Raw genomic sequence first — 56,118 nt, forward strand, 5'->3', positions numbered from 1 at the left:
GCCATGGCTCTTGGGAAAGAACGGTTCCAGACGTGCCATCTGCGCCTCCGTCAGCCAGAAAAGGTTGCTCATCGATCAGTCTCCTCACGGAGCCTGAATCACGCCCCAACCGCAAGATCAATGGGTCCTGACCCTAGCCAGCGATCCGGCTTCGCTCAAATGTCAATCGGGCCGCGCGGCGCCCCTTCCCGTCGGGTAAACCGGTCTCTCTGGCGGGGGCGCGCGGTTTCGATGCTGCCGCAGTGGGCGCACGGCCCCCTGATCGGCGCATGCCATGAACGGGATGCGGGCCGTGCTTTCGCTCTGCCCCTTCCATTCCCGTGAAAGGGCGGCATCGCATCATGGGGTGCCGGGATCGAACGGCATCCTTTTCCTCGGGCGCGGTGGTCCATGTCTTCCCATCTGCTGGATTTGCCCGGGAAAAGCGGGCGGGACGGCGGGCCGGAGCATCCTGCCCTCTACCACATGCTCGATGTTGCGGCCGTTGCCGAACGTCTGCTGCGCACCAACCCCTTGCCCGACGGGTGGAAGGCCGCGTTCGTGCTGCTGATCGCCCTGCATGATCTGGGCAAGATCGGGGCCGGGTTCCGGGCGATGATCCGCGCAGGGATGCCGCAGGCTGCGCGGCACTGGGAACTGACCGAGGCGTGGCTTCTGGGCGACGACCGGCTGTCCGGCCGTTTGCAGGCAGACCCTTGGGCGATGCGGGCGCTGATCCCGGCCACTGCGGGACACCATGGGCGCACCTCGAAACAGGAGGAGCGTTTCTTTCCCCGGCTGCGCGCCGGTGCGGGGGTAGAGGCGGCGGATATCCCCGGCCGTTTCCGCGCTGGCGGACCTCTGGCCCGATGCATCGCTGGCGGGGCTGACTACGGCGGCGGACTGGATCGGCTCGAATGCCGGCCGGTTTCCGGCAAGATCGCCGGGCCTGTCCCCCGGTGACTATCTCGCGCTGGCGCGGGCGGCGGCGCGCCATGTGCCCGATGCAGGGCTGGCGGGACCGGCGGCCCGCAGCAGGCGGCGGTGGCATCGGCGCCCCTGCCCGAGGGGCCGATGTTGGCCTTTATCGAGGATGAAACCGGGGTCGGCAAGACAGAGGCGGCGCTGGTCCTTGCGCAGCGGATGCTGCTGGCGGGCAAGGGTGGGGGGTGTTCTTCACGCTGCCCACCATGGCGCGCCGGTGCGACGGGGCGCTCGTGCCAAGGGCGCAGGACAGTGGGGCGCCTGCCGACCTCTGGCGGCTTTCCGAAGTGTCGGCCGACAAGACGCGGCTGCTCCTGCCGGATCAGGAGACGCCCGAGATCGTGGCGGCCACGCGCGACTGGCCGGACTGGCGGCGTGCGGCGGTGATGGTCTGCCCGGTGGGTGAGGGCGGCGCGATCTGCGACGGGCTGATTTACTCGGAAAGCTCGGGCCTGATCTGGGGATGATCGCCGCCTGTGCGGGGATGATCCGTATGAAAGGGGCAAGCACGAGAAGGGATATATAGGAATTGATATCGAGGGGACCCCTCTGGTCAGGTCGGTCCAGCGAGATTTCTCAGGGCGGTCGCAATGCCCCTCAATCTCATCACCGACCCCTGGGTCCCGGTGCGCCGTTCCGACGATGGCCTCCGCATCATCCGCCCCGACCAGATCGCCCAACCGGGCGTCATCTTCCCCGACTGGCCGCGTGCCGATCTGAACGTTGCCTGCCTCGAATTGTTGATCGGCCTCGTCTTTCTTGCCGATCCGCCCGCCCATGCGCAGGACTGGCGCGCCCGCAAACCCGATGTGCAGCGGTTGCGCGACAGGCGCGCCCCGCTGGCGCCCGCCTTCAATCTGACGGGCGCGGGGCCGTGTTTCCTTCAGGACCTCGATCCGCTGGCGGGTGCGCCGAACCCGTCCGACATGCTGTTCATCGACTCGGCCGGCGGCAATACCGCGCGCAACAATGCCGGCCTGATGGTGCGCCGGAACCGCTATCCCGAACCCGACCTGCCGCTGGCGGCGATGGCGCTTTATGCCTTGCAGGCGCATGCGCCCTCTGGCGGGGCGGGCAACCGCACCTCGATGCGGGGCGGCGGGCCGATGGTGATGCTGGCCGATCCGGGGACGGGCCGCCTTCGGGATCTGGTCTGGGCCAATGTCCTCGATGGCCGGACCACGGGGCCGAAGGCGCTGCCCTGGATGTGCCCGACCCGCACGTCCGAGGCAAGGGGGTCCGAGGTCTATCCGACATGGCCCATCCTGCCGAGGCGTTCTTCGGCATGCTGCGCCGGTTGCGGCTGGTTGGCGATGCCGCGATCACCGGCGTGATCCGGCGGCCCCATGACGTCAATTACGCCGGCTGGGAACACCCGCTGACCCTCTGTTACCGGCAGAAGGCGGGGGCGGACCTTCTACCTTTGCATCCCCGCGCCGGGGCCTTCGGCTATCGCAACTGGCTGGCGTGGTGATGGGGATGCCGGCGGACGAGGCCGACCTGCGCCGCCGCGCGCGCTGTCTGGATACCTGCGAGCGGCGCGTGCTGCCCCGGGATAGGGCGGGGGCCAGCGTCATCGTGGCCGGCTACGCGATGGACAACATGAAGCCGCGCGATTTCACCTGGTCGCGCCAGCCGCCTCTGCCCCTTGAAGCCGAGGTTGGGTTGACCCTCATCGCCATGATCCAGTCGGCGGAAGCCTTCGGCCTTGCGCTGTGCGGAGCCCTGAAGGTCGTGGCGGGCGAGGGCAGCGCGCCGGAGGCGCTGCGCGAGGAATTCTTCATCGCGACGCAGGCGACTTTCGGGGCCGGTGTCGGCGGATCGCTGGCCGGCACCCCGCCCGTCGAGACCGCGGCGGTGCAGGTCGGCCTCGTCCCCCGTCCGCGCCGGAAGGAGGCCGCATGAGCGATACGGCAAAGACCCCCGGCCAGATCGCCCTTGGCTGGTGGAAGCAGTACCTGCGCCCCGACGAGGATACCGGCCCCGCCCGCGCCTTGCGGGCACGGCTGCGCCGGGCGGATCATGTCACCGACGTTCTGGCCGAGGGCCGGGTGATCGAACTGCAAGACCGCCTCGACCGGCGCACCGACCCGCTGGTGTTGGCCGCACTGGCGCAGGTGCTGGCGCATGTGGAACGGCACGAGGGGCGGCGCATCGCGCAAGGCTTCGGTGCGGGCGATCCCAAGGCGCTGTCGCCCCTGCGCTTTCAGCGCCTGATCCGTTCCGGCGACCGTCAGGAACTGGCGACGGGCCTGCGCCGCGCCCTGCCCTCGATTGGCCGGGCCTGCAATGTGGCGGCGCTGGCCGAGGATATTCTGTTCTGGGGCGCGAAACCCCGGATCCGCTGGTGTTTCGATTACTACGGCGCCGCGCCGCCGCGCCCGGCTGCTGGCGAGGAGGAGACCGGATGACCACCTTTCTGCAATTCCACCTGCCGACGGCCTATCCGCCGTCGAATCCGAACCGCGACGACCAGGGCCGCCCGAAAGAGGCGCATTATGGCGGCGTGCCCCGGCTGCGTCTGTCCAGCCAGTCGATCAAGCGGGCGGTGCGCATGTCCGACGCCTTTCAGCAGGCGCTGGCCGGATCGCTGTGGGAGCGGACCAAGCGGTTGGGCGACGTGATCCGCAAGGCGCTGGAAAAGGACGGCCTCGATGCCGCGAAGGCGCGCGAGATTGCCGAGGCTGTGGCCGGGGTCTTCGGCAGGATCGAGCCGGTGGACAAGAAGAACCCCGATCTGGTCCAAGGCACCACGCTGGCCTTCATCTCGCCCAAGGAACGCGCGCATGCGCTGGATCTGGCGCGCGCGGCGACGGCGGGGCAGGGGCTGCCGACGGACAAGGATCTGGCGAAAACCGTGCTGTGCAGTGCGAGCGGCGCGGTGGATATCGCCATGTTCGGCCGGATGCTGGCCGACAACCCGGACTTCAACCGCGAGGCGGCGGTGCAGGTCGGCCATGCCATCACCACCCATCGCGCGCAGTCCGAGGACGATTTCTTCACCGCCGTCGATGACCTCAAGATCCGCGAAGAGGATGCCGGCGGGGCGCATCTGGGCGAACATGCCTTCGGTTCGGGCGTCTACTATCTCTATGCCTGCGTGAACACCGATCTGCTGGTCGAGAACCTCGGCGGGGATCGCGAACTGGCCGCGAAGGGGCTCGATGCGCTGGCCGGACGCTCGCCACCGCCACGCCCAGGGGCAAGCAGAACAGCCATGCGCATCATCCCTTCGCCGGCTATGTGCTGGCCGAAATCGGCAGCCATGCCCCCCGCGACCTGACGGGCGCCTTCCTGCGGCCGGTTCGGGGCGAGGTTCTGCTGGCCGCCTCGATCACGGTGCTGGAGGCGATGCGCGGCCGGATCGACGCCGCCTATGACAGCGCCCCGCGCGGGCTGTGGTGACGAATGTCGCGGCGGGGCAGGGCAGGCTGAACGACATTGCCACCTTCGCGGCCTCGGCGGTGGCGGCGGATGGTTGAGTATCTGGTCTTTACCCTCTGCGCCGCCCTGGGCGCGATGGGGGAACTCGCGGAGCATGAGTGGCGCGGTTCGCTGGCATGGCCCGGGCGGTCGGCGGTGATCGGGCTGGTCGCCGCGGCGATGGGCATCCGGCGCGGCGATGGCGCTGCCTTTGCCCGGCTCGACGCGCTGCGCATGGCCGTGGGCGTGATCGACGATGGTTTGCCTTTGCGCGATTGCCACACGGTCGAGACCATCCCGACCGCCGCCGCCCGCAACCCCGACAGCCGCCCCGCTGCCATTGCCCGCGCGGGGCGCCAGACGAACACCACCCTCACCCTGCGCGACTATCGCGTGGGTGTCGCCATGCCGTGGCGCTCTGGCCCGGGCCGGGCTGGGCTTCGTCCTGCGCACTAATGCCACGCGCAGGCCCGCGCCCGACGCCCGGGCCAAGCGGGTCGATGTGGTGATGGATGCCCTTCACGCGCTGCCTTCGGGGCGCGACAGCGATGCCCGGCGCGAGGCGCGGATGGCGGCTGCCGAAACTGCCGACCGGGGCTGATGGTGATCGTGGTCGACAACGCGCCGCCCCGACTGCGCGGCCCGCACGCGCAGCCGGATCTGGGAGCAGGTCGAGGCCCATATCGAAGGCGGCGACGCGGTGATGATCTGGAAGGCTCCGACCGATCAGGGCTTCGACTTCCTGACCGTCGGCCGCAACCGCCGGATGCCGGTCGATTTCGACGGACTGAAGCTGGTTTCGTTCCACCTGCGAGAGTAACGAAGGCCGCGCCGGACGCCGTGAGAAACCGGTGGCCGGCTTGAGAACTTGTAGCGCAATGGCTTCCAGAAAGTGTGTTTCCCGCGTGTGTGGGGGTGAACCGATGGCTACGACCTATGCCGCCTGTTCCCCGTATGTACGGGGATGACCGCCTGGTCGGAAAGATACCATGAGGCCCGAGCAGTGCTGGAACGGGTCGATTTCGGCGGGCTGGGGAAATACGGTTCCTGACGGGGTTTCCGCCGGGGCCGGAACGGGGCCGGCCATCGTCTGCGCGCCCTCTGGCGGCCCGGGCATGGGCCGTGGGCCTGCCATGATGGAAATGCCGCGCATCGCCGGCTGCCCTGTCCTGCCGATCGTCCTCCATGGCCTTGCGGCCATGCCGGGGGTCGAACCGCCGGGCAGGGGTTACGCATCGGCGGGCAGGATCAGTTCGGCCTGTTCGCCGCCGCCCGGTCTTGGGGAAAGCCGCAGTTCGCCGCCCATCCGCGCCATGGCGGCGGCGGCAATGGCCAGGCCCAGCCCGCTGCCGCCGCCCGATGGGCCGCGGGCGCCGCGGTAGAAGCGTTCGGTCACATGCGGGCGGTCCGCCTCGGCGATGCCGGGGCCGCGGTCCAGGATGCTGAACCGCACCGCGCCGTCCCCCCGCGTCAGCCGGGCCGCGACCGTCGCGCCCCGGGGCGAGGCGTGAAGGGCGTTTTCCAGCAGGTTGCGCAGGGCGGGGGCCAGCAGGGCCGCCTTGTCGGTGCTGAAGACGCCGGGGTGCGCCAGCAGGTCCAACGTGATGCCGCGCGCCGCCGCCAGTCCCGCCAGCCCCTCTGCCACATCCGACAGGATCCGGGCGCCGTCCTGCACGGGGGCGCCGCCGTCTGCCGCGTTTTCCGCCGCGGTCATGTCGAGCAACTGGCGCACCATGCGGTCGGTGCGGTCCACCCCGCCCGCGATCTGCGCCAGCGCGTGGTTGCGGGTGGCGTCGTCCGGGGCCAGCAGCGCGACCTGCGCCTGCGTCTTCAGCCCTGCCAGCGGCGTTTTCAGTTCATGCGCGGCAAAGGCGGTGAAGTTGCGTTCCCGTTCGCGCGTGGCGTCCACGCGGCGGAAAAGCCCGTTCAGCGCCCGGATCATCGGGCGCAACTCGCTGGCCGCGGCGGCATCGCCGATGGGGCTCAGATCGGCGGCCGGGCGGGCGGCGAGCGTGCGGGCCAGCCGGTCGAGCGGTTGCAGCCCGCCCCGGACCGCAAGCCAGATCAGCCCCGCCAGAAGCGGCAGGATCAGGACGGCGGGCGCCAGAAGCCCCAGAAGGACGCCATCGACCAGCCCGTCGCGGACGGACCGCGCGTCGCCCACCATGACGCGGATCCCCAGATCCGCATCCACATGGCTGTAGACGCGCCAGACCTCGCCGCCCACCGCCCGCTCGCTGAACCCGGTGCCGTCGTCGGCCAGTCGCCCGGCGGGGGCACCCTCGGTCCTGCTTTTCAGCGTGCCGTCGAACCCCCAGACCTGACAGATCAACTGTCGGGAAAACACATGCGGCCCGGCGCCGGGCAGGGCGGGGGCGTCACCGGCAAGCGCCGCCGCATCCGGCGCGACGATCCCGCCGCTGCGCGCGATCAGCGAGGCCACCATCTGCGCGGATTCCTGCAACCGGCGGTCCAGCACGCGGGCGACCTCGGTCCGGGTGGACTGCTGGATCCAGACCACGGCCGAAAGCCAGACAGCGCCGGTCGCCGCCAGCAGGATCGCGAACAGGCGCGCGCGGATCGACGTCATGGCCGCCCCCCCGCCCCGGGGGCGGCAAGGCGGTATCCCGCGCCCCGGACGGTTTCGATGAACCCCGGCCCCAGCTTGGCGCGCAGCTTGTGGACATGCACCTCGACCGTGTTGCTTTCGACCTCTTCCTGCCAGCCGTAAAGCCGATCCTCCAGCACGGATTTCGCCAGAACGGCGCCCGGGCGTTCGATCAGGGCCAGCAGGATGGTGAACTCGCGGTTGGAAAAGCGCAGCTCGCGCCCCGCCATCACCCCGCACATCCGCGCGGGATCCAGCGCCAGCCCGTTCCAGTGGAACAGGTTGTCCGCCCGTCCCTGCCCCCGGCGCAGGATCGCGCGCAGCCGCGCCGCGACCTCGGGCAGTTCGAACGGCTTGCCCAGATAATCGTCGGCGCCGCAATCCAGCCCCGCGACGCGGTCGTCCAGCCCGTCGCGGGCGGTCAGCACCAGAACCGGCAGCGGATCGCCCGCCGCGCGCAGGCCGCGCAGCAGGTCGAGCCCCGATCCGTCGGGCAACATCAGGTCGAGCACCATGGCCCCGAACCCGCCCACGGCCAGCGCCGCGCGGGCATCGGCAAGCGAGGCGACCGGCTCGGGCGAAAAGCCCGCCATCCGCAGCCCGACCGTCAGCCCGTCGCGCAGCATGTCGTCGTCTTCCACGACCAGAAGGCGCATCTTCCCGTTCTCCGCTCCGCTTCGGCCCGGCGGCAGCATAGCCCCGGGCGCCCGGCGATGCACGGGCGGCGCCGGTCAGCAATCGGTGACGGGGCGGGTCAGCCCTCGGGGATGCGGATCTTGCGGATGTGGATCTTGCGGTAAAGCGTTGCGCGCGAAATTCCCAGATAGCGCGCCGTTTCCGAAACGTTGCCGCCGTTGTGGCGCAACGCCGCCTCTATCCGCGAGGCTTCGGATTGCGACCGGGCCGACAGGTTCTTGTGCGCGATCTGGTTGACGATCTGTTCGGGCAGATGGTTGATCGAGATCCGCCCGTTTTCCGCCAGCACGGCGGCCTGCCGGGCGGCCAGACGCAGTTCGCGCAGGTTGCCGGGCCAGTGGTAGTTCACAAGGATCAGCCGCGCGTCGTCGTCCAGCACCAGCCCGGGCTTGCCGCGCGCCATGGCCTCGTCGGCGATGGCGGCGTGGATCGTCGCCTCGATATTGGGCATGGCGCGGATCGGCGGCAGGTCGATGATCGTGCCCTTCAGCCGGTAATAGAGATCCGCCCGCAGCCGCCCCGACTGCGCCGGATCCGCCAGATTGCAGCCGGCGATGCTGAGCAGGCCGATGTTGCGCACATTCAGCACATGGTCGTCGGACAGAAGCTGCAACAGCCGCGCCTGCGTCGGCAGCGGCGTTTCCTCGACATGATCGAGGACGAGGGTGAAGTTCGACAGCCCCGACAGCCGGTCGAGCGCGGCGTCGGCGCCCGTCAGCGCGGCGCAGTTCAGCACCACGACATCGCCCTCGCCCCGGCCGTTACGGCGGGCCAGCAGCCGGGCGAAGGTGGTCTTGCCGACCCCCGTTTCGCCCTGCACCAGAATCGGGGCCCGGGCTTCCAGCATGCGTTCCGCCAGCGCCAGCTGTTCCAGCAGGTGCTGGTTCAACAGCAGCCTTTCGGTATCCGCCGGGGCGGTGGTGGCCGTCGCCGGGGGCGGGGCGGCGGCCTGCGGGCTGTGCCGCGCCGCAGGCCGCGCGGCCCCGCCCGCGGGTTCGGACAGCAGCGTGGCAAAGATCTCGCGCCCGCCGCGTTCGGGCAGTTCGGTGCGGGCGACGCGCACCTCTTCCAGCGGCTGGCTGAAATCCATCAGCGCGCCCAGTTCCGCGCCGACCAGCGCCTCGCGGCTTTGCCCCAGAAGCAGCGGCGCGGTCGAGGACACGTCCACGATCCGCCCGCTGTCGTCGATGGCGATCCGCGCCTCGGCCGCGATGTCGATGAAATCGCTTTCGTGCGACAGGCACAGGGTGCGCAGCCGCCGGTTGCGGTGGGCGAAATACTTGTTCTCTATCCGCCGCGCCGCGCGTTCCACGATGTCGCGGACAAGGCGCGCGGTCTTGTCGGACACCGGCCGCGACGAGGTGACGTTCACCACGCTTTCGATGGCGCCGCCCTGCCCGAACACCGGCGCGACGGTGCAGGTCAGCGCATGGACGTTCACGTTGAAATGCTGGTCGCCGATGATCGACAGCGGCTTGCCGATCTTCAGGCAGGTGCCGATGCCGTTGGTGCCCCGCATCTCCTCGCTCCAGATCGAACCGGGCAGGACGCCGAAGGCGCTCATCTCGCCCAGGAACTGGTGGTCGCAGCGGAACAGCAGCTTGACCCCCTGCGGCGAGGCGACAGAGACGAGGTATTCGTTGTCCACCAGGCGCTGGAACAGGCGCTCGATCTCTGGCAGGGCCAGGTGGACGATGGCCTCGTGCCGTTCCAGCGTGGTCTGCAATTCGTGGTAGGACAGCATTTCCGCCGGGCGCATTACGTCCGGCATCAGGTTGTAACGCTCAAGGCACCGCTGCCAGGATTCCACGACATGCCCGGGCAGTGCCGGGGCAGACGCATCATGGCCCGCGCGGCTGCGAAGCCTTGCGATTTCCGATTTCATTCGTCTTACCTCCCCGTCCGACGAATCCATCACGGCAAAAACGCGGTCTTTCTTTTCGCTGGCACCCCCCGCCCCTTCCCTGTCGGGAATGCGGCGTCGGTCACGCCGCCACGGGCCCGGGGGCCGCTGACGGGATCGGCCGGCATCGGACATGCCGGGCCGAAGGGGCCCGGTCCTCCGCCGGATGGGGGCCGGATCCGACCGCGCCGCGCCGTCATACTGGCACCCCCGCGCCAAGGTGACAACCGTCCGATACGCGCCCGGCGCCGGTCCTGTGACGATGGCGGCCGGCCCGGGGTGCGCACCGTTCAGGCGGCGTGGGTCATGCCCTGCCTTTCCTCCCCTTCCTGCCGGTGGCGCCAGGCGATCAGTTCCGCCACGGTCACGAAGACCAGCCCGTGCCGGGCGGCGAAATCGGTCAGCTGCGGCCCGCGCATCATGCTGCCGTCGTCGTTCACCAGTTCGCCCAGTACACCGGCGGCAAAGCGGCCGGCGAGGCGGGCCAGATCCACCGCCGCCTCGGTATGGCCCGGCCGTTCCAGCACGCCGCCGGGGCGTGCGCGCAGGGGAAAGACATGGCCCGGGCGGCGCAGGTCCGAAGCCGCGGCGGCGGGGTCGGCCAGCGTGCGGAAGGTGCGCAGCCGGTCGGCGGCGGACACGCCGGTGCCGGTCGCCCGCGCGTCGCAGGTGATGGTGTAGGCGGTGGCGTTCGGATCCTCGTTCGTGCCGGTCATCGGCGGCAGGGCCAGCGCATCGGCCCGCGCGCCCTCGATCGCGACGCACAGGATGCCGGTCGTATGCCGCACCATGAAGGCGACCTCCGGTTCCCCCATGGCATCGGCGGCGCCGATCAGGTCGCCCTCGTTTTCGCGGTCGGCATCGTCGGCCACCACCACCGGGCGGCCAAGCGCGATCTGGCGGATGGCCTCGGCCACGCGGGCCTGGGCTTCGGGGCTGTCCGGGGTGTCGTGCTGCACGGAAACGTCCTCCCTCGGGGTCATCGCCGGCCAGCCGTCACGACATCGCCCCGGCGGTGCAGGCCGGGGTCCACCTCGAACCGGGCAGGGGCGCCGTTGATCCAGATCAGCGGGTCGGTGCTGTCCAGCCGGGGCGAGATGCGGATATCCTCGATCCGGCCGAAGAACACCGTATGGGTGCCGTAGTCGTGGCTTTCGTCGATCCGGCAGAACAGGTTGGCGATGGCGCTGTCCAGATAGGGCAGGCCGCGCAGGCCCGGCCGCCATTCCGGCGAGGCGAACCGCGCCGCCCGCATCCGGCTGTGGCAGAACAGGTCCAGCATCTCCATCTGGCCGTTGTGGATCATGTTGAGGCAGAACGTCCGGCTGCGCATCAGCACCGGATGCGACGATGCCGTGCGGTTGATCGCCACCATCATCGAGGGCGGATCCATCGACAGGGAATTGGCGCTGGTGACGGCCATGCCGTGATAGCTGCCATCCTCGTCGCGCGTGGTCATCAGCGACACGCTGATGGCAGAGGCCCGCATGCTCTGGCGCAACTTCTCGGCGAATGCGGGGGGGTCGGTGCCGATCGTCACGCCCATCCTGCTGGCTCCTTGGATTTGACGGGCGTCTTTCGTCGCCGCCCTTCTTCCCTTTCGGGATAGCCCCCCGTCCGACCCCGAAACAGTGGAGCAAATGCGCCAGCCTGACCGCACGCCGCAGTCTCACGAGAGACAGTTGATCGGGCGGGATGCTGTGCCGCAGGCTTGCCCACAACCGCCGGTCCCGACGCGGGACCTGCAAGAGGGAGGATGGAATGAAGGCCCTGAGGTTCCACGCGGCGCGCGACCTGCGCCTGGAAGAGATCGACGACCCCGCAGAGCCGGGCCCCGACCAGGTGGTGATCCGGAACCGTTTCTGCGGCATCTGCGGCACGGACCTGCACGAATACACCTATGGCCCGATCTTCATCCCGAAAGAGATCCAGAATGCCTCCGGCGGCGGGGTGCCGCAGGTGCTGGGCCATGAATTCGGCGGCGTGGTGACGAAGGTCGGCCGCGACGTCCGGCATGTGAAGCCCGGCGACCGGGTGGCGGTGATGCCCCATATCATGCCCCGCAGCGGCGACTACTACGCCGACCGGGCGATGTTCCAGATGTCTGAAAACCTGTCGATCGCCGGGCTCAGCTGGATCGGCGGCGGCATGGCCGAAGCCGCGCTTCTGAACGGCTACAACGTCGAGAAAATGCCCGACGACCTGAGCGACGAGGATGCGGCGCTGGTCGAGCCGACCGCCGTGGCGGTCAGGGCGGTGGACAAATCCGGGTTGCGGGCGGGGGATTCGGTGCTGATCACCGGGGCCGGGCCCATCGGCCTTCTGACGCTGTTCGCCGCGCGGGCGGCCGGGGCGGCGCAACTGTTCATCTCTGACGTGAACGACACGCGGCTGGCCATCGCCCGCCGGCTGATGCCGGAGGCGATCACCCTCAACCCCCGCACCGATGATGTGGCCGCCCGCGTCCGCGCGGCGACCGAAGGGGGCGTGGGCTGCGACGTGGCCATCGAATGCGTGGGCAACGGCGCGGCGCTGAACGCCTGCGTGGATGCGGTGCGCAAGCGCGGGGTCGTGGTGCAACTGGGGATTCATCCGGGCGAAGCGGCGGTCGACTGGTTCACCGTCACCTTCAAGGACATGGAGATCCGGGGGTCCTGGTGCTACGACACCTTCGACTGGCCGCGGGTGATGCGCCTCATCGCATCCGGCCGCATTCCGGCGGGCAGGATCGTCACCCGCACCGTGCCCCTGTCCAGCGCGGTGGCCGAGGGGTTCGATGCGCTGCTCGATCCCGCGGGCAGCCATCTGAAGATCCTGATCGACCTGACGGCCTGAACCCGCCGGGGCTTTCGGGCCCCGGACATGGCGGCGTGCGCTCCCCCCGCCGCCCACCCTCCCCCGCCCGGGCCCCCGGGCGGGGGATTTTCGTTGCGGCGCCGCCGTCCGCGCATGCGGAAACCCCCGGCCGCGATGGCCGGGGGCGGGGGTGCCTTGCGGTCGGGGTCAGTCGGCCTGGAACTGCGCCACATTGTCGGGATAGACCGGGAACCACGGCGCGCCGTAAAGCTTGTCGGTGCCGCCGTTCCACGGCAGGTCGAACTCGGTCCAGCCCGCCGCCTTCGGTTCATACCCCGCGCCGATCACCGCGCCGAGCGCGAGGTCCAGCGCGGCCTGCCCCTCGAACGTGACCGAACGGGCGAGCGTGAACATGCCGTAGTCCTTGACCGCCTTCAGCCCGTCGGAAATGCCGTCGATGGCCACGACCTTGATCCGGTCGTTGGTCAGGCCCTTGGCGCGGATCGCCTCGATGGCGCCGAGGCCCATCTCGTCGTTCTGGGCGATAACGCCGTCGATCCCGTCGCCGTAGAGCGACAGCCAGTTTTCCATCACCGCCAGCCCCTCGGCGCGCGACCAGTTGCCGGTCTTGGAGGCGAGGACCTTGATTTCGGGATGGTTGGCCAGCGCCTCGTCGATGCCCTTGCGGCGGTTGATCTGGGGCGAGTTGCCGATCGGCCCTTCGATGATCACCACATTGCCCTTGCCGTCCAGCCGCTTGGCCATCTCTTCGCCGATCAGCCTGCCGGCCTCGACATCCGAGGGGCCGATATAGGCGTTGAAGTCGTCGCCCGCGGCGCCGGTGACGGCGGTGATCACGGGGATGCCCGCCGCGCGGGCGCGCTGGATCGGGGCGACGGCGGCGTCCTGGTCGATGGGCGCAAAGATCACCGCGTCGAACTGCTGGGTGATCAGCGTGTCCATCTGGTTGGCCTGCACCACCGCGTCGAAACGACCGTCCAGCACGGTCAGCTTGACGGTGCCGTCGACGACCATCGGATGCGTGTCCATCGCCTTGGTCAGCAGCGACATGTATTCGGACAGGCCGAACAGCATGACGCCGACCCGGTATTCCGTTTCGGCAAATGCCGCCGTCCCGGACAGAAGCGTGGCCGTGACCGCCGCGCTGACAAGTTTCTTCATCGGTTCCTCCCTGAAATTTCGCCGTCCGGTGGTGGGCAGGGCCGGTATTCCCGGCGGCGCCGCCGGCCAAGGCCCGTTGCGGAAACCACCCGGTTCGGTCCCTGAAACCTTAGTCCTGCATGCCCCTTGCCGGCAGTGGGTCATCTGCGTCATCGGCGAGACATCCGGGGGTCTCAGCGCAACAGTGCCGCGGACAAGGACCTTGGGATGATCGCTATTCCGCCCTTCCGCCGGGCTGGCGAAGGCGCGCGCCTTCGCCACAGCGATACGTGTTTCGCTGGCCGGGCCGGGTTGCCCGGCATCTCCGCCCCTGATGGCACCGCCGCGCGACGGGCGGGGGAAACGCAGTGCGTTTCCTTACCCTGCGCGGCCAGATCACGGGCTGAATGTCGATCCGCCCTAGCGCAGCCCGTCCAGCCCCTTGGCATCCTCTTTCAGCAGCCCGCCGAGGCGCGAATGCACCCGCCCGCCGGTGCCCATCACCAGCGCGAACAGGATCTCGTCGGGGCGGGGGGCGTCCTGGATGCCGATCTCGATGCTGTTGAAATGGCTGCGCACGAAAGAGGCGTGGATGTAGTGCACCGGCACCATCAGCCGGTAGCCCGCCACCGCCACCGCCTTGTTGGCGGGAACCATCGCCCTGGGCTGGCCCAGCACCTCGCGCATGGCCCAGCCCCCGGCCTCGTGCCAGACGGCGCCGTGTTCCATCTCGCCGTTCAGGCCCACGATGGCAGCCTTGGAATAGACCTCGATCCGGTCGCGCCCGCCGAGGGTATCGACCAGTTCCTCGGCCAGTTCGCGGCCCAGGGCGCGCAGTTCGGCCATGAAGGGCATCAGGTCGGGTTCATACCGGCCGGCGAAGGGATTGGCGATCACCGCGCTGGCGGCGGCCAGTTTCAGCGGGCGTTCGGGCGGGGGGCCGAATTCGTGGAAGGTGGTCTCGACGGTCAGGGCGCGTTTGCGGATCGTCACGAGCGACATGGTGTTTTCCTCAGTTCCCGGTCGTGCCCGCCTGCGGGCGGCGCGCGATGTATCGGTGGATTTCGGTGTTGTCGGCGGCCGGGGGCAGGGCGGCCGCAGCCTCCTGCCACAGCGCGGCGCAGAGCGAGAGTTGCGGCGCGGCAAAACCCGTCAGCGCCTGAAGCGCGTCGGCGGTGGCCAGATCCTTGGCCTGAAGCCGCAGGGCAAAGCCGCCGGCATAGCTGCCGGGCAGGATGAACTGTTTCACCTTGGTCTCGGTCGCCACGTTGCGCCCGGATGCGGCGTTCAGCACATCGGCAAAGACCGCAAGGTCGAGCCCCATTGCCTGCGCGATGCCCAACGCCTCCGACGCGGCCAGAAGGCCCGCGGCATAGACATAGTTGTTCAGCGCCTTCATCGCATGGGCGGCGCCGGTCTGCCCGGCGGGGATCAGCACCTTGCCCATGGCGGACAGCAGCGGGCGCAGGGGGGCCAGCCCCGCCGCATCGGTGCCGACCATGATCGACAGATCGCCGGTTTCCGCCTTGGCCACGGCGCCCGAAACCGGCGCGTCCACCAGCGCGATCCCCCTTTCCGCCAGTTCGGCCGCCAGCGCGATCGTGTCGGCGGGGTTGGATGACCCCATGTCGATCACCACCGCCCCCGGGCGCAGCACCTGCGCCAGCCCCGGCTGGCCGGGCGCGCCGCGGATCACCGCATTGGTGATCGGGCTGTTCGGCAGCATCGTGATCACCAAGTCGCAATCCGCCAGCGCGGCCGGATCGGCGGCGCGCGACAGCCCCCTGCCCCAGGCGGGATGGCCGGCGAGGCGGCGGAACGGCGCCTCCTCCCGGTCCAGCGCGCGGATTTCGAACCCCGGCGCACGGGCGAGATTTTCCAGCATGGGCAGGCCCATCATGCCCAACCCCACGAACCCTATCCGCATGTGTCCTCCTGTCCTGCGTCGGGGCGGAGCATAGGGATTGACGCGGGCCGGCGCATATGCCGATGTGATCGGATCAATAACAGATGGTTATGGCATGCGCTTCAAGCTGCGGCAGATGGAGGTGTTCCGCGCGGTGATCCTGACCGGCTCCATGTCCGGGGCGGCGCGGATGCTGAACATCTCGCAGCCCGCGATCAGCCGGGTCGTGGCCCATACCGAACAAAGCCTGGGCCTGCGCCTGTTCGAACGGGCCAGCGGCCGTCTGGTGCCCACGGCAGAGGCGCAGTTGCTGATCGGCGAGGTCGAAAAGCTTTACCAGGGTGCGCTTCGGATCGACGATTTCGCCCGCGAACTGGCCCGAAGGCCGGGCGGCACGCAGACCATCGCGGCCAGCCCCAGTCTGGCGATCCACGCCATTCCGGCGGTGATCGCGCGGTTCCTGACGGCCCATCCGCAGGTGCATGTCAGCTATCACACGACGCTTCTGGCCGACATGGCGCGCGAACTGGTGTCGCGGCGGGCGAACCTCGCGATCTCCGTCCTGCCGGTCGAGGATCCGGGGATCACCTGCGAGCCGCTCGGCACCCGGCGGATGGTCTGCCTGATCCCGGCGGGGCATCCGCTGGCGGGGCGGCCGCAGGTCGCGCTGGCAGAGGTCGCGGCGGAACCCTTGGTGATGTACGACCGCACCATCCCCTTCGGCCGCATCATCGCCGCCGAATTCGAAAAGGCCGGTGTCGCGCCCCGGATCGTGATGGAGGTGCCGCGGGGCGAACTGGCCATCGCCATGGTGCGCGCGGGGATCGGGCTGGCCATCGTCGACGAATTCGCGGTCGAGGGCGGCGCACCCCCCGGCACCGCCGTCGCCGCGATCGCAGAGCCGATCCGCATCACCCTGTCGCTGTTGCAGTCGCGCTATGGCCCGCCCGACGGACAGAACGCGCGGGTGTTCATCGACATGCTGAAGGCACGGTTCCGCAAGGCGGGGTGAGATGGGCCGTGACCGGATCGGTACTCCTGCCACCGTTCTGGCCGGGCGGGATGAGGAAACGCATCGCGTTTCCCCCGCCCGTGCGCGCGGGGGTGACACTGGAGACGGTGATGTCAGGAAACCCGGTCAGGCCAGCGCCCGCCATGGGCGGGGCGGGCGTTGGCCGGGGGCTTGGGGCCCCCGGCCGGACAAGTGGCACCGGCAGGATATGGCAAAGGCACGCGCCTTCGCCAGACAGAGCGACAGGTTGAACCCAGCCCCGTCCTCAGGCCCCGAGGTCGATCAGGATCTTCAGTTGCGTCCCCGCCGGATCCAGAAGCGCGTCGAACCCCTGGCCCACCGCATCGTCCAAGCCCACCGTGCGGGTGACGATCTGGCGGGCGGGGATCAGGCCCGCATCCAGAAGCCGGATCGTGCGCGGCCACAGATGCGTCGGATAGGCCCAGGACCCCCGGATGTCGATGTCCTTGAAGGTGACGGTGAACCAGTTGACCGCCGCCTCGCCCGGATGCAGCCCGACCTGCACCACGACCCCGCGCTTGCGCACCGCATCCACGCAGGTGTTCAGCGCCGCACCGTTGCCCACGCATTCGATGGCCACGTCGCAGCCCACGCCGCCTTCGGTCGCGGCACGGACCGCCGCGCCCACATCCGCCGCGCGCGGGTCGAGGGTGACGATCCAGGGCATGATCCCCCGCGCCAGCGCCAGCCGGGTCGGGTTGACGTCCGACAGGAACACCTGCGCCGCCCCGGCGGCCCGCGCCGCCATCGCCGCCAGAAGCCCGATCGGCCCCGCCCCGGTGACGAGGACCGAATTGCCCGCCGCAATCCCCGCCCGGTCGCAGGCATAGACCGCGACGGCGGTCGGTTCGACCAGCGCCGCGTCCTGATCGCTGAGGCTGTCGGGAATGGCCGCCACGTTGTAGCCGTTCAGCAGCGCCCGTTCAGCCATGCCGCCGCCGATCCAGCTGAGACCGGCCAAGGCGATCTGGTCGGACAGGTGGAAAAGCCCCCGGTCGGCATAGAATTCGGCCGCGCGGGGCATGACCAGCGGCTGCACCGAAACCCGGTCGCCTTCCTTCACATGGCGGATGTCGCGGCCGGCCTTCAGCACCACGCCGCCGAATTCATGGCCCAGAACCTGCGGCGCATGCGCGCCGGTGAAAGGGTGCGGGTCCTTCGGGATCAGGATCGGGCCATAGGCATATTCGTGCAGATCGGTGCCGCAGATGCCGCAAAAGCGGTTCTGGATCACCACCTGATCGGGCGCGGGATCGGCCGGTTCGGCGATCTCTTCCAGAACGAGCGTCCTTGCCGCGTGGAAACGCAGGGCTTTCATGATGTCCTCCCTTGCTTCCCCTGCGGCTGATGGAACGGGCGGCGCGGGCGGGGGAAGCGCCTGCCGCCGCATCCTTGCCGGATCCGGCCGCGCCTAGGGCGATCTGGGCCCGCCGCCCCCGCGGCGGCAATTGTCTTTTTGAGACAGGTCCCCCTGTCCGGCCTGCCGCATCTGACCAGTTCCGGCAGCGGCCCCCGCGTTGCTACCCAGATCGGCGGAAACCGGGGCTCCAGACCCCAAGGGAGGAACCATGAAACTCGGACTGTTCCAGATGCCACTGCACCCGGCGTCGAGGTCTTTCGTCGAGGTGCTGAAGGAAAACGGCGACAAGATCGTCTATGCCGATGAACTCGGCTTTGCCGAGGCCTGGGTGGGCGAACATTTTTCGGCCACCACCGAACCGATCACCTCGCCGCTGATCTTCCTCGCCTCGCTTCTGCACCGCACCAAGACGATCAAGCTCTGCACCGGGGTCATCGCGCTGCCGAACCACCACCCCGTCACCGTTGCCGGCGAAGTGGCGATGTTCGACCACATGGCCGAGGGGCGTTTCGTCTTCGGCATCGGCCCGGGGGGGCTTGCCTCGGACATGGAGCTGTTCGGCAATCTCGACGCCGGAGTGCGCAACGAGCGGCTGGCCGAATCCATTTCCACCATCCTCAAGATCTGGTCGCAGGATGCGCCCTACGACATTCCGGGCAAGCACTGGCCGGTCAAGCTGACCGAGAACATCGTGCCGGAACTGGGCATCGGTTACATGGGCAAGCCCTATCAGCAGCCGCACCCGCCCATCGCGCTGTCGTCGATGTCGCCCGACAGCGGGTCGGTCAGCTATGCGGCGAAACAGGGCTGGATCCCGATCACCGCGAACTTCGCCCCGGAAAGCACCGTCATCAGCCACTGGCGCCGCTATGTGCAGGGCTGCGAGGCGGCGGGCCGCCCGGCCACCGGCAAGGACTGGTCGGTGGCGCGCAACGTGCTGATCGGCGAAAGCGACGCGCAGGCCGAGGACTGGCTGCTCGATCCCAAGGGGTCCAACTACTACTATTTCAACTACCTGTGGGAGGTGCTGAAACGCGCCGACTACACCGACGTCATGAAACCTCTGGGCATGCCGAACGAAGAGGTGACGGTCGAGACGCTGATCAAGGCCTCGGTCCTCTACGGGTCGTCCAGGACCGTGACCGAAAAGCTGATCAGCCTGCGCGAACGGTCCGGGCCCTTCGGCACGCTGCTGATGGCGTCGATGGACGGGTCGGGCGAAAACCGCGACCGCGAATGGATCAGCATGCGCCGCCTGGCCGAAGAGGTCGCCCCGGCCGTGCGCCGCGCCGCCTGAGGGTGGCAGACGGGCGGCCCCCCGGGGTCGCCCGCATCAACCGGAGGACAAGATGGAACAGACGGAAATCCGGGCGACCGGGGTCAAGCTGACGCGCATGGGTCTGGGCACGGTGCCGCTGGCGGGCCTCGGCGTTCCCGCGGTGGACTATGCCACGTTCGAGGCGGTGGTGCTGGCGGCCTATCAGGCCGGCATCCGCTATTTCGACACCGCACCTATGTACGGCATGGGCCGGGCCGAACATTTCCTGGGCCATGCGCTGCGCACCAACGATCTGGTGGGCAAGGTCACGCTGTCCACCAAGGTGGGCCGCCTGCTGAAACCCGCCAGCCGGGCGAAACAGGGCGAGGGGCTGTTCGGCATCACATGGGACGGCGCGCTGCCCTTTGCGGAACATTACGACTACACCTATGACGGCATCATGCGGTCGTTCGAGGACAGCCAGCAACGGTTCGGGGTGGAACGCTTCGACATCCTGAATGTCCACGACATCGGCAGCCTGACCCATGGGGAAAACGCCGAAAACCGCTGGCGCGAACTGGGCGAGGGCGGCTATCGCGCGCTGGCCGAATTGCGCGCCGCCGGCGGCGCCCGTGCCATCGGCATCGGCGTGAACGAGATGGAAGCGGTCGAGCGTATGGCCGCCGAGTTCGATCTGGACTGCTGCCTGCTTGCCGGGCGCTACAGCCTGTTGAACCAGGGGCCGCTCGACAGTTTCTTCCCCGCGATGCAGAAACGCGGCATCGCCGTGATCGCGGCGGGGGTGTTCAACTCCGGCATCCTCGGCGGCGGGTCCAAGGGCGCGACGCGCATCTTCGACTACATGCAGGCCCCGCCCGAAATCATCGCCAGGGTCGAACGGCTGGAGGCCGCCTGCGCCCGCCACGGCGTCGCCCTGCCGGAGGCGGCGATCCAGTTCGTGTCGGCCCATCCGGCGGTGGCCTGCATCCTGCAAGGCTGCAAGAACACCGCCGAGGTGGCGCAGAACGCCGCCGCGCTGGCCCGCCCCATCCCCGCCGCGCTGTGGCAGGACCTGCGGGCCGAGGGGCTGTTGCCCGAAAACGCGCCGGTCCCGCAGGGCGCCTGACCCCGGCCGCCACCGGCCCGCGGGCAAGGATGCCCCCGGGGCCGGTGTCCAGCGTCAGGCATCCGCACAACATCACGTTCCCAGGGAGGAAACCATGAAACGACTGCTGATCGCCACCGCCATGATGACGGGTCTTGCGGCGGGTGCTGCCCATGCCGAAGCGAAATACCGCGTCGCGGTGATGCCCTTCGGCCTGCCCGAATACATGTCGGCCTGGACGAAAGAGATGGAAAAGCATCCCGCCGTCGCCGATGGCACGGTTGCGATGACCATCCTCGACGGGCGTTTCGACGCGGTGGTGCAAAGCAACCAGATGGATACGGTGATCACCCAGCAATACGACGCGGTGATCTTCGCGCCCATCGACTTCGACGCGGCGCAGGCCCCGGTCGAACGTGCGGCGGCGGCGGGGATCCCGGTCATCACCTCTGTCACCGGGGCGGCGGGCGACAAGTATTTCGCCCATATCGCCACCAACGACGTCGAAGGCGGCCGGATGATCACCGAGGAACTGGCGAAGCGGCTGGACGGGTCGGGCAAGGTCGTCATCATCGAGGGCCCCATCGGCAACTCGCCCCAGCTTCTGCGCCGTCAGGGCATCGACGAGTCGCTGGCGAACCATAAGGGGATCGAACTTCTGGCTTCCAGATCCGCCAACTGGTCGCGGGCCGAGGGGCTGGCGGTGATGGAAAACTGGCTGTCGCTCTATGGTGACGCCATCACCGGCGTGATCGCCGAAAACGACGAGATGGGCCTCGGCGCGATGGAGGCGATCCGCGCCAAGGGGCTGGATTTCGAAAAGGTCAAGGTGGTGTCCATCGACGGCATCCCCGACGCCCTGCGCGCGGTCGAGGACAGCAACCTATACACCCTCTACAAGTCCGCCCATTTCGAAGGGCAGGGCGCGATGGACCTCGCGCTGCGCGCCATCGAGGGCGAGGCGTATCAGCCGCAGTCCGACATCTGGGCGCAGATGGACTGGGCCGGCGGGTCGGCGCATCGCTATGACGTGCCGTGGTTCCCGGTGACGCGCGAAACGGTCGCCAGCTTCAAGTAACGCCCTGCCGGGCGATCCGGGCCCCCCTGTCCGCAGGGGGGCCTTGCCGTTCCGGCCCTTGGTCAGGGCAAAAGCTTGCCGGGGTTCATCAGGTTCGCCGGGTCCAGCGCCGCCTTGATCGCGCGCATCGCATCCAGCGCCACGGGGTCCTTGTAGCGTGCAAGCTCCGCCCGCTTCATCAGCCCCACCCCGTGTTCGGCGGAAATGGAGCCGCCCAGATCGTGCACGATGTCGTGGACGATGCGGTTGATGTCGCCCTGCCGCGCCAGGAAATCCGCCGGGGCCATGCCGTCCGGCGGGCTGAGGTTGTAGTGCAGGTTGCCGTCGCCCAGATGGCCGAAGGGCACGATCCGGCAACCCGGCATCGCCGCCGCGCAGGCCGCCCCCGCGCGGGAAAGGAAGTCGGGAATGCGCGACACCGCCACGGCGATGTCGTGCTTGATCGACGGGCCGAAATGCTTCTGCACCTCCGGCAGGCGTTCGCGCAGATCCCACATGGCGCGGTTCTGCCCCTCGCTGGCGCCGATGGTGCCGTCGAGGACGATGCCACCGTCGAAGGCTCGGGCAAGGATCGCCTCTGCCTGTGCGGCAAGCGGGGCCTCGGGGTCGGCCGAGGTAAGATCGAACAGCACGAAGGCCGGAAGGGCGGGATCGACGGGAAAGCCGTGCCCAGCCTCGACCAGCATCGCCACCGTCGCCTGCACCATGAATTCGAACGCGACCAGCGCCTCGCCCGCCCGGTCGCGCAGCAGATCCAGCAGCGCCAGCGCCTGCGCCGCACCGGACACCGCGACCAGCGCCGTGACCCGCTGCCGCGGCAGCGGCGACAGCCGCAGCACGGCGGCGGTCAGGATCGCCAGCGTCCCTTCCGACCCGATCAGCAGATGGCGCAGGTCATAGCCGGTGTTGTCCTTGCGCAGCCCGCCCAACCCGTGCAGCACGCGGCCATCGGGCATCACCGCCTCTATCCCCAGGGTCAGGTCGCGCATGTTGCCGTGGCGCAGCACGTTGATCCCGCCCGCATTCGTGGCCAGAAGCCCGCCGATCTGGGCCGAACCCTCGGACGCCAGCGACAGCGGAAACAGCCGCCCGGCATCGCGCGCGGCCTCTTGCACGGTCGCAAGGACCGTGCCGGCCTCTGCCGTCAGGGTGGCGTTGGCTGGGTCGACCCCCCGGATGCGGTTCATCCGGCGCAGGTTGACCAGAAGGCTGCCCGCGGGCGCGCTGGCGCCGCCGACAAGGCCGGTGTTGCCGCCCTGCGGCACGATGGGCACCCCCGCCTCGCGGCAGGCGCGGACCAGGGCGGATACCTCTGCCGTGCTGCCGGGGCAGGCGACCGCCGCCGCCGCGCCGGGGAAAAGCCGGCGTTCGTCGGTCAGGAAGGGCGCGGTCGCATCGCCCCCGGTCAACAGGTTGCGCGGCCCGAGGATCGACGACAGCCGGTCGAGGAACCCGGGCGGCAGCGGGGGAAAGGCCGGTACCGGCACGGGATCAGGCCACCCGCATCGGCGGCACGCCGCAGCCGCCGCAAAGCCGGATCCCCGCCACGGCCCGTCCGGCACCGGGGGCCGCGGGCTCGGCGTCGCCCGCGGACGGCAGGCTGCGGGCGGCGTGGTCTTTCGGTGTTTTCATGGCTTTCTCCCAAGCCGCGACCGGGCCGGGCTTTCGTGTTTGCGGGGGTGTTCGCGGATCTTTCTGGGCCCCGGGCGGCGGGGCAGGCAACTGTCGCTCTTGCGACGGGGGCAGGGGCGGGGCTGGCGCAGATGCGCCACTGTGTCCCGATATGCGGGGCGGGCTAGGCTGCGGCCCGAACAGGCGGTACCGCCACCGCGTCAGGAGGAGACGACATGCAGCAAGGCACGAAGATCCGCAGCCGCGGGGTCGAGGTTTCCCGGCTTGGGCTGGGCACGGTGCCCCTTGCCGGTTTCGGCCATGAAACCAGCTACGAGACCTTCGAGAAGGTGGTGATGACCGCCTATGATGCCGGGTATCGCTATTTCGACACCGCGCCCATGTACGGGTCGGGCCGGGCGGAACTGTTCCTCGGCCAGGTGCTGCGCACCAACGGCATCCGCGACAAGGTGACGATCGCGACCAAGGTCGGCCGGCTTTTGCGCCGCAAGTCCGATACGGTGCAGCAGCAGAAGTTCCTCTACGGCGGGGGTATCGTCTGGCAGGGCGGCTTTCCCTTCGTGCAGGGCTTCGACTACAGCTATGACGGGATCATGCGGTCGGTCGAGGACAGCTTTCAGCGGTTCGGGCTGGACCGTTTCGATGTGCTGCATGTCCACGACATCGGCCGCGTCACCCATGGGGACGATCTGAACCGCACCTACTGGAAACAGCTGGAAGACGGCGGCCTGAAGGCGCTGGACGAAATCCGCAGCGCGGGTGCCGCAGGCGCCATCGGCATCGGCGTGAACGAGACAGAGGCCGTGCTGGACATGGCGAAGGCGTTCGATCTGGACTGCTGTTCGCTTGCCGGGCGCTATTCGCTGTTGAACCACGAACCGCTGGACACGTTCTTTCCCGAAATGGAACGCCGCAACATCGCGGTCATCGCGGCGGGGGTGTTCAATTCGGGCATCCTCGGCGGCGGCGTGCGCGGCCAGACCCGCACCTTCGACTATATGGAGGCCCCGGCAGGGATCATCGACCGCGTGTCGCGGATCGAGGCGGTCTGCGCGCGTCACGACGTGCTGTTGCCGGAAGCCGCGTTGCAGTTTTCCGCCGCGCATCCGGTGGTGATCAGCCTGCTGCTGGGTTGCAAGAACGAAGACGAGGTGCGCCAGAACGCGGCGGCACTGGCCCGCAAGGCGCCCGCGGCCTTCTGGCAGGATCTGCGCGCCGAAGGGCTGATCCCCGCCAACGCGCCCGTCCCGGCCTGAGGGCGCCGAAACCTGCGCCCCCCGCATGCGGGGGCGCAGGGTGGCTCAGCGCAGGTAGCGGCCCAGATCCTCGGCCGGGGCCGCAGCGGCGATGCGGGTCCGGCCTGCAAGGATTTCGTCATGGGTCAGGTAGTCGGTGTAGCCTGCCGCATCATGCGTGAACAACGTGGCGGTATCCGCCGGGGTCAGCGCCGCATCGCGCCGCAGCCGCGCCACCAGATCGGGGTTCGACACGAAATCGCGCCCGAAGGCCGCCAGATCGGCATGGCCCGCCCCGATCAGCCCCGCGGCATCCGCCGCGGTCATCAGCTCGTTGCAGACCACCGGCCCGCCGAACCGCCGCTTCATCATCGGCAAAAGGCTGTCCGCGCCCCAGATCTCGCGCACGAAGAGAAAGCCGAGGCGGCGACGGCCGAGTTCCGCCGCGACATGGCCGAACAGCGCGGCGGGGTCGCTGTCGCCCATGTCGTGTTCCTCCATCCGGGGGCGCAGGTGCACGCCCACCCGCCCCGCCCCCCAGACAGAGACGCAGGCATCGGCGATCTCCAGCAGAAAGCGCGCCCGGTTCTCGATGCTGCCGCCGTATCGGTCGGTACGGCGGTTGGTCTTGTCCTGCAGGAACTGGTCGATCAGGTAGCCGTTGGCGGCGTGCAGTTCCACCCCGTCGAACCCGGCGCGCAGCGCGTTTTCCGCCCCGCGCCGGAAATCCGCGACCGTGGCGGCGACCTCTGCCGTCGTCAGCGCGCGTGGCGTGACATAGGGCCGGAACGGGCGCAGCAGCATCACCCGCCCGGCGGGCAGGACCGCACTGGGCGCCACCGGCGGGTCGCCATCGTGGAATTCGGGGTCCGACACGCGGCCGCAATGCCACAGCTGCACGAAGATCCGCCCGCCAGCGGCATGGACCGCATCGGTGACGCGGCGCCAGCCCGCGACCTGTTCGTCGTTCCAGATGCCGGGCGTGCCGTGGTAGCCCGCCCCCTGCGGGCTGACGATGGTGCCTTCGGTGATCATCAGCCCGGCCGCGGCGCGCTGGACGTAGTAGTCCTGCATCGTCCGGTTCGGCACCCGTGCCGCACCCGCGCGGCAGCGGGTCAGCGGGGCCAGCAGGATGCGGTTCGGCAGATCCAGGTCGCCGATCCGTATCGGGTCGAACAGGATTGACATCTTTTCCTCCATTCCGGTTCCGCCGCCATGCTAGACCTGCCGGCGGGCCGGGGCCGATGGCGCAGATGAGATACCGCCGCCGCCCGGATTGTCCTTGTTGCGACAGTTCCGGTCCGGGCCGGGGGCGGTTATACTGCCCCGGGGGGGAACGCGTGGCATGAGATCCGAGATCGAGAAGCTGACGCAGAGGTCGGGGCAGGGCGCCCTGCCGTTGCCGCGCCTTGTCGAGGAATCGTGGCGCCGCTGCCTTGAGGATTACCATCTTGCCCCCGACGTGCAGCGCGTGGCCGATGTGATGACCTCGGCCGAACTGCGCGAGGCGCATGACCGCCACGAACCGATGATCCGCTTCGCTTCGCCCGAACTGGACCGGCTTTTCCGCTGGCTCGGCGGCGAGGAATGCCTTGTCTCTCTCGGCTCGCCGGAGGCGGTCAAGCTGCTCTACCGTTGCGACAACCGCTTTCTGGGCGATCTCAGCGCAGTGGGCGTGCTGCCCGGCTCGATCTGGGACGAGGCGGTTCAGGGCACCAACGGGATGGGAACCTGCCTGAAGGTGGGGGGTGCGGTCTCCATCCTCGGGGGCCAGCATTTTTCCAGCAGGCTGGCCAAGCTGACCTGCATCGCCACGCCGATCCTCGGGGCCGGGGGCGCGGTCGTCGGTCTGGTCAACATCACCTCGATGCGGCCGACCGACGCCGAGATGGCGCAGACTCTGCGCGAGGCCGTGCGCCGTACCGCCTGGCGGATCGAGCACAAGACCTTCGCGTTGCGCCATGCCGGGCTGCGGGTGTTTTCGCTTTCCGACACGGCAGAGGGCGACGACCCTGCCGCCGAACCGCAACTGGCGCTGGACGACAACGGGCGGATCGCCGATGTCACCTCGACCACCGCCATCCTGTTGCAGCGGGACCGCGCGGCGCTGATCGGGGCCGATCTGGACGATTTCCTTCAGGGCGGCTGGCCCGCGGGGCGGGGTGCGCCCGGCCGGATCCGCCTTGCCGATGGCCGCAGCCTGTTCCTGCGACCGATGGCCCGCACCGGGGGCAGCCGGGCGCGCCCGGATCGCGGTCGGGCCGAACATCTGCTGTTCGACGAAACCTTCACGCAGGCCCTGCAACGCACCTCTGCGATGCTGGCAGAGGGCCTGCCCGTCATCGTCAAGGGCGAGACCGGCACCGGGAAATCCGTCCTGGCCAGGATGACGGGCCGGCGGACCGACCGGCCCGAAAGCGGGGTGGTGGTGCTGAACTGCGCCATGCCCGAGGAAGAGGCGGAACCGCTTCTGCGCCGCCTCGACTGGATTTCGGACGCGCTTCTGGTGCTGGACCGGGCCGAAGATATGTCGCCGGAGCTTCAGCGGCGGCTGACGCAGCTTCTGTCCGAAGACGACCTGCTGGCGCGGCGCAACCTCGATCTGGTCAGCCTGTCGACGCAGGATCTGGCCGAACGCGTGGCGGCGGGCAGCTTTCGTGGCGATCTTTTCCACCGGCTGAACGGGGCGACGGTGGCGCTGGCGCCGCTGCGTGCCCTGCCGGGGCTGCAACAGCGGCTTCTCGACGTGCTGGGGCAAGAGGCGGCGATGCGCGGGCTGGCCCGGCCAGAGATCGAGGAAATGGCGCAGCTTGTGCTTTACAGCCACCACTGGCCCGGCAACCTGCGCGAATTGCGCAACGCGGCCCGCCATGCGCTGGTGCTGGCCGGGGGCGGCCCGATCCGTCTGGCCCATCTGCCCGAGGCCATCGTGGACCGCATCGCCCACGACAACCTGCGTGCCCGGTCGCAGGCGGAACGGACGCGGATAGAGGCGGCGCTGCGCCACAACGGCGGCAACGTCTCTGCCACGGCCCGTTATCTGGGCCTGTCGCGCGCCACGCTCTACCGCAAGCTGGGCGGAAAGAAGCGCGGCGCCTGAAACTCCCGTCACGGCTGGCCCGTTGACCTGCGGGTGCGGGCGATCCGAAGGTTTTCCCCGTCACCCCCTGTCCATATGCCCGACCGGCGGGCGCCGATTGCTGGCCCAATGTCATATCTGAGACGGTCCGGCGGGCGGGGGCTGACGCTTGTTGATCAGAGTGGTCAGGCCGCGGCGGGGTGCAGTTACATGGGCACCACGGAGGAGGCCAGCCGTTCGGCCGGGAGACGGTTTTCCAGGGGCATCGCGACCCTCTGCGGCCAGCGGTCGGCGAAATGCCTTGTCCGTTCGCGGTGGACCGGCCCGGAAGGCCGGCGCCGTTTCGGCTCACTTCACTTTTGCTTGGAGGAGGCAAAATGAAACTGCACAGCAATCCATTCCTGTCCTGCGCGGCGGCCATCGCCCTGTTCGCTGCGGTGGGTCAGGCGGCCGCCGACGATGCGGCGGCGAAAAAGCTCTACCTCGGCGTCGGCAGCACCAGCAGCGAATACTGGCAAGAGGTCATCTGGGGCGCCGAACAGGTCATGGGCTCTGTCGGCGGCAGCGTCGAGGTGTTCAGCAACGACTTCGACGGCCAGAAATCGTTCCAGAACATCAGCGCCATCCTCGCCCCCGGCTGCGAAGGCTGCATCTTCACCTGGTTCCCGGATTCGCCCGCCTTCACCAAGGTTTTCGTGGAACGGGTGGAACAGGCCGGCGGCTTCATCAGCACGCTGTGGAACCGCCCCGAGGAAATCCACCCCTGGGATACCGCGGCCGAGGCCTGGGTTGCGAACCTGTCCTTCGACGGGATCGACGCGGGCTATCAGAACGGCATGGCCCTGTGCGAGGCGCTGGGCGGGCAGGGCGAGATCGTGGTGCTGAAAGGCATCCCCGACAACGCCCCGGCCAAGCAGCGCGAGATGGGCCTTGCCAAGGTGCTGGAGGAATGTCCCGGCATGACCGTTCTGGATGAACAGATCGGCAACTGGCAGCAGTCCGAGGGGCAGGAAATCACCCGGGCATGGCTGGTGCGCTATGGCGACCGGATCAAGGGGGTCTTCGCGCAGAACGACGGCATGGCCATGGGCGTGGTCGCGGCGCTGCGCGAAAAGGGGCTGGCGGGCAAGATCCCCGTCACCGGCACCGACGGATCCAGCGACGTGCTGCAACTGATCAAGACCGGCGAGATCCTGTCGACGATGCGGGGCAGTTCGCAGGAACACGGCGCGGTCGCTGCGGCGCTGACCTATGCCGTGCGGGTGGGCGAACTGAAACTGGCCGACCTGACCGAGGGCCAGCGCGACTTCTTCGTGCGCCAGACGCTGGTGACGAAAGAGAACGTCGAAGACGTGCTCAATACCAAGCCCGACCCGGCCGCGTTCACCTACGAGGCGATCAAGGCCGACTACTGGGCCGCCTCGGTCGGTCAGATCCCGCCGGGCGTGAACTGATGGGGTCGACGATGCATGACGGTCAGCTTTCGACCGGCACGCCGGAAGCGACGGCCTCCTCCCGCAAGGGAGGAGCGCCGCAGCCGGCGGGGGCCGGGGCCGCCCGCCCGGAAAGGCTGTTGAAACGGCTTCAGTCGCTGGGGCCGGTCGCGGCGCTGGCGGGGCTGGCGCTGGTCTTCGGCCTGGCGGAACCGAACTTCGCCTCGCTGGCGAACGGGCAGGCGATCTTCGAATCCGCCGTGGTTCCGGCGGTGGTGGTGATCGGGCTGACCTTCGTGCTGTTGCAGGGCTCCATCGACCTGTCGGTCGAGGGGGTGGCCTCGCTGGCCAATATCGTGCTGTCGATCCTGATCGTGAATTCCGTCACCCCGCGCGACATCGGTCTGTGGGCGGTGCCGGCCGCGGTGGGGGCGGGGGCGCTGGTCGGGCTGCTCAACGGGCTGGTCTGCATCTGGGTGCGGATGCCCTCGCTGATCGTGACGCTGGGGGCGTGGCTGATGACGGCCGGGATGGCGTCGCTGCTGTTTCCCGCGCGCCAGCCGCAGATTCTGGATGCGCGGATCACCGGCCTTGCCATCGACAAGCATCTGGGGCTCAGCGGGCTGGTCTACCTGACCGTCGCGCTGGCGCTGGTGGCGACCGCAGTCGAACGGACCACACGTTTCGGCCGGATGAGCCGCGCCATCGGCGAGAACGAGGCCGTGCTGCGCATGTCCGGCATCCGCGTGAACCGCCACCGGCTGGCCGCCTTCGTGATCGCCGGGGCGGGCTATGCGCTGGCCGGGGTGTTTCTGGGCGCGCAGATCGGGGTCGGCAACCCGCTGGCAGGCACCGGCCTGCTGTTTCCCGCCATCGCCGCCTGTGTCGTCGGCGGCACGCTTCTGTCGGGGGGGCACGGGGGTGTGCTGCAATCGCTGGTCGGTGTGCTGATCCTTGTCACGCTGCGCAACGGGCTGATCCAGGTGGGGGCCAACCCGCTTTTGCAAAGCGCGCTGGAAGGCGCGGTCATCATCGTCGCGGTTGCCGCATCCACCTGGCATCTGCGCCGCAAGGTCAGGGTGATCAAATGACCGGGGCATTATCTCTGGAAGGTGTGGCCAAGCGTTTCGGCGATGTGGTGGCGCTGGACGATGTGGATATGGTCCTGCACGAAGGCGAGGTTCTGGGCCTGATCGGGCAGAACGGGTCGGGCAAGTCCACCCTGATGAAGATCATGGCCGGGCTGCACCAGCCCGATGCGGGGCGGCTTCGCCTTGGCGGCCGCGTGGTGCAGCTGCGCTCGCCTTTGGAGGCGGCGCGGGCCGGGATCGGGCTTGTCCATCAGGAACAGTCGCTGATCGGCAGCCTGACCGTGGCCGAGAACCTGTTTCTGGACAAGCCCGTCACCTTCACCCGCGCCGGCGTCTATCGCTGGGCCGAGATGAAGGATCAGGCGCGCCGCCAACTGGACAAGATCGAGCTGGACATCGACCCCGCCACCCCGGTGGGCGATCTGAGCTTTGCGCAGCGCCAGATGGTGGAACTGGCCAAGGTGCTGGCGCTGGAAGAACTGGTCGGCGGGCATCTGGTCATCCTGTTCGACGAACCGACCGCTGTGCTGAACCCGCCCGAGATCCAGGCGCTGTTCGCGCAGATCCGCCGGATCAAGCACCGTGCCTCGGTCGTCTTCGTGTCGCACCGTATGGACGAGATCCTCGACATCTCGGACCGGGTCTATGTGATGAGCGATGGCCGCAACGTGGCCGAACGGCGCAAGGACGAGGTGAAGGTCGATGAACTCTACGAACTGATGGTCGGCAGGCAGCGCGCGGGTGCGGTCGCGCGGCGGCCGCGGGCGGTATACGCGAACCCGCGCCCCCGGCTGGAGGTGCGCGGGCTGACCGTGCCGGGCGCGGTGCGCGGCGTCGATCTGGGCCTTGCGCCGGGCGAGATCCTGGGCCTGATCGGCGTGCATGGTTCGGGGGCGGAACAGGTGCTGCGCACGGTGTTCGGCCTGACGGACCGGTGGAGCGGCGAGATCCTGTTCGAGGGCAAGCCCTTGCAGGCCCGTACCCCCGCTGCGGCCGTCCGGCAAGGCATCGGCTACCTGCCTGCCGAACGCAAGACCGAGGGCATGGTGCGCAACACCAGCGTGTCGGAAAACATGGCGCTGACCTTCGGCCGTCAGCACGGGGTGGCGCCGGGCCTGCTGTCGCGGGCGCGCGAACGCGGCATCGTGGCGGATTGGGTCAGGAAACTGGCGATCCGCACGCCCTCGATCGACCACCGGATCGACAAGCTGTCGGGCGGCAACCAGCAGAAGGCGGTGCTGAGCAAATGGCTGATCGGCAAGTCGCTGAAACTGCTGTTGCTGGATCACCCGACCCGCGGGCTCGACCCCGGGGCGCGGGCCGATCTGTTCGCCGTGATCCGCGAACTGGCGGATGAGGGCCTGTCGATCGTCCTTGTCGGCGACACGCCGGACGAGGTGCTGACCCTTTCCGACACCATCGTGGTGATGAAGGACGGTAGCGTCAGCGCCCGCATCAACGATGTCCAGCACAACCCGCCGACCGAGGAAGACCTCGTTCGCGCCATGGTCTGAAAGGGGATTCCGCAGATGCAGACCACATTCTCTGCCGTGGCGCGCGAAAGGCTGCGCCAGTTCGGGCCGGCCCTGATCCTGATCGCCGTCTTTGCCGCGCTTGCCACGGCGGCGCCGGGGCTGTTGCGCTGGCGGGCGATCAACGGGCTGCTGATGGACAATGCGCCGCTGCTTCTGATCATCGTCGGGCTGACGCTGCCGGTGCTTCTGGGCTGTCTGGACCTGTCGGTCGCGGCGGTTGCGTCGTTTTCGGCGGTCTGCGGGGCGATCCTGTCCCATTCGCTCGGGTCCTGGGCGGGGCCGGTGGTGGTGGCGGGCGCCGCCGTGGCGGGCGGGGTGCAGGGCTGGCTGATCGGGCGGTTGCAGATCCCGTCCTTCGTGATGACGCTCGGCGCGCTTGGCATCTTTGCGGGGCTGGCGCTGTTCATCAGCAAGGCGAACATGGTGGGGATCAGGCCGGGCCTTGCCTTCTTCGACGTCCTGTCGGCGCGGACGGGGGGGATGCCCAACGCCTTCCTGATCGTGCTGGCCATCGCGGCGGTGCTGTCCGCCGTGCTGCGCTTCACCCCCTTCGGGCGCGATGTCTACGCCTTCGGCCAGAGCGAGCTTGCCAGCTATATCTCCGGCGTGCGGCGCGATCTGGTGCGGACGGTGGCTTTCGCCATTTCGTCGGCCTGTGCGGCGCTTGGCGGGATGATGATGCTGTCGCAGACGCTGTTCGCCAATGCGACGGTGGCGAACGGCCTGCTCTTGCCCGCGCTGGTGGGGGTGGTCGTCGGCGGCACCGCGATTTCGGGCGGGATCGGCGGGGTGGCGGCCAGCTTGATCGGCGGGCTGATCGCGGTGCTGATCCGTGTCGGGGCCACCATTTCGGGCTTGCCGCCGGCCAGCCAGGACGTCGCGTTCGGCATCGTCATCCTGATCGCCGTCGCGCTGACCACCGACCGTTCGAAAATGGGCATCGTCAAGTGACGGCTGGGAATATCGAGGAGCAAACCATGAGTTACGGAATCGGCATCCTTGGCGCCGGGGTGATGGGCAGCGACCATGCGCGGATCCTCGCGTCGCAGGTGGCGGGGGCGCATCTGGTGGCGGTGTTCGATCCCGACCGCGCGCGGGCAGAGGCTTCGGCAGGCGCGAACGGCGCGCGCCGGGTCCATGCCCGGGGCATCGACCTGATCGACGACCCCGAGGTGGAGGCGGTCCTGATCGCCTCGCCCGATGCGACGCATGCCGAATTCGTGCTGGCCTGTCTTGCCCGGGGCAAACCCGTGCTGTGCGAAAAGCCGCTTGCCGCCAGCGCCGCCGAATGCCTGCAACTGATCGAGGCCGAGACAAAGCTGGGCCGGCGGCTGATCCAGGTCGGCTTCATGCGCCGGTTCGATCCGTTCTATGGCGATCTGCGCGCGGGGCTGGAACAGGGGGGCCTCGGCCCCGTGCTGCTGGCCCATTGCGTGCACCGGGTGGCGACGGTGCCGGGCTACTTCCAGGCCGACATGTCGATCACCAACGCCGCCGTGCATGAATTCGACATCCTGCGCTGGCTTCTGGGACAAGAGATCGCGGCGGTGCAGGTGATGCGGTCGCGCCGGAAAAGCACGGCCACGCTGCGCGATCCGCTGATGATCGTGCTGGAAACCGACCAGGGCGTGGTGGCGGATGTCGAGGCATACATGAGCGCGGCCTATGGCTATGACATCCGCACCGAGGTGGTCTGCGAAGAGGGCACGGCGGAACTGGCGCGGCCGCAGCCTGCGGCCTTTCGCCGGAACGGCAGTGTTGCGGCCGCCTATCCCGCCGACTGGCGCGGGCGCTTTGCCGATGCCTATCGGTTGCAGTTGCAGGGCTGGGTGAATGGGGTCCGCAGCGGCGTGCCCGCAGGCGCCAGCGCCTGGGACGGCTATCTTGCCACGATCATCGCCGATGCCGCGCTGAAATCCCTGAACGAGGGCGGTCGGGTGGCGATTCCCGCCGCCACCCGGCCCGCGCTCTACCGTTGACTTCCGGCCCTTGCGCCGCCGGGGGCCCGTCGCAGGACGGGCCCCTTGCGTTTACGCGGGCCCCTGCGCGGAATTGGTGAAACTGCGTCAGTCGGCACACCGCACCTGTCGCAAGAGAGACAATTGTCAGCCTTCGCGGCAGGCCCCTAACTGACTGTCGGAACGGGGCAATCCGGCGCGCGAGGGAAGGAACCGCCCAAAGGGGCGGGCGCGCGGGACGGCCCTTCCGCGGCAGTGCGGCGCATGGGGTTTCCCGCCGGGAACGGCGGGGCCGGATGCCGCGGGCCTGATGCAACCGGAACAACAGCAAGGGGGGAAACCCATGAAACTCGGCTATTTCATGATGCCGCTGCATGCGATCGGCAGGCCCTGGGGCGAAAGCTATGACATGGACATCGAGGCCGCGCTTTACGCCGACGAGGTGGGCTATGACGAGCTTTGGGTGGGCGAACACTATTCGGCCCAGACCGAACCGATTTCGGATTCGTTGCAGTTCCTGTCCTACCTGCTGCCGCTGACGAAGAACGTGAAGCTGTGCACCGGCGTGCTGAACCTGCCGCATCATCACCCGGCCAAGGTCGCCGCCAACTGCGCCATGTTCGACCACATGTCCAAGGGCCGCTTCATCATGGGCATCGGCCCGGGCGGGCTGTCGACCGATTTCGAACTGTTCGGCACGCTGGACAAGAACCGCGGCGAGATGATGGTCGAAAGCGCCGGGATGATCCGCAAGATCTGGGAAGGCGATGCGCCCTACGACATCCAGGGCAAATACTGGAACGTCCGCATCGTCGACACCTATCAGGGCGACATGGGCCTCGGCCCGATCCCGAAGCCGCTGCGCAACCCCTTCCCGCCCTTCGTCACCTCGGCGATGAGCCCCTATTCCGGCACCGCGAAGCTGGCCGGGCAGATGGGCTGGGATCTGACCTCGGCCAACTTCAACGCCGCCTGGGTGGTCAGGTCGCACTGGCAGAAATACGCCGAAGGCGCCGAGGCAGCGGGGCGCAAGGCCAGCCCCGACAGCTGGCGCATCGCGCGGTCCATCGTGCTGGCCGACAGCGACGCCGAGGCGCAGAAATACATGGAGCGGCCGATGAGCGCGGCCTTCGCCTATTACCACTACCTCTACACCCAGCTTGGCCGCGCCGGCGCCAAGGCGATCTTCCAGCTGCGCCCCGACCAGAAGCCCGAGGATGTCGAATTGCAGGACGTGGTGGACGACATGGTGATCGTCGGCAGCCGCAAGACCGTGCTCGACCGGCTGATCGCCTTTGCCGACGAGGTGGGGCCGTTCGGCGGGCTTCTGCTCGCCTCGCACGAATGGGACGACAAGGCATTCTGGCGCAACTGCATGCGCGGCGTGAAAGAGGACGTGATGCCCAAATTCGCCCAACATGTCGCCAGCATGAAGGTTGCGGCCTGAACGGCCTTCTGCGGCCCGGATCGACCCCGGGCCGCCTTATCCAGCCAGAGCGGAGAATGACATGACGCCCGACACGGGTCTGATCATCGGCGGTCAGGATCGCCGGACCGGCAGCGCGGGGATCCTCGAGATCACCGACCCCGCCACCGACGACATCATCGCCCGCCTGCCCAAGGCCGGCGCGGCCGAGGCGGCAGAGGCGGCGGCGATTTCCGCCGAAGGCTTCCGCGACTGGTCGGCGATGCAGCCCTATGAACGGTCGGGGATCCTGCGCCGTGCGGCCGATCTGATGCGCGCGCGGACCGAAACCGCGGCGCGCGACATGACGCTGGAACAGGGCAAGCCGCTGGCGCAGGCGCGGCTGGAATGGAACGCCGCCGCCGACCTGCTGGACTGGTACGCCGAAGAGGGGCGGCGCGGCTATGGCCGGGTGATCGCCGGGCGCACGGCGGAGAATGAACTGAAGGTGTTGCGCCGCCCGGTCGGGCCGGTCGCGGCGCTGGCGCCGTGGAACTTTCCGGCCTGGGGGATGATGCAGAAGATCGCCCCGGCGCTGGCGGCGGGCTGTTCGGTGGTGGCCAAGCCATCCGAGGTGACACCGGTCACGACATGGCACATCGCCCGCGCGCTTCTGGATGCGGGTCTGCCGCCCCGGGCGATCAGCGTGATCTGGGGCGCGTCGGGCGAGATTTCAGAGGTGCTGGTCAAGTCGGACGAGATCCGCAAGGTCAGCCTGACCGGATCCACCCGCGTCGGGCGGATCGTGGCGGCGCTGGCCGGGCAGTACCTGAAGAAGGTGACGATGGAACTGGGCGGCCATGCCCCGGTGATCGTCGCCCGCGATGCCGATCTGGACCGGCTGATCCCGCTGGCCGCGCAGTGGAAGTTCCGCAACGCCGGTCAGGTCTGCGTGTCGCCCACCCGGTTTCTGGTCGAGGCGCCCTTGCACGACCGCTTCGTCGAGGGGCTGGCGGCGGCTGCCGCGCAGATCAGGGTGGGCCACGGGCTGGAAGACGGCACCGCGATGGGCCCGCTGTGCACCCGCAGCCAGCGCAATGTCATCGCCGCGCTGGTCGAGGATGCGCGTGCACAGGGCGCGCAGGTCGTGGCGGGCGGCGATGCGGTGGGCAATACCGGCAACTTCTACGCCCCCACGGTGGTCGCGGGCGCGCATGCCGGGCTGAAGGCGATGAACGACGAACCTTTCGGCCCGCTGGCGCTGGTGGCCCGCGTCGGTTCCGTCGAAGAGGCGCTGGCAGAGGCGAACCGGATGCCCGTGGGTCTGGGCGCCTATGCCTTCACCGCGAACCAGCGCACGGCGGCGGAAATCGCGCGCAACATCCGGTCGGGGATGCTGGGGGTGAACCACTTCGCGCTCGGCCTGCCGGAAACGCCTTTCGGCGGCGTGATGGACAGCGGCTTCGGTTCCGAAGGCGGCATCGAGGGGATGGAGGCCTATACCACGCCCCTGACCGTCACCACGATGATGGTCTGAGGCGCGCAAGGCGGCAAGGGCCCGTCCCGGGGTGCCGGGGCGGGCCTTTTGCCGTTTCACGCCTGCGTGGCGGTGTCGGGCAGGAACGTGTCCAGCAGATGTTCGGCGATCGCCAGCGATGATGTGGCGGCGGGCGAGGGCGCGTTGCAGACATGCAGCATCCGCGGCGTCTGCATCAGGACGAAATCGTGCACCATTTCGCCCTTCGGTGTGATCAGCTGCGCCCGCACCCCGGCCTTGCGCCCCTGCAGGTCCGACCGTTGCAGCGAGGGCATGTATTTCCGGCAGGCGCGCAGATAGGCCGGTGTCCAGGCCGTCGCCGCCAGTTCGGCAAAGCCCGACCGCAGGTTGGCCCGCAGGAACCGCCAGAACCCGCCATAGCCGAAGGTGGCCAGACAGTCGCGCAGGTTGACCGACCAGCGCCCCAGCCCCTCGCGCGACAGCGCCAGAAGCGCGTTGGGCCCCACGCTCAGCCGGTTGCGCACCTCATGCGTCAGGTGGATGCCCAGAAAGGGCAGGGCGGGGTCGGGCACCGGATAGATCAGGTGGTTGATCTGGGCGCGCAGCCGGGGGTCCACCTCGAAATATTCGCCGCGGAAGGGGATGACGCGGAAATCGGGGCGCAGCTCGGCCAGCCGCGCCAGCCGGTCCGCCTGCCCCCCGCCGCAGACGATCAGCCGGTCCGCCGTCAGCGTGACGCCGCCGGCGGTGACGCTGACGCCCGCGTCGGTTTCCCGGATCGCCGTCGCGGCGGCGCCAAGGCGCAGATCGCCCCCGAGGATGCGAAAGCGGTCGGCCATGCGGGCCGTGACCTCGGCATAGTCCACGATGGCGGATTCGGGGAAGAACAGCGCGCCAAGCCCGGTGATCAGCGGTTCGCGCACCGCCATTTCGTCCTTGCCGACGGGTTCGTAGGGGATGCCGTTCGCCTCTGCCCGCTGGCGCAGGTCCTTCAGCCGTTCCACCTCCAGCGGGGTGGTGGCGACGATCAGCTTGCCGCATTCCTCGAACACGATGCCTTCCTCGCGGCAGAACGCCTTCATCATCTGCGCGCCCGTGCGGCAGAGCCGGGCCTTGAGCGAACCGGGCGCATAATAGACCCCGGCATGGATCACGCCGGAGTTGTGGCCGGACTGGTGGCAGGCGACCTGCGTTTCCTTTTCGAACAGCGTGACCCGGTGGCCGGGGTGGCGGATCAGGTAGCGCAGCGCGGTCGCCATGCCGACGATGCCGCCCCCGATGACGATCAGGTTCCGTTCGTTCATGATCCTCGTTTCCCCTGTTCCCTTGGGCCCGCAGCTTCGCGCCGAACCGCTGCGGGGGAAAGGGCGTCGCGGTGGTTCATGTGTGACAGGCTGTGCGGCACTGTCGTGTCACGCGACGCTGTGGGGTTCTGTCGCATCACGCGACAAGACCGCGCTGGTCGGCCAGCCCCATCGACACCAGCAGCGGCGCATCCGCCTGCCGGGCCTGAAAGGCGGCCTTGGACGCAAGGCCCCGCCACCCCGCCGCGATCAGCGCCTGCGCGACCGCACCGCCCAAAGTGTTGCCCGGCCCGGTGACGACGAACAGGTCGGGGGCGAATTCGCGGGCGGCGGTGCGGATCGCGGCGGTGAAGTCATAGCTTTCCGTCACCTGATGGCCCAACGTGTAGTCGCGCAGCGCCGCTTGCGTATCGGCGCCGGGCCACCAGACCTGCCCGCGCCCGTCGATCAGCGGCAGGGCCGGGCGGCCGAACAGCGCGAGGGGCAGCGCCGCCTGCCCCTCTGCCGCCACGGGGGCCTGCAAGGCGCTGTGAAAGGCGGCGTGGTTGCCGAGCCGCATCGGAAAGCGCCCCTGCGCCGGTTCCACCGCCGCCTCGAACGCCTTCAACCCGGCCTCGTTTCCCGCCAGCACCAGAAAGCCGCCAAGGTCGATCGACAGGCTCAGCCGGTGGTCGGGCCGGGCGGCGATGTCGTGCATCAGCGCCAGAAGCTGCGCGCGGCGTTCGGGCCGGGGCACCCAGTCGTCCTCCATCCACGGATGGATCAGCTGCCCGCCGATCAGCGCGCGCTGCATCAGCGTGCCCATGGTGTTGGCGATGCGGAACCCGTCTTCGGCGCTGGCCGCCCCGGCGCAGGCCAGCGCGGAATACCAGCCCATGGAATTGCCCGTGACCGCCACCACCCGCACCCGCGCGCGGTCGAGCGACAGGAAATCCCCCAAGGTGGCGGCATAGATCAGGCCCGAGGCATTGTCGCCCCGCGCATGGACCGACAGCGAAAACCGCGCCGCGCCGTCCAGCGCGGACAGCGTTTCCTGCCCGGCGGCCATCCGTTCGCCATCCAGCCGCGACAAAAGCGCGGGGTCGGGGAAATGCCGGGCCAGATAGCCCAGTTCGGTGGCGTTGTAGGTGCCCCGCCCGGGGCAGATCACGACAGCGGTTTTCATGTGCGGCCTCCGGTCAGGGCAAGGGCGGCGGCGGTGATCCCGTCGCGCGACGGCATGGTGGCGGCATAGGCCGGGCCGGTGGCGATGAAGCTGTCTTCGGCTGTCAGGCGGGCCAGCCGGGGCACGCCCTGTTCATGGAACAGCGCCATCAGCGCCTCGGCCACCCCGCCGCTGCGGCGGGTTTCGTCCACCACCAGCACGTTGCGGCACCCGGCGACCGCGCGGGCCAGCGCCTCTGCGGGCAGGGGCGACAGCCAGCGCAAATCGACGATCCGGGTGGCGATCCCCGCCGCGGCCAGCGCCGGGCGGGCCTGATGCGACAGGTGGATGCCGTTGCCGAAGCTGACGATGGCCAGATCCGCGCCGTCGCCATCGACGCCGACCTCGCCCAACGCGATCACCTCGTCCGGCGGCGGATAGCGGCGCATCCACAGCCCGTCCTTTTCCTCATGCAGGTCGCGCATCGGGTAAAGCGCGATCGGTTCCAGAAACACCACCAGCCGCTGTTCCTCGCGCGCCAGCCGCACGCATTCGCGCAGCATCCGCGCCGCATCGGCCCCGTCCGAGGGCACGGCCAGGATCAGGCCGGGAATGTCGCGCAGCACCGCCACCGAGTTGTCGTTGTGAAAATGCCCGCCGAAACCCTTCTGATAGCCGAGCCCCGCGATGCGCAGCACCATCGGGTTGGTGAACTGCCCGTTGGAAAAGAAGGGCAGGGTCGCGGCCTCGCCCCGGATCTGGTCCTCGGCGTTGTGCAGATAGGCGAGGAACTGGATTTCCGGCATCGGCACGAAGCCGTTCTGCGCCATGCCGATGGCAAGGCCCAGGATCGACTGTTCGTCCAGCAGCGTGTCGATCATCCGGTCCGGCCCGAACCGCTGGATCAGCTTTTGGGTGACGCCGTAGACCCCGCCCTTGCGGCCCACGTCCTCGCCCATCATCACGATTTCCGGGTGGGCCAGCATCAGGTCGGTCAGCGCCCAGTTGATCAGCCGCGACATGATCTGCGGTTCGGCCATCGCCTTCATGTCGCCGCCGAAGGCCGCCGTGCGCGCCTCTGCCGCCGGGCCGTTCGTCGGGCGGCAGGGGCGGGGCGGCGGGACCAGGGCGGCCATGACCCCGGCGGCATCGTGCAGGCGCGGGCGCGTCACCGCCTCTGCCGCCACGCGGTCCACCCGTTCGGCGGTTTCGGTGTAGATGTCCAGCGCCTCGCCGGGCGACAGCGCGCCCGCCTCTGCCAGCAGGCGGACGGAATGCAGCAGCGGGTCCTGCGCCTCTTCGGCCTCGACCTCTTGCCGGGACAGGTAGGTGGTCGGCACATCGGCCCCGGCATGGCCGTAAAGCCGCAGGGTGCGCAGGTGCAGGAAGGCGGGCTTGCGGCGATGGCGGACCCAGGCGGCGGCCTCTGCCGCCACGCTGAAGGTGTCGTAGAGGTCGAGCCCGTCGGCCTTGAAATAGCGCAGGCCGGGGCGATTGGCGAAGGTCGCCTCGATCCAGCCGCGCGGGGTCTTGGTGGAAATGCCGATGCCGTTGTCCTCGCACACGAACAGAAGCGGCAGGGGAAAGGACTGGTAGCTGGTCCATTGCGCGGCGTTGAAGGCGCCCTGCGCGGTGGAATGGTTGGCCGAGGCATCGCCGAAGGAACAGAGCACGATCCCGTCGTCGGGCAGGATCGCATGTTCGGGCCGGTGCCGCCGCGCCGCACCGATGGCATAGGCCGCCCCCAATGCCTTGGGCAGGTGGCTGGCGATGGTCGAGGTCTGCGGCGGGATCATCAGCGCGCGCGATCCCAGCACCTTGTGCCGCCCGCCGGAAATCGGGTCCTCGGACGACGCGGCGAAGGACAACAGCATGTCCCACGCCGGGTTCTGCCCCGGCACCTGCCCGGCGCGCGCGATCTGAAAGGCCGCGTCGCGGTAATGCAGAAAGGCCATGTCGGTGGGGCGCAGCGCCAGCGCGACCGCCGCCATCCCTTCGTGCCCCGAGGATCCGATGGTGTAGAACCCCTGCCCGGCGCGCTGCATGGCGCGGCTTTTCAGGTCCAGCGCCCGGGTCAGGCAGCCCGCGCGATAGCCCGCGACGGCCTCTTCCGCCGTCATCGGGCCAGAGGGCGGGCGCCCGGCGGGCAGGTCGCGGGCCGGCACCCGGCGCAGGAAGTTTTCGTGAACGATCGTGGCGCGGTCCATGGGATTCCCGGATTCTGGTGAAGGGGCGACAGGGATGACAGCGGGGGGCGCAGGGCCGATACTGTCTCATTGCGCAAGGATAGGGGTTAATCTATCCCGTTTTGGTTGATATATTTTCCAGAATACTGGAGGAAAACGAACATGATCGCGCCGCGCCGGTTTCTGCCTTCGATCAGTTCGCTTCTGGCGCTGGAGGCGGTGGAGCGGCTGGGAACCGCCACCGCGGCGGCAAGCGAACTGGCGCTGACCCATTCGGCCGTCAGCCGCCAGCTGAAGTTTCTGGAAGAACAGATCGGCGTGACCCTGTTCCAGCGGCAGGGGCGCAGCCTGACGCTGACGCCTGCGGGGGCGGAATATGCCCGCGCCATCCGCGACAACCTGCAAGGCATCGCGCAGGCCAGCCTGAAGGTGAAGGCGGGCGGGTCGCGCAGCAGCCTGAGCCTTGCGATCCTGCCGGCCTTCGGGCTGCACTGGCTGACCCCGCGGCTGCGCGATTTCAGCGCCCGGCATCCCGATGTGGTGGTGAACCTCGGCACCCGGCTGGCGCCCTTCGATTTCAGCCACGACCGTTTCGACGCGGCGATCCATTTCGGCATGCGCGACTGGCCCGGCTGCGGCTATCTTCCGCTGGCCCATGAACGGGTGATCCCCGCCTGCGCGCCCGCGATGCCGCGGGTCCGTCAGGTGGCGGGGCTGCTGGATCTGCCGCTTTTGCATCTGGAAAGCCGGCCGGGGGCGTGGGAACGCTGGTTCGACCGGCAGGGGTGCCGGGCCGACAATCTGGGCGGCATGATCTTCGACCAGTTCCTGCACATGGCAGAGGCGGCGGCCCTGGGTCTGGGCGTGGCGCTGTTGCCGGAGTTTCTGGCCGAAAGCGAATTCCGCGCGGGCCGCCTTGTCACCGCATGGCCCGATTATACCCCGACCGAGGGGACCTATTACCTCGTCTGGCCCGCGGGCCGGCCGGTCGGCCGCCCGTTGCAGTTGCTGCTCGACTGGCTCGGGCCGGGGGCCAGGGTGTAGCGGCTGAGACAGATGGCGCAGCCCGCCCTAGCGCATCTAGGGCAGTGAACAGAAGGCAAGGCCTTGAATATATTCGTTTTGAAACCGGCTGCGCGCGGATGGACCGCGGCACCCGGCCCGAAACGGAGGCGCATCCCATGTCCACAGAGATCCTGACCGGGCCCGGCGCCGATGCCGCCCTGACCGAGGCGTTCCGCGCCAGCCTGCGCCGTGTCGCCGCCAGCGTGTCCATCGTTGCCGCGCGCGATGCGGCGGGGCAGTTCCACGGCATGGCCGTGACCAGCGCCGGTTCGCTGTCGATGGAACCGCCCTCGATGATGGTGGCGGTGAACCGTTCGGCATCGGTCCATCCGGTGATGCGGGACAGCGGCCGTTTCAGCCTGAACCTGATGGACGAGGGCAACGCCCCCCTGCTGGAGGCGTTTTCGCGCACCGAACTGCGCGACCGCCGCTTTGCCCCCGGCCAGTGGCGGGCGGGCCCCGGCGGGCTGCCGGTGCTGGAAGGCGCGCTGGCCTGCCATGTCTGCACCGTGGCCGAAACCCATGATTTCGGCACCCATACCGTCTTTTTCGGCCGGGTCGATGCGGTGATCCTGCCCGATGGCCCCGGCGGCGCGCCCATCGTCTGGTGCAACGGCGCCCGGCTGCCCGCGCGCTGAACGCGGGGGCTTCGGCGCCGCTGTCTTGGATGAGACAGGGCAGCGTGAGACAGTTTCTCATATGTCACCTAGGTGGCCGCGGCCGGGCCGCGCTAGTTTGACGCATGCGATCGCCTTGGGAGGGGCAGGATGCGGAATACGGGTATGGTTGGCGCCGGTGCGCGCGACAGCATCTGGAACGAGATCGGGCGGCTCTGCCTGTCGCGCGGCATGGAAAAGACGCCCGGCCTGCCCGGGGTGGTGGCAGAATCCTGGAAACGCTGCCTGGCCGATTACAACCTGACGCCCGACCGGGTGCCCCGCGCCTCTGTCCTGACGGTGACGGAGGTCCGCGACCTGATGGAGGAACGCGAGGATTTCGTCCGCGTGGCCGAGCCGGAGATCGAGCGGCTGTTCCTGCGGCTGGTGGACAGCGAATATCTGGTCTCGCTGGCCTCGGCGCAGGGGGTGACGATGCTTTACCGCTGCGACTACCAGTATCTGGGGGAACTGGCGTCCTGCGGCGTCCTGCCCGGATCGGTCTGGAGCGAGGCGGAACAGGGCACCAACGGCGTCGGCACCTGCCTGCACGAAGGCGGCATGGTCCAGATCGTGGGCAAGCAGCACTACGGGCTGCACACGCAGGCGCTGACCTGCATCGCGGTGCCGGTCTATGGCCGGGGCGGGGCGGTGGAATGCGCGCTGAACGTCACCACCGCCCGGCTGGGCGACGGGCGGGTGAACCGCGTCGTGCAGGATGTCGTGCAGCGCAGCGCCTGGCGGATCGAGAACGGCCATTTCGCCCGCATCTACCGCGACCATGCGGTGCTGCGGCTGTCGGATTACACCGGCGACGCCGATCCGGTGGATGAAGGGCGGCTGGTTCTGGATGCCGCGGGCCGGATCGTGGATGGCACGTCGCGCAGCGCGGGCGTGTTGCGCAGCCCGGCGCGGGATCTGGTGGGCGCGGCGGCAGAGGACCTGTTCGACCTGCCTGCCGATCTGGGTTCCGTCGTGCCGGGCCGGCCGTTCGAACTGACCTTCCGCGGCCGCCGGTTGCAGGGGGTGCTGACGCTGCCCGAAACCGCCGATCCGCCCCGCCGTTCCGCCGCCCGGCCGATGCCCGCCCCGGCGGCGCGGGCCGTCGCCCCGGGCGGCCAGCCCCGGCTGCGGCCCGATCCGGTGACACAGCAGTTGCTGGACCGGGCAAGGCGGTTGCTGGCCAGCGGCCTGCCGCTGATCGTTTCGGGCGAGACCGGGACCGGCAAATCCGAATTCGCCCTTGCCGCGGCGCATGCCTGTTTTGACGGCGACGGCGATGTCATCGTGCTGGACTGCGCGATGGATTCGGGCCGGGCGGGGCTGGAATCGGTGCTGCGCGACAGCCTGGCGCGGCCCTCGGCCTGCCTGTTGCTGGAACAGTTCGACGATCTGGACGACCGGATGCAGAAACTGCTGCTCGGTCTGCTGGACGACCGCCAGCATGGTGCGGGCCGGCGGATCGGGTTGGTCGCCATTTCCCGCATGGCGCCGGAACAGATGCTGAAGGAGGGCCGGTTGCGCCCCGAACTGCTGCACCGGCTGAAGGGGGCCAGCGTCAGCCTGCCGCCGCTGCGCACCACGCCGAACCTGGAAGGCGTGATCCAGACCCTGTTCCGCGCCGAGCAGGAGGCGATGGGCCGCAGCGGCCTGTCGCTGGACCGCGAGGTGGAACTGGCGCTGGCGAACTATCACTGGCCCGGCAACCTGCGCGAGTTGCGCAACGCCCTGCGCCATGCGCTGGCGCTGGCCGAGCGGGCGGTGGTCGAACTCGACCATCTGCCCGACGATCTGGTGGAAGAGGTCGCCCGCCGCGACCTGACCGCGCGGTCGCAATCCGAGGCGTCGCGCATCGAGGCCGCGCTGCGCTACAACGGCGGCAACGTCACCCTGACGGCGCGATACCTCGGTGTCTCGCGTGCGACACTTTACCGGAAAATCCAGATCGAAAAGGTCAGGGGCAACGCCTGAGGCACGCGGCCCCGGCCCCCTGATCGTTCCGCCCGCATTCATCCGGCCCCGTCCGCTGCGGGGCCGGTGCGCGCATTCGGGCCGTCTGTCGCCCGTCTGTTTCAGATGCGACGCTCCGTCCCCCCTGTGGCTGTAGCATCTTAACGCAGCCGGTCGCCGCAAAACCTTTCTATTCTGCGCATGAATTTCGTCGCGGCACACCCCCGTTCCCGGGGCCTTGCCGCGATGGCGCAGGGAGGGGAAGGCAATGACGTCGCTTCTGCTGGAAGCCGATGCGGTCGCGAAATCGTTCGACGGCGTGGTGGCGCTGAAGAACGGCGCGCTGAAACTGGAGGCCGGGTCGGTCCATGCGCTCTGCGGCGGGAACGGGGCGGGCAAGTCCACCTTCCTGAACATCCTGACCGGGTTCCTGCAACGCGACAGCGGCGCGATCCGCATCCGGGGCGAAGAGGTGCATTTTTCCACCCCCGCCGATGCGCTGGCCGCCCGGATCGCGATCATCACCCAGGAACTGGCGCCGGTGCCGGAAATGACCGTGGCCGAGAACATCTTTCTGGGCCGCGAGCCGCGGCGCAGCGGTTTCGTCGTCGACCACAAGCGGATGGAGGAGGACGCCGGCCGCATCATCCGCGAAACCGGCTTCGACCTCGACCCGGCAAAGAAGATGGCCGACCTCAGCCTCGCGCAGGTCCAGCTGGTCGAGATCACCCGCGCGCTGTCGCGCGATGCCGAAATCGTCATCATGGACGAACCCACCTCGGCCATCGGCGAACATGAAAGCCATATCCTGTTCGACGCGATCCGCCGGCTTCAGCGCAAGGGGGGGGGGGATCATCTATGTCAGCCACCGGCTGGAGGAACTGTTCGAGATCGCCGACACCTACACCGTGTTCCGCGACGGCGAATTCATCGAGACCGGGCCCATCGCCGCGCTGACGCGCGAGGAACTGGTGGCGCTGATCGTCGGGCACGAACTGCACACCCACACCCATTCCGAACGCGGGGCCGATGCCCGACCCATGCTGGAAGTCGAGGGGCTGAGCGTGCGCGGCAAGGTGCGCGATGTCAGCCTGACCGTGGCCCCGGGCGAGGTGGTGGGGCTTTACGGCCTGATGGGCGCGGGGCGGACGGAGTTTCTGGATGCGGTCTATGGCATCGGCCCGCGCGATTCCGGCCGGGTGCGGATGGCGGGGCGCGACCTGCCGCCGGGGCGCCCCGATCTGGCGATCCGCAACCGCATCGCCATGGTGACGGAGGATCGCAAGCTGTCGGGCCTCGTCCTGCCCGCGCCGATCCGCCACAACATCTCGCTGTCGATCCTGGGCCGGATCAGCCGGTTCGGCGTCCTGCGCGGGCGGGCGGAAAAGGCGCTGTCGGCCGACCTGGGGCGGCGGCTGCGGCTCAAGGCGGCATCCGACCAGATGCCCGCCGCGGCGCTGTCGGGGGGCAACCAGCAAAAGGTGGTCATCGCGCGCTGCCTGTCGTCCGCGCCGAAGCTTCTGATCTGCGACGAGCCGACCCGCGGCATCGACGAGGGCGCCAAGCAGGAAATCTACACCATCATCGACGATTTCGTCGCAGAGGGCGGGGCGGTGCTGATGGCCTCGTCCGAGGCGCTGGAACTGCTTCAGGTCTGCGACCGGATCGCGGTGTTCAAGAAAGGCGCGCTGGTGCGGATCATCCCGCGCAGCGCCGCGAACCAACAGAACCTGCTGCACGAAGTCTCCTGAGACCATGCGGCGGCGACAAGGGAGAGACATATGAACAATCCGGCACAACTGGCGGAAGGGCGCGGCACGGGGCGAAGCGCCGCGCAGATCGCCGCCACGATCTTTCGCCGCCACGGCATCATCGTGGCCTTCGTGGTCCTTGTGGTGATCCTGGCGCTGTCGAACCAGTTCTTCATGACCTGGAACAACTGGACCAACATCATCCGCCAGACCGCGATCAACGGGGTGCTCGCCGTCGGCGTGACCTTCGTCATCCTGGCCAAGGGGATCGACCTGTCGGTCGGCTCCATCGCCGCGCTGTCGGGTGCGGTCGCGGCCAGTTTCGTCGTCACCCCCGATCCGGTGGGGATCGGCATGGCGCTGGTCGCGGGCATCGCGGTGGGCACGGTGATGGGCCTTTTCAACGGCGCCTGCGTGGCCTGGCTGAAGCTGCCGGCCTTCGTGGTGACACTGGGCACGCTGTCGATCGCGCGGGGGCTGGTCTACATCTTCACCGACGGGCGGCCGATTTCCAACCTTTCGCCCGAGTTTCTGTGGCTGGGCAGCGGCTATCTGTTCGGCATCCCGGTGCCGATCATCGTGCTGGCGGTGGTCTTTGCGGCGGGCTGGTTCACCCTGCGCCATACGGTCTTCGGGCGGCATGTCTATGCCGTGGGCGGCAGCCCGCATGCGGCGCGCACCGGCGGGATCCGGGTGAACCGCGTGGTGGTGATGACCTATATGGTTTCCGGCCTGCTGGCGGGGATCGCGGGCATGATCCTGACCGCGCGCACCACGGCCGCCCTGCCGCAGGCCGGCGTCGCGTATGAACTGGACGCCATCGCCGCGGTGGTGATCGGCGGCACCAGCCTGTCGGGCGGGCGCGGCACGCTGGTCGGCACGCTGATGGGGGCGCTGATCATCGGCACGATCAACAACGGCCTCGACCTGATGGGGGTGAGTTCCTACTACCAGCAGGTGGTCAAGGGGCTGATCATCATCGCCGCCGTGTCGCTGGACGTCTCGCGCAACCGCTAGGGCGGGGCATTCATTCCTCCCTCCGCTCTGTCTGGCGAAGGCGTGTGCCTTCGCCACATCCTGCGGGTGCCGCTTGTCCGGCCGGGGGCCCCAGGACCCCGGCCAGCGCCCGCCCCGCCCGTGGCGGGCGTTTCTCGCCCGCCGGGGCAGGCGCTGGCCTCTCCTTTTCGCGTGTGTCCACCGTTTCCAATGGCACCGCCGCGCGAACGGGCGGGGGAAACGCAGTGCGTTTCCTTGTCCCGCCCGGCCAAACCACGGGATGGCCGCCGACCCGACCCTAGACCCCGGCGCTTTCCGCCAGCATGTCGGTGACGAGCATGAAGCCCGGCTTGTGGGTGATCGCCAGATCCGGCCGGGCGGCGCCGATGGCCATCTGCGGCGTCACCCCGCAGGCCCAGAACACCGGGATCTGCCCCTCGGCGATCACCGGCGGGTCGCCGAAATCGGGGCGGCCGATGTCGCGGATGCCGATCCGCGCGGGGTCGCCCAGATGGACCGGCGCGCCATGGGCCAGCGGATAGCGTTCCGACAGCACGATGGCGCGGATGGCGTCTGCGGGGCTGAAGGCGCGCATCGACACGACCAGCGGGCCGCTGAACGGCCCGGCCGCCCTGGTGGGGATGTCGGTGACATACATCGGCACGTTGCGCCCCGCCGCGATATGCGGAACCGTGATCCCGGCGCGCTGCAACGCGCTTTCGAACGAGAACGAACAGCCGAGGACGAATGTCACCAGATCGTCGCGCCACAGGGCGTTGAGGTCGGAAACATCCGCGCCCGCCACGCCGTCGCGGAACACGCGATAGCGCGCCACATCGGTGCGGATGTCGTCGACGCCGAGGGAGGGCAGCGCCGGGTCGCCCGGTTCCCCCACGCCCAGAACCGGGCAGCTTTTGGGATTGCGCAGGCAGAAGCGCATGAAATCCCCGGCATGCGACCGGGGCAGGATGGCGAGGTTCCCCTGCATGTAGCCCGCCGCGATGCCCGAGGTAGGGCCCGTCAGCCTGCCCTCGCGGATGCGTTTGCGCACCTCGGCGGGTTTCATATGCGCCAGCTGGTCCGGTCCGTCGGTCATCCGTGCCTCCCCCGCGTCATGGTCGAACGGCGCAAGGATAGGGCGGCCGGTATTCCGCTGTCCAAAATTTTTCGACCGAAAAATTTCGTCCCGCCGCCGCGCTTACCCGATCACCGCCAGTTCCGCCCCCAGTTCCACCACGCTGCCCGGATCGACCCTGATCCCGATCCGCCCGGCGCGGGGGGCAAGGACACGGGTTTCCATCTTCATCGCCTCGACCAGGGCCACGGCCTCGCCCTCGGCGACCTCGGCCCCGTCCGCGACCAGCCATTGTTGCAGCGTGCCGGGAATGGGGGCCGTCACCGCGCCGTCCGTGGCTTCTGTCGCCGCGGCCCGGGTTTCCTGCGGCAGGGCAAGGCCGGAAAACAGCGCCGCAGGCAGGCCGATGGCATGGCGCTTGCCGTCGATCTCGATGAAGCTGCGGATGAATCCGCCCTCGACGGGATCGACGCGGGGGGCGGGTTCGACGCCGGCAAATTCGGTCTCGATCCAGTTGGTATGGACGCGGAACCCGTCGTGCGCGGTGAACGCCGGTTCCTCCAGCACCGCGCGGTGGAAGGGCAGGACGGAGGCCACGCCCTCGATCCCGAATTCGGCCAGCGCGCGGCGGGCGCGGGCCAGCGCCTGATCGCGCGTCGCGCCGGTCACGATCAGCTTGGCCATCATGGAATCGTAAAGGCCGGGGATCACCGATCCTTCCTCCACCCCCGCGTCCAGACGGATGCCGGGGCCGGATGGCGCGCGAAAGCGGGTGATGCGGCCCGGCGTGGGCAGGAAACCGCGGCCCGGATCCTCTGCGTTGATGCGGAATTCGAACGCATGGCCGCGCGGGGCAGGGGTATCCGTCACCGACAGCGGCAGGCCGTCGGCGATGCGCAACTGTTCGATCACGATGTCGATGCCGGTCGTTTCCTCTGTCACCGGATGTTCGACCTGCAACCGGGTGTTGACCTCCAGGAAAGAGATCACGCCGTCCTGCGACAGCAGGAATTCGACCGTCCCCGCGCCGGTATAGCCCGCCTCGGCGCAGATGGCGCGGGCCGCGTCGTGGATGCGGGCGCGCTGCGCATCGGTGATGAAGGGGGCCGGGGCCTCTTCCACCAGCTTCTGGTTGCGGCGTTGGAGCGAGCAGTCGCGCGTGCCCAGAACGACGGTGTTGCCGTGGGCGTCGGCAAGGATCTGCGCCTCGATATGGCGGGGTTTGTCGAGGAACTGTTCGGCATAGCATTCGCCCCGGCCGAAGGCCTCGGTCGCCTCGCGCACGGCGGAGTCGAACAGCTCGCCCACCTCTTCCAGCCTGCGGGCCACCTTCATGCCGCGCCCGCCGCCGCCGAAGGCCGCCTTGATGGCCAGCGGCAGGCCGGCCTCTTTCGCGAAGGCCACCGCCTCTGCCGCCGAGGCGAGCGGGCCGTCCGACCCCTTGACCAGCGGCGCGCCTACGGCGGCGGCGATGCGCCGGGCCTCTACCTTGTCGCCAAGCGCGGTGATGACGCCGGGGCGCGGGCCGACCCAGATCAGCCCCGCCGCAATGACGGCCTGCGCGAATTCCGCGCGTTCGGACAGGAAGCCATAGCCGGGATGCACCGCATCGGCGCCTGCGCGCCGCGCGATGCCGAGGATCTTGTCGATATCCAGATAGGTGTCCGCCGGGCGGCCGGGGCCGAGGCCATGGGCCTCGTCCGCCATCCCGACATGCAGGGAACCGGCGTCGGCATCGGAATAGACGGCGACCGAGGCCACGCCATAGTCGCGGGCGGCGCGGGCGATGCGCAGGGCGATTTCGCCGCGGTTGGCGATGAGCAGCTTTTTCATGGCGTCACTTCCCTGAAGCGGATCCTTGCGCCGATGGGCACCTGACCCGCGCGGTCGAGGTGATGGCGGGCGACCACGCCGATCACCGGATAACCGCCGGTCAGCGGGTGGTCGGCCAGAAACAGCACCGGCTGGCCGGCGTGCGGCACCTGCACCGCACCCATGGCCGTGCCCTCGGACGGCAGTTCCGCCGCGTCGCGCTTTTCCAGCGGTACGGGGCCGGAAAGGCGCATGCCCACGCGGCTCGACTCCGCCGTCACCTGCCAGTCCTGCGCGAACAGCGTCTCGACGGCCTGCGCGGTGAACCAGTCGGTGCGGGGTCCGGGAATGAGGTCGAGCGTCACCACCTCGCCCGCCCGCGGCAGGGGGGCGGGGCGCGGGCGGTCGGGGTCGACGGCGCGGGCGGGGGCATCGGCGGGCGTCAGCAGGTCGCCCGCCAGCAGCGGCGCCGGGCCGACCTTGGCCAGCGTGTCGGTGGCGGCGGAGCCGAGCAGGGGCTCGACCCGAAACCCGCCCCGCAAGGCCACATAGCTGCGCGTGCCCGCCTGCGGAAAGCCGAGCACCAGTTCGTCCCCCGCATCCAGCGCGAAGGGCCGGTGGAACGGCGCGGGGATCTGCCGCCCGTCCGCCGCGCGGATGGTCAGCGGGCAGGGCGCGCCGGTGACGGCCAGCGTGACCGGCCGGTCGGCCCGCAGGGCAAACCCGCCGAGCGCGATTTCCAGCGCCGCCATGCCGGGCGGATTGCCGACGCAAAGGTTGGCCTCGGTCAAACTGTGCCGGTCCAGCGCGCCGGAACGGGCGACGCCCTGATCCGCCCGGCCCGGGCGGCCCAGATCCTGGAACAGCGCCGGGCGGTCGGCGCGGGTGATGGCAAGGCCGGTCGCGGGGCGCGCGGGGGCCTTTGCGGGGCGCGCCAGCCAGGCGGTCGGGACGGTCGCGCCCTTGGCCATGTCGCGGAAATGCACGCGGTCGCCGGGGGCCAGCATCGCCGCGCGGGCCGGGCGGGCCGGGTCCCACATCGCCAGCGGCGTGGTGCCCAGAAGCTGCCACCCGCCGGGGCTTTCGGTGGGGTAGATGCCGCCGAACCTGCCGCCAAGGGCGACGGACCCGGGCGGAATGCGCAGCCGCGGGCTTTGCCGGCGGGGCAGGTCGAAGGCCGGGTCGTCGCAAGTCATATAGGCGAAACCGGGGGCAAAGCCGGTGAAGGCCACGGTATAGGTCGCCGCGGTATGGCGGCGGATCACCTCTGCCACCGTCCAGCCGAGGATTTCGGCCACATCGCCCAGATCCGCGCCGTCATAGGTGACGGGGATCTCGAAGCTTTCCCCCTCGCGGCCGGTGTGCTGGCTCAGGTCGAGCGTGGCGATATGGGCGGCCAGCCGGTCGCGGCTTGTGGCGGTGGGGTCGAACCGCACCAGCACCGTGCGCGCCGCCGGAACCAGTTCCACCACCCCTTCGGGCCGCGCGGCGGCCATCCGGTCCAGCAGCGTCAGCGTGGTGTCGAGGTCGGCGAGTTCGACAAGAAAGGCATCGCTGCCCGCGGGCAGAAAGCGGGGGACGTCACGCACCACGGGCAAAGGGCTCCAGCGTCACGCCGCCGGCGGCCAGCGCCGCGCGCAGCGCCCCGGCGATGGCGACGGCGGCGGGCGTGTCGCCATGCACGCAGATCGACTGCGCCTCCAGCGCGATATCGGTGCCGTCGATGGCGGTGATGCGGCCGGTGGCGATCAGGCGCATCATGCGCGCGGCGATCTGCGCGGGGTCGTGCAGGACGGCGCCCGGCAGGCTGCGGCTGACAAGGCTGCCGTCGGGGTTGTAGGCGCGGTCGGCGAACGCCTCGCACACCACCGTCAGCCCCGCCGCGCGCGCCTGTGCGACCACTGGCGCGCCCGAAAGCGCCATCAGCGCCAGCGCGGGATCGACGGCCCGGATGCCCGCGATCACATCGGCGGCCTGCCGGGCGTCATGGGCGATGGTGTTGTAAAGCGCGCCATGCGGCTTGACATAGCGCACCGTGGTGCCCGCGGCGCGTGCCAGACCCTGCAACGCGCCGATCTGGTAGATGACATCCGCGACCAGTTCCGCGCTCGACGGGTCCATGTTGCGGCGGCCGAAGCCCACGAGGTCGCGATAGCCCACATGCGCGCCGATGCAGACGCCGCGCGCCGCCGCCTCTTTCACCACCTTGAGGATGCCCGCCGGGTCGCCCGCGTGAAAGCCGCAGGCGATATTGGCGCTGGTGACGATGCCGAGCATGGCAACATCGTCGCCCATCGGCCATGGGCCGAAGCTTTCGCCCAGATCACTGTTGAGGTCGATCTTCGCCATGACACGCCCGCCCCGATGTTCCGGTACCTACCACAGGCGGGATGGCCCAACAACATGTCCCGGCCGTCCCTGCTCCAAGGCGGATCGACGATCACCCCTGCCGCTCAGGCTGACGAAGGCGCGTGCCTTCGCCATGCGATGCCGGCGGAGTTGCCCCGGCCGGGGGCCCAAAGCCCCCGGCCAGCGCCCGCCCCGCCCATGGCGGGCGCTTCTTGCCCGCCGGGGCAGGCGCTGGCCTACCCATTGTTCCCAGTATCTCCGTTTCCAACGGCACCGCCGTGCGAACGGGCGGGGGAAACGCGGTGCGTTTCCTGATCCCGCCCGGCCAAACCATTGGCTGAAAGTCGATCGGTCCTACGCAGCGGGCCTTACTGCAACGTCGCCAGATAGGCGGCCATGTCGTCGTTGCCCTTGGGCAGCTTGAAGGTCATCTTGGTCTTGACCTTGCCGTCGCCCGTCACCTCTTTCAGCCAGCGGCCCGGATCGGCCACATAGGCGGCCAGCGCGGCCTCGTCCCAGACGGCGCCTGCGGCCTGTGCGGCGAGGATGCCGTCGCCGTATTTGAAATCGGACGAGGCGACGGGCTTGCCGACGATGCCGAAGAGGTTCGGCCCGGTCTTGCCGCCCTTCACGATTTCCGTTCCGTCTTCGGCGACGATCGCGTGGCAGGATTTGCACTTCTTCGGAAAGTCGGCCTCGCCCTTGGCGGCGTCCCCGGCAAGGGCCGGCCCCGCGGCGGCGAGGGCGAGCGCGATGGCGGACAGGCGGAAAATCATGGTTGGTCCTTTCGGTCTGGTATCCCGTTTCTTCCCGCGAATCTGTCGCAAAACATGCCGCCGCGGGCCTTGACTTCGATCAGGTGCGGGGCGGCGAAAGGCGGGTTTGCGGGGGGTGCGACGATGGGTCCGGGGCTATCGGCCGCCGTCCCTTTCCGCCTCGGCGATCAGCCCGCCGATCCAGCGCGCGGCGGCCCATGTGGCGGGCAGGCCGAGCGGCGCCGAGGCCAGCAGCGCCCAGACCGGCGGGATCGCGGGCAGGCCCACCGCCTGCCCCATCAGCCCCAGAAGGAACAGGTTGATCGCCACCGCCGCGGTGGCGAAGGGCCACAGGATCAGCCGCAGCCGCCGCATCCGACGGGGCTCAATGGCTGGTGCCGTCCTCGAAGGTGATCTTGTTCCAGACATTGTACTTTCCTGAAGGTTTCACCATCGGCAGGCGGGTGATTTCCGCCAGCGTCGCGCTGTCGTAGACGATCACCGCGCCGTCCTGTTCCCAGATCGACACCAGCGCGCGCGATCCGTCGCGGGTGAATTCGGTATGCGCCACCGTCCGGCCCGGTTCGGGCACCATCACCTTCACCACCTCCAGCGTCTGCTTGTCGATCAGGTGCATCTCGCCCCGGTGGTCGCCGGTGAACACATCGGCCCAGATATGCGCCGCGCCCGCATGGCTGCGCAGGAAGAACCCGGGGCCCGAGGTCTCGATCACCTTCACGAGGCTCCAGTCCTGCATGTCGATGATGCTGATGCGGCCCTCGTTCAGGTGGGGGGCGGCCATGATGCGGCGGCCGTCGCGCAGCCAACTGATGCCGCTGCCCAGATGCGGCATGCCGGGCAGGGGCAGGGTCGCGATCTCGCGCCCCACGTCGAGGTTGACGACGACGCCGGTGCCGCCGTCGCGGTTCGCGCCGATCAGGTGGCGATAGGCGGGGTCGAAGAAGAAATCGTCGAGCGGCGCAGAGGTGGCGATGCGGCGGCGGGCGAAAAGGCCGCGTTCGACCCCCACGGCCTCGCGCATCCCGGCCTCGTGCGAATGGACCAGCCCCTCGGCATAGGGGCCGCCGTCGGGTGCGGTGGCGATTTCCCAGATTTCCGGCACGTCCTTGAGCGCAAGGACGAAGGTGTCGCGGTCGGGGGCCTGATAGACGGCGGACACCCGGCTTGGCGTGCCGTCGCGCCCGGCGGCCGGGATCACCCTTGCCACCGACAGGTCGGCGGTGGACAGGATCGTCAGCGCGGCGGGCAGATAGCTGGCGACGGCCAGCCACTGGCCATCGCGGCTCATGGCGATGTTGCGGCTGTTCAGGCCGGCGCGCACCCGGCCCACCTCTGCCAGCGACCAGATGTCGTATTTCTGCACCCAGCCATCGCGCGACATGACAAAGACGAAGCGGCCATCGGGGCTGAACTTGGGCCCGCCATGGACGGCGAAGGGGGTTTCGAACCGGTCGAGCGTGGCAAGGCTGTCGCCGTCCAGCACGCTGATATGGCTGTCGCCGGTTTCCACCACCAGCGTGATGTTCATCGGGTCGGCGTCGAACACCGGCGCGGCGGCGGGGGTGTAGTCGGGGCGCAGGTCGCGGGTCGCCATGATCTCTGCCGAACCCCAGACCGGCGGGGCGGGCAGGGGGGCCGCGACATAGGCGGCCACGGCGGCGATCTCGGTGGCCGACAGCGTGCCCCGGAAGCCCGGCATCTGCGTCATCGGGCGGCCCTCGGCGATGACGGTCTGCAACGCCGCGCCCCGCAGTCGGCCGAGGCTTTCGGGGATCAGCGCGGGGCCGGTGCCGCCGAGGCGCGTTTGCGCGTGGCAGGAGGCGCAGAGATCGGCATAGATCATCGCCCCGTCCGGCCCCGCCAGCGCGGGCGCGGCCAGAAGGCTAAGCGAAACGATGAGCCGGATCATGGCTTTTCCCCCGGAAGGGCGTGACGGTCAGCCGCGCGGCATCCTCCACCCCGATTTCGGCATTGGTCAGATAGCAGGCCGGGTCCTCGGCCCATGGGTCGCCCGTGACCTGCAACGCGCGGATGCGGGTGTTGCCGCCGCAGATATCGCGGAAGGCACAGGCGCCGCAGCGGCCCTTCAAGGGGCGCGGCCGCTGGCGCAGGGTGGCAAGCATCGGGTCGTCCCCGGTCCACAACGTACTGAACGGCGCCTGCTTGACGTTGCCGATGGTGTAGTCGGACCAGTAGGTATCGGGATGCACCCGCCCCTGCGGGTCGATGTTCGCCACCCCGAGCCCCGACGAATTGCCCCCCCATGCCGCCAGATGCGCCGCGACATGGGCGGCCTTTTCGGCCGGAAAGTTCCGCTGCGCCCAGTGCAGGAACCACACCGCATCGGCATCGTTGTTGCCGGTCACGATTTCCAGCGGCTGGCCCGCCGACACGGCCCCCCATGCGCGGGCGATCAGCAGATCCATCGCGCGGCGGGTATGGTCGTGCTGCGCATCCTCGCCCCGGTGCTTGTCGCCCCGCCCGGCATAGACCAGATGCGACAGATAGAACTTGTCCACCCCTTCGGCCGCGCAAAGGTCGATCATTGCGGGCAGCATCGCGGCGTTGTCCCTGGTCAGCGTGAAGCGCAGCCCCACCTTGACGCCGCGCGCCTTGCAGGCCCGCACCCCCGCCAGCGCATCGTCATAGGCCCCCGGCACGCCGCGGAACCAGTCGTTCATCGACCCGATCCCGTCGAGCGAGATCCCCACATAGTCGAAACCCAGACCGGCGATGCGATCGATGTGCGGGGCGATCTTCGTGCCGTTGGTGGACAGCGACAGGTGGCGGAAACCAAGATCGCGGGCGCGTTCGGCCAGTTCGAAGAAATCGAACCGCGACAGCGGCTCGCCCCCCGACAGGATCAGCGCGGGGATGCCGAAACCCGACAGGTCCTCC

Annotated in this window: 50 protein-coding genes and 2 pseudogenes (1 of these 52 only partly in view); 29 read left to right on the forward strand and 23 right to left on the reverse strand. The window is 69.2% G+C overall.

The annotated features are described in order from the left end of the window. Window positions 1-390: 390 nt before the first annotated feature. From RGD00_RS12700 to cas2e, 9 genes and pseudogenes are all read left to right on the forward strand, one after another. Window positions 391-942: a CRISPR-associated endonuclease Cas3'' gene (locus tag RGD00_RS12700; RefSeq protein ID WP_425603415.1), complete on the forward strand. Its 552-nt coding sequence runs from the start codon at window positions 391-393 to the stop codon at window positions 940-942. Window positions 943-1,148: 206 nt separating this feature from the next. Continuing rightward, complete coding sequence (locus tag RGD00_RS12705) at window positions 1,149-1,430, forward strand: hypothetical protein (protein WP_310457709.1); 282 nt, start codon at window positions 1,149-1,151, stop codon at window positions 1,428-1,430. Between the two features lie 123 nt (window positions 1,431-1,553). Further along, window positions 1,554-2,297, forward strand: coding sequence for a type I-E CRISPR-associated protein Cse1/CasA (gene casA / locus RGD00_RS12710; protein WP_310457710.1), 744 nt, complete (start codon window positions 1,554-1,556; stop codon window positions 2,295-2,297). After that, window positions 2,249-2,437: a type I-E CRISPR-associated protein Cse1/CasA gene (locus RGD00_RS12715; protein WP_310457711.1), complete on the forward strand. Its 189-nt coding sequence runs from the start codon at window positions 2,249-2,251 to the stop codon at window positions 2,435-2,437. The genes casA and RGD00_RS12715 overlap by 49 nt, the downstream gene beginning before the upstream one ends. After that, window positions 2,437-2,868, forward strand: a complete 432-nt coding sequence (locus RGD00_RS12720) for a hypothetical protein (RefSeq protein ID WP_310457712.1) — start codon at window positions 2,437-2,439, stop codon at window positions 2,866-2,868. The genes RGD00_RS12715 and RGD00_RS12720 overlap by 1 nt, the downstream gene beginning before the upstream one ends. Next, entirely contained in the window at window positions 2,865-3,374 is a 510-nt protein-coding gene (casB, locus tag RGD00_RS12725) for a type I-E CRISPR-associated protein Cse2/CasB (RefSeq protein WP_310457713.1), read from the forward strand. The genes RGD00_RS12720 and casB overlap by 4 nt, the downstream gene beginning before the upstream one ends. Then, window positions 3,371-4,368 (forward strand): annotated as a pseudogene (cas7e, locus tag RGD00_RS12730) (type I-E CRISPR-associated protein Cas7/Cse4/CasC). Before casB ends, cas7e begins: the two are co-directional and overlap by 4 nt. 69 nt (window positions 4,369-4,437) lie before the next feature. Beyond that, a complete protein-coding gene (locus tag RGD00_RS12735; RefSeq protein WP_310457714.1) occupies window positions 4,438-4,842 on the forward strand; it encodes a type I-E CRISPR-associated protein Cas5/CasD in 405 nt (134 codons plus the stop codon). Between the two features lie 226 nt (window positions 4,843-5,068). Then, on the forward strand, window positions 5,069-5,206 hold the full coding sequence (cas2e, locus tag RGD00_RS12740; protein ID WP_310457808.1) for a type I-E CRISPR-associated endoribonuclease Cas2e: 138 nt from the start codon (window positions 5,069-5,071) through the stop codon (window positions 5,204-5,206). A 408-nt stretch (window positions 5,207-5,614) separates the two neighbouring features. On the opposite strand, the gene RGD00_RS12745 is transcribed toward cas2e, so the two are convergent. From RGD00_RS12745 to RGD00_RS12765, 5 genes are all read right to left on the reverse strand, one after another. After that, complete coding sequence (locus RGD00_RS12745; protein ID WP_310457715.1) at window positions 5,615-6,976, reverse strand: ATP-binding protein; 1,362 nt, start codon at window positions 6,974-6,976, stop codon at window positions 5,615-5,617. Continuing rightward, window positions 6,973-7,650, reverse strand: a complete 678-nt coding sequence (locus RGD00_RS12750; RefSeq protein WP_310457716.1) for a response regulator — start codon at window positions 7,648-7,650, stop codon at window positions 6,973-6,975. Before RGD00_RS12750 ends, RGD00_RS12745 begins: the two co-directional genes overlap by 4 nt. 98 nt (window positions 7,651-7,748) lie before the next feature. Next, window positions 7,749-9,575, reverse strand: coding sequence for a sigma-54-dependent Fis family transcriptional regulator (locus tag RGD00_RS12755; protein WP_310457717.1), 1,827 nt, complete (start codon window positions 9,573-9,575; stop codon window positions 7,749-7,751). A gap of 308 nt (window positions 9,576-9,883) precedes the next feature. Further along, window positions 9,884-10,552, reverse strand: a complete 669-nt coding sequence (gene ribB / locus RGD00_RS12760; RefSeq protein WP_310457718.1) for a 3,4-dihydroxy-2-butanone-4-phosphate synthase — start codon at window positions 10,550-10,552, stop codon at window positions 9,884-9,886. Window positions 10,553-10,572: 20 nt separating this feature from the next. Continuing rightward, the gene (locus tag RGD00_RS12765; protein WP_310457719.1) at window positions 10,573-11,139 is read right to left on the reverse strand and encodes a flavin reductase family protein; all 567 of its coding nucleotides are present in this window, start codon (window positions 11,137-11,139) and stop codon (window positions 10,573-10,575) included. A 215-nt stretch (window positions 11,140-11,354) separates the two neighbouring features. Between RGD00_RS12765 and RGD00_RS12770 the strand changes: the two genes are divergently transcribed. Next, window positions 11,355-12,428, forward strand: coding sequence for a 2,3-butanediol dehydrogenase (locus RGD00_RS12770; protein WP_310457720.1), 1,074 nt, complete (start codon window positions 11,355-11,357; stop codon window positions 12,426-12,428). 168 nt (window positions 12,429-12,596) lie between these two features. Here the strand turns inward: RGD00_RS12770 and RGD00_RS12775 are convergent, their stop codons facing one another. The 3 genes from RGD00_RS12775 to RGD00_RS12785 form a co-directional block, all read right to left on the reverse strand. Further along, window positions 12,597-13,571 carry a substrate-binding domain-containing protein gene (locus RGD00_RS12775; protein WP_310457721.1) on the reverse strand — a complete coding sequence of 325 codons (975 nt, stop codon included), beginning with the start codon at window positions 13,569-13,571 and terminating at the stop codon, window positions 12,597-12,599. Between the two features lie 399 nt (window positions 13,572-13,970). Next, window positions 13,971-14,552 carry an amino acid synthesis family protein gene (locus RGD00_RS12780; protein ID WP_310457722.1) on the reverse strand — a complete coding sequence of 194 codons (582 nt, stop codon included), beginning with the start codon at window positions 14,550-14,552 and terminating at the stop codon, window positions 13,971-13,973. A gap of 10 nt (window positions 14,553-14,562) precedes the next feature. Beyond that, window positions 14,563-15,477, reverse strand: a complete 915-nt coding sequence (locus RGD00_RS12785) for an NAD(P)-dependent oxidoreductase (RefSeq protein ID WP_310457723.1) — start codon at window positions 15,475-15,477, stop codon at window positions 14,563-14,565. Between the two features lie 94 nt (window positions 15,478-15,571). Here RGD00_RS12785 and RGD00_RS12790 point away from each other — a divergent pair, with 94 nt between their 5' ends. Continuing rightward, window positions 15,572-16,468 carry a LysR substrate-binding domain-containing protein gene (locus RGD00_RS12790; protein ID WP_310457724.1) on the forward strand — a complete coding sequence of 299 codons (897 nt, stop codon included), beginning with the start codon at window positions 15,572-15,574 and terminating at the stop codon, window positions 16,466-16,468. Between the two features lie 265 nt (window positions 16,469-16,733). Here RGD00_RS12790 and RGD00_RS12795 read toward each other — a convergent pair whose 3' ends face one another. Continuing rightward, complete coding sequence (locus tag RGD00_RS12795) at window positions 16,734-17,807, reverse strand: 2,3-butanediol dehydrogenase (RefSeq protein ID WP_310457725.1); 1,074 nt, start codon at window positions 17,805-17,807, stop codon at window positions 16,734-16,736. A gap of 250 nt (window positions 17,808-18,057) precedes the next feature. Here RGD00_RS12795 and RGD00_RS12800 point away from each other — a divergent pair, with 250 nt between their 5' ends. From RGD00_RS12800 to RGD00_RS12810, 3 genes are all read left to right on the forward strand, one after another. Then, complete coding sequence (locus RGD00_RS12800) at window positions 18,058-19,146, forward strand: LLM class flavin-dependent oxidoreductase (RefSeq protein WP_310457726.1); 1,089 nt, start codon at window positions 18,058-18,060, stop codon at window positions 19,144-19,146. A gap of 52 nt (window positions 19,147-19,198) precedes the next feature. Beyond that, the gene (locus RGD00_RS12805; protein WP_310457727.1) at window positions 19,199-20,233 is read left to right on the forward strand and encodes an aldo/keto reductase; all 1,035 of its coding nucleotides are present in this window, start codon (window positions 19,199-19,201) and stop codon (window positions 20,231-20,233) included. Window positions 20,234-20,327: 94 nt separating this feature from the next. Continuing rightward, a complete protein-coding gene (locus RGD00_RS12810) occupies window positions 20,328-21,290 on the forward strand; it encodes a substrate-binding domain-containing protein (protein ID WP_310457728.1) in 963 nt (320 codons plus the stop codon). A 62-nt stretch (window positions 21,291-21,352) separates the two neighbouring features. Here RGD00_RS12810 and RGD00_RS12815 read toward each other — a convergent pair whose 3' ends face one another. Together RGD00_RS12815 and RGD00_RS12820 are read right to left on the reverse strand one after the other, a co-directional pair. Further along, complete coding sequence (locus tag RGD00_RS12815) at window positions 21,353-22,777, reverse strand: FAD-binding oxidoreductase (protein WP_310457729.1); 1,425 nt, start codon at window positions 22,775-22,777, stop codon at window positions 21,353-21,355. A 4-nt stretch (window positions 22,778-22,781) separates the two neighbouring features. Continuing rightward, window positions 22,782-22,922, reverse strand: coding sequence for a hypothetical protein (locus RGD00_RS12820; protein WP_310457730.1), 141 nt, complete (start codon window positions 22,920-22,922; stop codon window positions 22,782-22,784). A 215-nt stretch (window positions 22,923-23,137) separates the two neighbouring features. Between RGD00_RS12820 and RGD00_RS12825 the strand changes: the two genes are divergently transcribed. After that, window positions 23,138-24,178, forward strand: a complete 1,041-nt coding sequence (locus RGD00_RS12825) for an aldo/keto reductase (RefSeq protein ID WP_310457731.1) — start codon at window positions 23,138-23,140, stop codon at window positions 24,176-24,178. 45 nt (window positions 24,179-24,223) lie between these two features. Here the strand turns inward: RGD00_RS12825 and RGD00_RS12830 are convergent, their stop codons facing one another. Beyond that, the gene (locus tag RGD00_RS12830) at window positions 24,224-25,345 is read right to left on the reverse strand and encodes an alkene reductase (protein WP_310457732.1); all 1,122 of its coding nucleotides are present in this window, start codon (window positions 25,343-25,345) and stop codon (window positions 24,224-24,226) included. Window positions 25,346-25,502: 157 nt separating this feature from the next. Between RGD00_RS12830 and RGD00_RS12835 the strand changes: the two genes are divergently transcribed. From RGD00_RS12835 to RGD00_RS12870, 8 genes are all read left to right on the forward strand, one after another. Next, the gene (locus RGD00_RS12835; RefSeq protein WP_310457733.1) at window positions 25,503-27,257 is read left to right on the forward strand and encodes a sigma-54-dependent Fis family transcriptional regulator; all 1,755 of its coding nucleotides are present in this window, start codon (window positions 25,503-25,505) and stop codon (window positions 27,255-27,257) included. Between the two features lie 356 nt (window positions 27,258-27,613). After that, a complete protein-coding gene (locus RGD00_RS12840) occupies window positions 27,614-28,690 on the forward strand; it encodes a sugar ABC transporter substrate-binding protein (RefSeq protein ID WP_310457734.1) in 1,077 nt (358 codons plus the stop codon). 119 nt (window positions 28,691-28,809) lie between these two features. Further along, window positions 28,810-29,760: an ABC transporter permease gene (locus tag RGD00_RS12845; protein WP_310457735.1), complete on the forward strand. Its 951-nt coding sequence runs from the start codon at window positions 28,810-28,812 to the stop codon at window positions 29,758-29,760. Further along, the gene (locus RGD00_RS12850) at window positions 29,757-31,274 is read left to right on the forward strand and encodes a sugar ABC transporter ATP-binding protein (protein WP_310457736.1); all 1,518 of its coding nucleotides are present in this window, start codon (window positions 29,757-29,759) and stop codon (window positions 31,272-31,274) included. The genes RGD00_RS12845 and RGD00_RS12850 overlap by 4 nt, the downstream gene beginning before the upstream one ends. A gap of 15 nt (window positions 31,275-31,289) precedes the next feature. Then, the gene (locus RGD00_RS12855) at window positions 31,290-32,246 is read left to right on the forward strand and encodes an ABC transporter permease (protein ID WP_310457737.1); all 957 of its coding nucleotides are present in this window, start codon (window positions 31,290-31,292) and stop codon (window positions 32,244-32,246) included. 26 nt (window positions 32,247-32,272) lie between these two features. Beyond that, entirely contained in the window at window positions 32,273-33,274 is a 1,002-nt protein-coding gene (locus RGD00_RS12860) for a Gfo/Idh/MocA family oxidoreductase (protein WP_310457738.1), read from the forward strand. A gap of 322 nt (window positions 33,275-33,596) precedes the next feature. Continuing rightward, the gene (locus tag RGD00_RS12865; RefSeq protein ID WP_310457739.1) at window positions 33,597-34,700 is read left to right on the forward strand and encodes an LLM class flavin-dependent oxidoreductase; all 1,104 of its coding nucleotides are present in this window, start codon (window positions 33,597-33,599) and stop codon (window positions 34,698-34,700) included. A gap of 61 nt (window positions 34,701-34,761) precedes the next feature. Continuing rightward, the gene (locus RGD00_RS12870) at window positions 34,762-36,195 is read left to right on the forward strand and encodes an NAD-dependent succinate-semialdehyde dehydrogenase (RefSeq protein ID WP_310457740.1); all 1,434 of its coding nucleotides are present in this window, start codon (window positions 34,762-34,764) and stop codon (window positions 36,193-36,195) included. Between the two features lie 56 nt (window positions 36,196-36,251). Here RGD00_RS12870 and lhgO read toward each other — a convergent pair whose 3' ends face one another. From lhgO to RGD00_RS12885, 3 genes are all read right to left on the reverse strand, one after another. Then, the gene (gene lhgO / locus RGD00_RS12875) at window positions 36,252-37,460 is read right to left on the reverse strand and encodes an L-2-hydroxyglutarate oxidase (protein ID WP_310457741.1); all 1,209 of its coding nucleotides are present in this window, start codon (window positions 37,458-37,460) and stop codon (window positions 36,252-36,254) included. 136 nt (window positions 37,461-37,596) lie between these two features. Beyond that, window positions 37,597-38,625, reverse strand: coding sequence for an ACP S-malonyltransferase (locus RGD00_RS12880; RefSeq protein WP_310457742.1), 1,029 nt, complete (start codon window positions 38,623-38,625; stop codon window positions 37,597-37,599). Beyond that, window positions 38,622-40,811, reverse strand: a complete 2,190-nt coding sequence (locus tag RGD00_RS12885) for a dehydrogenase E1 component subunit alpha/beta (protein WP_310457743.1) — start codon at window positions 40,809-40,811, stop codon at window positions 38,622-38,624. Before RGD00_RS12885 ends, RGD00_RS12880 begins: the two co-directional genes overlap by 4 nt. Before the next feature lie 141 nt (window positions 40,812-40,952). On the opposite strand from RGD00_RS12885, the gene RGD00_RS12890 reads away from it, so the two are divergent. From RGD00_RS12890 to RGD00_RS12915, 6 genes and pseudogenes are all read left to right on the forward strand, one after another. Next, a complete protein-coding gene (locus tag RGD00_RS12890) occupies window positions 40,953-41,834 on the forward strand; it encodes a LysR family transcriptional regulator (protein ID WP_310457744.1) in 882 nt (293 codons plus the stop codon). A 137-nt stretch (window positions 41,835-41,971) separates the two neighbouring features. Then, window positions 41,972-42,493, forward strand: coding sequence for a flavin reductase family protein (locus tag RGD00_RS12895; RefSeq protein WP_310457745.1), 522 nt, complete (start codon window positions 41,972-41,974; stop codon window positions 42,491-42,493). A 129-nt stretch (window positions 42,494-42,622) separates the two neighbouring features. Beyond that, window positions 42,623-44,482 carry a sigma-54-dependent Fis family transcriptional regulator gene (locus tag RGD00_RS12900; protein WP_310457746.1) on the forward strand — a complete coding sequence of 620 codons (1,860 nt, stop codon included), beginning with the start codon at window positions 42,623-42,625 and terminating at the stop codon, window positions 44,480-44,482. Between the two features lie 247 nt (window positions 44,483-44,729). Beyond that, window positions 44,730-45,182: pseudogene (locus RGD00_RS23530) on the forward strand (ATP-binding cassette domain-containing protein); the annotation flags it as partial. A gap of 73 nt (window positions 45,183-45,255) precedes the next feature. Further along, window positions 45,256-46,212: an ATP-binding cassette domain-containing protein gene (locus RGD00_RS12910; protein WP_310457748.1), complete on the forward strand. Its 957-nt coding sequence runs from the start codon at window positions 45,256-45,258 to the stop codon at window positions 46,210-46,212. A 30-nt stretch (window positions 46,213-46,242) separates the two neighbouring features. Further along, complete coding sequence (locus RGD00_RS12915; protein WP_310457749.1) at window positions 46,243-47,229, forward strand: ABC transporter permease; 987 nt, start codon at window positions 46,243-46,245, stop codon at window positions 47,227-47,229. 277 nt (window positions 47,230-47,506) lie between these two features. Here the strand turns inward: RGD00_RS12915 and RGD00_RS12920 are convergent, their stop codons facing one another. The 8 genes from RGD00_RS12920 to nirJ form a co-directional block, all read right to left on the reverse strand. Then, the gene (locus RGD00_RS12920) at window positions 47,507-48,304 is read right to left on the reverse strand and encodes a putative hydro-lyase (RefSeq protein ID WP_310457750.1); all 798 of its coding nucleotides are present in this window, start codon (window positions 48,302-48,304) and stop codon (window positions 47,507-47,509) included. 102 nt (window positions 48,305-48,406) lie between these two features. Next, window positions 48,407-50,116 (reverse strand): acetyl/propionyl/methylcrotonyl-CoA carboxylase subunit alpha, encoded by a 1,710-nt coding sequence (locus tag RGD00_RS12925; protein ID WP_310457751.1) that lies wholly within the window; start codon window positions 50,114-50,116, stop codon window positions 48,407-48,409. Further along, on the reverse strand, window positions 50,113-51,684 hold the full coding sequence (locus RGD00_RS12930; RefSeq protein WP_310457752.1) for a 5-oxoprolinase subunit B/C family protein: 1,572 nt from the start codon (window positions 51,682-51,684) through the stop codon (window positions 50,113-50,115). The genes RGD00_RS12925 and RGD00_RS12930 overlap by 4 nt, the downstream gene beginning before the upstream one ends. After that, window positions 51,677-52,444 (reverse strand): LamB/YcsF family protein, encoded by a 768-nt coding sequence (locus tag RGD00_RS12935; RefSeq protein ID WP_310457753.1) that lies wholly within the window; start codon window positions 52,442-52,444, stop codon window positions 51,677-51,679. Before RGD00_RS12935 ends, RGD00_RS12930 begins: the two co-directional genes overlap by 8 nt. Window positions 52,445-52,812: 368 nt before the next feature. Then, on the reverse strand, window positions 52,813-53,220 hold the full coding sequence (locus RGD00_RS12940; RefSeq protein ID WP_310457754.1) for a c-type cytochrome: 408 nt from the start codon (window positions 53,218-53,220) through the stop codon (window positions 52,813-52,815). A 135-nt stretch (window positions 53,221-53,355) separates the two neighbouring features. After that, entirely contained in the window at window positions 53,356-53,574 is a 219-nt protein-coding gene (locus RGD00_RS12945) for a hypothetical protein (RefSeq protein WP_310457755.1), read from the reverse strand. A 10-nt stretch (window positions 53,575-53,584) separates the two neighbouring features. Next, on the reverse strand, window positions 53,585-55,129 hold the full coding sequence (locus tag RGD00_RS12950; protein ID WP_310457756.1) for a cytochrome D1 domain-containing protein: 1,545 nt from the start codon (window positions 55,127-55,129) through the stop codon (window positions 53,585-53,587). Next, window positions 55,104-56,118, reverse strand: partial view of a heme d1 biosynthesis radical SAM protein NirJ gene (gene nirJ / locus RGD00_RS12955; RefSeq protein ID WP_310457757.1) — the 3' portion only. Its footprint extends 194 nt past the window's final position; the window shows 1,015 of its 1,209 coding nt (coding positions 195-1,209); its start codon lies beyond the right edge, outside the window; its stop codon occupies window positions 55,104-55,106. Before nirJ ends, RGD00_RS12950 begins: the two co-directional genes overlap by 26 nt.

The organism is Ruixingdingia sedimenti (genome assembly GCF_031432425.1).
In the GTDB taxonomy this organism is placed as follows: Bacteria; Pseudomonadota; Alphaproteobacteria; order Rhodobacterales; family Rhodobacteraceae; genus Ruixingdingia; species Ruixingdingia sedimenti.

Excerpts from the sequence above, each read along its gene's own strand:
- RGD00_RS12770 (WP_310457720.1), top strand. The coding sequence starts at position 11,355 with ATGAAGGCCCTGAGGTTCCACGCGGCGCGCGACCTGCGCCTGGAAGAG.
- RGD00_RS12765 (WP_310457719.1), bottom strand. The coding sequence starts at position 11,139 with ATGGGCGTGACGATCGGCACCGACCCCCCCGCATTCGCCGAGAAGTTG.
- RGD00_RS12830 (WP_310457732.1), bottom strand. The coding sequence starts at position 25,345 with ATGTCAATCCTGTTCGACCCGATACGGATCGGCGACCTGGATCTGCCG.
- RGD00_RS12885 (WP_310457743.1), bottom strand. The coding sequence starts at position 40,811 with ATGGACCGCGCCACGATCGTTCACGAAAACTTCCTGCGCCGGGTGCCG.
- RGD00_RS12900 (WP_310457746.1), top strand. The coding sequence starts at position 42,623 with ATGCGGAATACGGGTATGGTTGGCGCCGGTGCGCGCGACAGCATCTGG.
- RGD00_RS12870 (WP_310457740.1), top strand. The coding sequence starts at position 34,762 with ATGACGCCCGACACGGGTCTGATCATCGGCGGTCAGGATCGCCGGACC.
- RGD00_RS12700 (WP_425603415.1), top strand. The coding sequence starts at position 391 with ATGTCTTCCCATCTGCTGGATTTGCCCGGGAAAAGCGGGCGGGACGGC.
- RGD00_RS12795 (WP_310457725.1), bottom strand. The coding sequence starts at position 17,807 with ATGAAAGCCCTGCGTTTCCACGCGGCAAGGACGCTCGTTCTGGAAGAG.
- RGD00_RS12820 (WP_310457730.1), bottom strand. The coding sequence starts at position 22,922 with ATGAAAACACCGAAAGACCACGCCGCCCGCAGCCTGCCGTCCGCGGGC.
- RGD00_RS12745 (WP_310457715.1), bottom strand. The coding sequence starts at position 6,976 with ATGACGTCGATCCGCGCGCGCCTGTTCGCGATCCTGCTGGCGGCGACC.
- RGD00_RS12780 (WP_310457722.1), bottom strand. The coding sequence starts at position 14,552 with ATGTCGCTCGTGACGATCCGCAAACGCGCCCTGACCGTCGAGACCACC.
- RGD00_RS12865 (WP_310457739.1), top strand. The coding sequence starts at position 33,597 with ATGAAACTCGGCTATTTCATGATGCCGCTGCATGCGATCGGCAGGCCC.
- RGD00_RS12835 (WP_310457733.1), top strand. The coding sequence starts at position 25,503 with ATGAGATCCGAGATCGAGAAGCTGACGCAGAGGTCGGGGCAGGGCGCC.
- RGD00_RS12920 (WP_310457750.1), bottom strand. The coding sequence starts at position 48,304 with ATGACCGACGGACCGGACCAGCTGGCGCATATGAAACCCGCCGAGGTG.
- RGD00_RS12915 (WP_310457749.1), top strand. The coding sequence starts at position 46,243 with ATGAACAATCCGGCACAACTGGCGGAAGGGCGCGGCACGGGGCGAAGC.
- RGD00_RS12855 (WP_310457737.1), top strand. The coding sequence starts at position 31,290 with ATGCAGACCACATTCTCTGCCGTGGCGCGCGAAAGGCTGCGCCAGTTC.
- RGD00_RS12910 (WP_310457748.1), top strand. The coding sequence starts at position 45,256 with ATGAAAGCCATATCCTGTTCGACGCGATCCGCCGGCTTCAGCGCAAGG.
- RGD00_RS12825 (WP_310457731.1), top strand. The coding sequence starts at position 23,138 with ATGCAGCAAGGCACGAAGATCCGCAGCCGCGGGGTCGAGGTTTCCCGG.
- lhgO (WP_310457741.1), bottom strand. The coding sequence starts at position 37,460 with ATGAACGAACGGAACCTGATCGTCATCGGGGGCGGCATCGTCGGCATG.
- casA (WP_310457710.1), top strand. The coding sequence starts at position 1,554 with ATGCCCCTCAATCTCATCACCGACCCCTGGGTCCCGGTGCGCCGTTCC.
- RGD00_RS12720 (WP_310457712.1), top strand. The coding sequence starts at position 2,437 with ATGGGGATGCCGGCGGACGAGGCCGACCTGCGCCGCCGCGCGCGCTGT.
- casB (WP_310457713.1), top strand. The coding sequence starts at position 2,865 with ATGAGCGATACGGCAAAGACCCCCGGCCAGATCGCCCTTGGCTGGTGG.
- RGD00_RS12840 (WP_310457734.1), top strand. The coding sequence starts at position 27,614 with ATGAAACTGCACAGCAATCCATTCCTGTCCTGCGCGGCGGCCATCGCC.
- RGD00_RS12895 (WP_310457745.1), top strand. The coding sequence starts at position 41,972 with ATGTCCACAGAGATCCTGACCGGGCCCGGCGCCGATGCCGCCCTGACC.
- RGD00_RS12925 (WP_310457751.1), bottom strand. The coding sequence starts at position 50,116 with ATGAAAAAGCTGCTCATCGCCAACCGCGGCGAAATCGCCCTGCGCATC.
- RGD00_RS12805 (WP_310457727.1), top strand. The coding sequence starts at position 19,199 with ATGGAACAGACGGAAATCCGGGCGACCGGGGTCAAGCTGACGCGCATG.
- RGD00_RS12935 (WP_310457753.1), bottom strand. The coding sequence starts at position 52,444 with ATGGCGAAGATCGACCTCAACAGTGATCTGGGCGAAAGCTTCGGCCCA.
- RGD00_RS12750 (WP_310457716.1), bottom strand. The coding sequence starts at position 7,650 with ATGCGCCTTCTGGTCGTGGAAGACGACGACATGCTGCGCGACGGGCTG.
- RGD00_RS12890 (WP_310457744.1), top strand. The coding sequence starts at position 40,953 with ATGATCGCGCCGCGCCGGTTTCTGCCTTCGATCAGTTCGCTTCTGGCG.
- RGD00_RS12715 (WP_310457711.1), top strand. The coding sequence starts at position 2,249 with ATGCTGCGCCGGTTGCGGCTGGTTGGCGATGCCGCGATCACCGGCGTG.
- RGD00_RS12735 (WP_310457714.1), top strand. The coding sequence starts at position 4,438 with ATGGTTGAGTATCTGGTCTTTACCCTCTGCGCCGCCCTGGGCGCGATG.
- RGD00_RS12950 (WP_310457756.1), bottom strand. The coding sequence starts at position 55,129 with ATGATCCGGCTCATCGTTTCGCTTAGCCTTCTGGCCGCGCCCGCGCTG.
- RGD00_RS12785 (WP_310457723.1), bottom strand. The coding sequence starts at position 15,477 with ATGCGGATAGGGTTCGTGGGGTTGGGCATGATGGGCCTGCCCATGCTG.
- RGD00_RS12850 (WP_310457736.1), top strand. The coding sequence starts at position 29,757 with ATGACCGGGGCATTATCTCTGGAAGGTGTGGCCAAGCGTTTCGGCGAT.
- RGD00_RS12755 (WP_310457717.1), bottom strand. The coding sequence starts at position 9,575 with ATGAAATCGGAAATCGCAAGGCTTCGCAGCCGCGCGGGCCATGATGCG.
- RGD00_RS12945 (WP_310457755.1), bottom strand. The coding sequence starts at position 53,574 with ATGCGGCGGCTGCGGCTGATCCTGTGGCCCTTCGCCACCGCGGCGGTG.
- RGD00_RS12940 (WP_310457754.1), bottom strand. The coding sequence starts at position 53,220 with ATGATTTTCCGCCTGTCCGCCATCGCGCTCGCCCTCGCCGCCGCGGGG.
- RGD00_RS12790 (WP_310457724.1), top strand. The coding sequence starts at position 15,572 with ATGCGCTTCAAGCTGCGGCAGATGGAGGTGTTCCGCGCGGTGATCCTG.
- RGD00_RS12775 (WP_310457721.1), bottom strand. The coding sequence starts at position 13,571 with ATGAAGAAACTTGTCAGCGCGGCGGTCACGGCCACGCTTCTGTCCGGG.
- RGD00_RS12880 (WP_310457742.1), bottom strand. The coding sequence starts at position 38,625 with ATGAAAACCGCTGTCGTGATCTGCCCCGGGCGGGGCACCTACAACGCC.
- RGD00_RS12860 (WP_310457738.1), top strand. The coding sequence starts at position 32,273 with ATGAGTTACGGAATCGGCATCCTTGGCGCCGGGGTGATGGGCAGCGAC.
- RGD00_RS12800 (WP_310457726.1), top strand. The coding sequence starts at position 18,058 with ATGAAACTCGGACTGTTCCAGATGCCACTGCACCCGGCGTCGAGGTCT.
- RGD00_RS12810 (WP_310457728.1), top strand. The coding sequence starts at position 20,328 with ATGAAACGACTGCTGATCGCCACCGCCATGATGACGGGTCTTGCGGCG.